This is a genomic window from Methylomonas sp. LWB (genome assembly GCF_001856095.1).
GTDB classification, from domain to species: Bacteria; Pseudomonadota; Gammaproteobacteria; order Methylococcales; family Methylomonadaceae; genus Methylomonas; species Methylomonas koyamae_A.
This window is the reverse complement of record NZ_MKMC01000007.1, coordinates 56,700-114,370: the sequence shown is the minus strand read 5'-3', so window position 1 is coordinate 114,370 and position 57,671 is coordinate 56,700. Positions and strand designations below refer to the sequence as shown.

44 protein-coding genes and 3 tRNA genes (2 of these 47 cut by a window edge) are annotated in these 57,671 nt (G+C 57.7%); 29 read left to right on the top strand and 18 right to left on the bottom strand.

Annotation, left to right across the window (positions count from 1 at the left end):
* Both BJL95_RS04005 and BJL95_RS04000 read right to left on the bottom strand, forming a co-directional pair.
* Nucleotides 1–863 carry the beginning of a LapD/MoxY N-terminal periplasmic domain-containing protein gene (locus tag BJL95_RS04005; RefSeq protein WP_071155674.1) on the bottom strand. Its footprint begins 1,039 nt before the window's first position, so the window shows 863 of its 1,902 coding nt (coding positions 1–863); the start codon lies at nucleotides 861–863; its stop codon lies off the left edge, out of view.
* An 11-nt stretch (nucleotides 864–874) separates the two neighbouring features.
* On the bottom strand, nucleotides 875–1,261 hold the full coding sequence (locus BJL95_RS04000; RefSeq protein WP_064031493.1) for a group II truncated hemoglobin: 387 nt from the start codon (nucleotides 1,259–1,261) through the stop codon (nucleotides 875–877).
* Between the two features lie 126 nt (nucleotides 1,262–1,387).
* On the opposite strand from BJL95_RS04000, the gene BJL95_RS03995 reads away from it, so the two are divergent.
* The 3 genes from BJL95_RS03995 to BJL95_RS03985 all read left to right on the top strand — a co-directional run bounded on the left by BJL95_RS03995 (nucleotide 1,388) and on the right by BJL95_RS03985 (nucleotide 5,167).
* A complete protein-coding gene (locus tag BJL95_RS03995; protein WP_139306118.1) occupies nucleotides 1,388–2,056 on the top strand; it encodes a Bax inhibitor-1/YccA family protein in 669 nt (222 codons plus the stop codon).
* Between the two features lie 1,068 nt (nucleotides 2,057–3,124).
* Nucleotides 3,125–3,553 carry a hypothetical protein gene (locus BJL95_RS03990; RefSeq protein WP_139306117.1) on the top strand — a complete coding sequence of 143 codons (429 nt, stop codon included), beginning with the start codon at nucleotides 3,125–3,127 and terminating at the stop codon, nucleotides 3,551–3,553.
* A gap of 294 nt (nucleotides 3,554–3,847) precedes the next feature.
* The gene (locus BJL95_RS03985) at nucleotides 3,848–5,167 is read left to right on the top strand and encodes a glycerophosphodiester phosphodiesterase family protein (RefSeq protein ID WP_071155670.1); all 1,320 of its coding nucleotides are present in this window, start codon (nucleotides 3,848–3,850) and stop codon (nucleotides 5,165–5,167) included.
* A gap of 964 nt (nucleotides 5,168–6,131) precedes the next feature.
* Here BJL95_RS03985 and BJL95_RS03980 read toward each other — a convergent pair.
* The 5 genes from BJL95_RS03980 to BJL95_RS03955 all read right to left on the bottom strand — a co-directional run bounded on the left by BJL95_RS03980 (nucleotide 6,132) and on the right by BJL95_RS03955 (nucleotide 14,982).
* Nucleotides 6,132–8,342: a cytochrome-c peroxidase gene (locus BJL95_RS03980; protein WP_071155668.1), complete on the bottom strand. Its 2,211-nt coding sequence runs from the start codon at nucleotides 8,340–8,342 to the stop codon at nucleotides 6,132–6,134.
* 188 nt (nucleotides 8,343–8,530) lie between these two features.
* Nucleotides 8,531–9,361: a hypothetical protein gene (locus BJL95_RS25430; protein ID WP_071155666.1), complete on the bottom strand. Its 831-nt coding sequence runs from the start codon at nucleotides 9,359–9,361 to the stop codon at nucleotides 8,531–8,533.
* A 124-nt stretch (nucleotides 9,362–9,485) separates the two neighbouring features.
* Complete coding sequence (locus tag BJL95_RS25050; RefSeq protein ID WP_064031084.1) at nucleotides 9,486–10,256, bottom strand: hypothetical protein; 771 nt, start codon at nucleotides 10,254–10,256, stop codon at nucleotides 9,486–9,488.
* 1,585 nt (nucleotides 10,257–11,841) lie between these two features.
* Nucleotides 11,842–14,067 (bottom strand): caspase family protein, encoded by a 2,226-nt coding sequence (locus BJL95_RS03960; RefSeq protein ID WP_071155662.1) that lies wholly within the window; start codon nucleotides 14,065–14,067, stop codon nucleotides 11,842–11,844.
* Nucleotides 14,068–14,130: 63 nt separating this feature from the next.
* Complete coding sequence (locus BJL95_RS03955) at nucleotides 14,131–14,982, bottom strand: alpha/beta fold hydrolase (RefSeq protein WP_071155660.1); 852 nt, start codon at nucleotides 14,980–14,982, stop codon at nucleotides 14,131–14,133.
* A gap of 77 nt (nucleotides 14,983–15,059) precedes the next feature.
* On the opposite strand from BJL95_RS03955, the gene BJL95_RS03950 reads away from it, so the two are divergent.
* The 3 genes from BJL95_RS03950 (at nucleotide 15,060) to BJL95_RS03940 (ending at nucleotide 22,202) form a co-directional block, all read left to right on the top strand.
* Nucleotides 15,060–16,850, top strand: a complete 1,791-nt coding sequence (locus tag BJL95_RS03950) for a serine/threonine-protein kinase (protein WP_071155658.1) — start codon at nucleotides 15,060–15,062, stop codon at nucleotides 16,848–16,850.
* Between the two features lie 117 nt (nucleotides 16,851–16,967).
* Nucleotides 16,968–18,176, top strand: a complete 1,209-nt coding sequence (locus tag BJL95_RS03945; protein WP_175463641.1) for an autotransporter outer membrane beta-barrel domain-containing protein — start codon at nucleotides 16,968–16,970, stop codon at nucleotides 18,174–18,176.
* Nucleotides 18,177–18,296: 120 nt separating this feature from the next.
* Complete coding sequence (locus tag BJL95_RS03940; RefSeq protein ID WP_071155654.1) at nucleotides 18,297–22,202, top strand: DUF3683 domain-containing protein; 3,906 nt, start codon at nucleotides 18,297–18,299, stop codon at nucleotides 22,200–22,202.
* Nucleotides 22,203–22,583: 381 nt separating this feature from the next.
* Here BJL95_RS03940 and BJL95_RS03935 read toward each other — a convergent pair.
* From BJL95_RS03935 to BJL95_RS03920, 4 genes are all read right to left on the bottom strand, one after another.
* Nucleotides 22,584–22,659 (bottom strand) — tRNA-Gly (locus BJL95_RS03935).
* A 63-nt stretch (nucleotides 22,660–22,722) separates the two neighbouring features.
* Nucleotides 22,723–22,796: transfer RNA gene (locus tag BJL95_RS03930), tRNA-Cys, on the bottom strand.
* A gap of 47 nt (nucleotides 22,797–22,843) precedes the next feature.
* Nucleotides 22,844–22,919 (bottom strand) — tRNA-Gly (locus BJL95_RS03925).
* Between the two features lie 50 nt (nucleotides 22,920–22,969).
* Nucleotides 22,970–23,512, bottom strand: coding sequence for a hypothetical protein (locus tag BJL95_RS03920; RefSeq protein ID WP_071155652.1), 543 nt, complete (start codon nucleotides 23,510–23,512; stop codon nucleotides 22,970–22,972).
* A gap of 233 nt (nucleotides 23,513–23,745) precedes the next feature.
* On the opposite strand from BJL95_RS03920, the gene BJL95_RS03915 reads away from it, so the two are divergent.
* The 3 genes from BJL95_RS03915 to BJL95_RS03905 are packed head-to-tail and all read left to right on the top strand — an operon-like array spanning nucleotide 23,746 to nucleotide 29,414.
* On the top strand, nucleotides 23,746–25,044 hold the full coding sequence (locus BJL95_RS03915) for a TolC family protein (RefSeq protein WP_254786676.1): 1,299 nt from the start codon (nucleotides 23,746–23,748) through the stop codon (nucleotides 25,042–25,044).
* 15 nt (nucleotides 25,045–25,059) lie between these two features.
* Nucleotides 25,060–26,151, top strand: a complete 1,092-nt coding sequence (locus tag BJL95_RS03910; RefSeq protein WP_071155648.1) for an efflux RND transporter periplasmic adaptor subunit — start codon at nucleotides 25,060–25,062, stop codon at nucleotides 26,149–26,151.
* Nucleotides 26,148–29,414 (top strand): efflux RND transporter permease subunit, encoded by a 3,267-nt coding sequence (locus tag BJL95_RS03905; RefSeq protein ID WP_071155646.1) that lies wholly within the window; start codon nucleotides 26,148–26,150, stop codon nucleotides 29,412–29,414. The genes BJL95_RS03910 and BJL95_RS03905 overlap by 4 nt, the downstream gene beginning before the upstream one ends.
* A gap of 147 nt (nucleotides 29,415–29,561) precedes the next feature.
* Here BJL95_RS03905 and uvrA read toward each other — a convergent pair whose 3' ends face one another.
* Nucleotides 29,562–32,378, bottom strand: a complete 2,817-nt coding sequence (gene uvrA, locus BJL95_RS03900; RefSeq protein WP_071155644.1) for an excinuclease ABC subunit UvrA — start codon at nucleotides 32,376–32,378, stop codon at nucleotides 29,562–29,564.
* A gap of 291 nt (nucleotides 32,379–32,669) precedes the next feature.
* On the opposite strand from uvrA, the gene BJL95_RS03895 reads away from it, so the two are divergent.
* Nucleotides 32,670–33,446 (top strand): FkbM family methyltransferase, encoded by a 777-nt coding sequence (locus BJL95_RS03895; RefSeq protein ID WP_071155642.1) that lies wholly within the window; start codon nucleotides 32,670–32,672, stop codon nucleotides 33,444–33,446.
* 476 nt (nucleotides 33,447–33,922) lie between these two features.
* Here BJL95_RS03895 and BJL95_RS03890 read toward each other — a convergent pair whose 3' ends face one another.
* From BJL95_RS03890 to BJL95_RS03865, 6 genes are all read right to left on the bottom strand, one after another.
* Nucleotides 33,923–34,870 (bottom strand): glycosyltransferase family 2 protein, encoded by a 948-nt coding sequence (locus tag BJL95_RS03890; protein WP_071155640.1) that lies wholly within the window; start codon nucleotides 34,868–34,870, stop codon nucleotides 33,923–33,925.
* Nucleotides 34,870–35,226 (bottom strand): hypothetical protein, encoded by a 357-nt coding sequence (locus tag BJL95_RS03885; RefSeq protein ID WP_071155638.1) that lies wholly within the window; start codon nucleotides 35,224–35,226, stop codon nucleotides 34,870–34,872. The genes BJL95_RS03890 and BJL95_RS03885 overlap by 1 nt, the downstream gene beginning before the upstream one ends.
* On the bottom strand, nucleotides 35,213–36,514 hold the full coding sequence (locus BJL95_RS03880; RefSeq protein WP_071155636.1) for a glycosyltransferase family 39 protein: 1,302 nt from the start codon (nucleotides 36,512–36,514) through the stop codon (nucleotides 35,213–35,215). The genes BJL95_RS03885 and BJL95_RS03880 overlap by 14 nt, the downstream gene beginning before the upstream one ends.
* A gap of 251 nt (nucleotides 36,515–36,765) precedes the next feature.
* Nucleotides 36,766–37,977 carry a hypothetical protein gene (locus BJL95_RS03875; RefSeq protein WP_254786675.1) on the bottom strand — a complete coding sequence of 404 codons (1,212 nt, stop codon included), beginning with the start codon at nucleotides 37,975–37,977 and terminating at the stop codon, nucleotides 36,766–36,768.
* Between the two features lie 81 nt (nucleotides 37,978–38,058).
* Entirely contained in the window at nucleotides 38,059–38,403 is a 345-nt protein-coding gene (locus tag BJL95_RS03870; protein ID WP_071155634.1) for a hypothetical protein, read from the bottom strand.
* A 31-nt stretch (nucleotides 38,404–38,434) separates the two neighbouring features.
* Entirely contained in the window at nucleotides 38,435–39,313 is an 879-nt protein-coding gene (locus BJL95_RS03865) for an HDOD domain-containing protein (RefSeq protein WP_064028602.1), read from the bottom strand.
* A gap of 73 nt (nucleotides 39,314–39,386) precedes the next feature.
* Between BJL95_RS03865 and prmB the strand changes: the two genes are divergently transcribed.
* From prmB to BJL95_RS03775, 19 genes are all read left to right on the top strand, one after another.
* Entirely contained in the window at nucleotides 39,387–40,316 is a 930-nt protein-coding gene (prmB, locus tag BJL95_RS03860) for a 50S ribosomal protein L3 N(5)-glutamine methyltransferase (protein ID WP_071155632.1), read from the top strand.
* Between the two features lie 3 nt (nucleotides 40,317–40,319).
* Nucleotides 40,320–41,408, top strand: a complete 1,089-nt coding sequence (gene aroC, locus BJL95_RS03855) for a chorismate synthase (protein ID WP_071155630.1) — start codon at nucleotides 40,320–40,322, stop codon at nucleotides 41,406–41,408.
* Nucleotides 41,409–42,566: an MFS transporter gene (locus tag BJL95_RS03850; RefSeq protein WP_071155628.1), complete on the top strand. Its 1,158-nt coding sequence runs from the start codon at nucleotides 41,409–41,411 to the stop codon at nucleotides 42,564–42,566.
* A 34-nt stretch (nucleotides 42,567–42,600) separates the two neighbouring features.
* The gene (locus tag BJL95_RS03845) at nucleotides 42,601–43,215 is read left to right on the top strand and encodes a MotA/TolQ/ExbB proton channel family protein (RefSeq protein WP_064028594.1); all 615 of its coding nucleotides are present in this window, start codon (nucleotides 42,601–42,603) and stop codon (nucleotides 43,213–43,215) included.
* On the top strand, nucleotides 43,215–43,649 hold the full coding sequence (locus BJL95_RS03840) for a biopolymer transporter ExbD (RefSeq protein WP_071155626.1): 435 nt from the start codon (nucleotides 43,215–43,217) through the stop codon (nucleotides 43,647–43,649). The genes BJL95_RS03845 and BJL95_RS03840 overlap by 1 nt, the downstream gene beginning before the upstream one ends.
* Nucleotides 43,646–44,647: a tetraacyldisaccharide 4'-kinase gene (gene lpxK / locus BJL95_RS03835; protein WP_071155624.1), complete on the top strand. Its 1,002-nt coding sequence runs from the start codon at nucleotides 43,646–43,648 to the stop codon at nucleotides 44,645–44,647. Before BJL95_RS03840 ends, lpxK begins: the two co-directional genes overlap by 4 nt.
* Nucleotides 44,640–44,831: a Trm112 family protein gene (locus tag BJL95_RS03830; protein WP_071155622.1), complete on the top strand. Its 192-nt coding sequence runs from the start codon at nucleotides 44,640–44,642 to the stop codon at nucleotides 44,829–44,831. Before lpxK ends, BJL95_RS03830 begins: the two co-directional genes overlap by 8 nt.
* The gene (kdsB, locus tag BJL95_RS03825) at nucleotides 44,828–45,592 is read left to right on the top strand and encodes a 3-deoxy-manno-octulosonate cytidylyltransferase (RefSeq protein WP_071155620.1); all 765 of its coding nucleotides are present in this window, start codon (nucleotides 44,828–44,830) and stop codon (nucleotides 45,590–45,592) included. Before BJL95_RS03830 ends, kdsB begins: the two co-directional genes overlap by 4 nt.
* Before the next feature lie 168 nt (nucleotides 45,593–45,760).
* Nucleotides 45,761–46,699: a Gfo/Idh/MocA family protein gene (locus BJL95_RS03820; RefSeq protein ID WP_064028583.1), complete on the top strand. Its 939-nt coding sequence runs from the start codon at nucleotides 45,761–45,763 to the stop codon at nucleotides 46,697–46,699.
* Nucleotides 46,700–46,709: 10 nt separating this feature from the next.
* Nucleotides 46,710–47,807 (top strand): DegT/DnrJ/EryC1/StrS aminotransferase family protein, encoded by a 1,098-nt coding sequence (locus BJL95_RS03815; protein WP_071155618.1) that lies wholly within the window; start codon nucleotides 46,710–46,712, stop codon nucleotides 47,805–47,807.
* Nucleotides 47,808–47,860: 53 nt separating this feature from the next.
* Nucleotides 47,861–49,015 (top strand): lipid-A-disaccharide synthase, encoded by a 1,155-nt coding sequence (lpxB, locus tag BJL95_RS03810; protein WP_071155616.1) that lies wholly within the window; start codon nucleotides 47,861–47,863, stop codon nucleotides 49,013–49,015.
* A 63-nt stretch (nucleotides 49,016–49,078) separates the two neighbouring features.
* Nucleotides 49,079–50,044, top strand: a complete 966-nt coding sequence (locus BJL95_RS03805; protein ID WP_064028577.1) for a lysylphosphatidylglycerol synthase transmembrane domain-containing protein — start codon at nucleotides 49,079–49,081, stop codon at nucleotides 50,042–50,044.
* A gap of 1 nt (nucleotide 50,045) precedes the next feature.
* Nucleotides 50,046–51,398 (top strand): hypothetical protein, encoded by a 1,353-nt coding sequence (locus BJL95_RS03800; protein WP_071155614.1) that lies wholly within the window; start codon nucleotides 50,046–50,048, stop codon nucleotides 51,396–51,398.
* A gap of 1 nt (nucleotide 51,399) precedes the next feature.
* Nucleotides 51,400–54,423: a glycosyltransferase family 39 protein gene (locus BJL95_RS03795; protein WP_071155612.1), complete on the top strand. Its 3,024-nt coding sequence runs from the start codon at nucleotides 51,400–51,402 to the stop codon at nucleotides 54,421–54,423.
* A gap of 255 nt (nucleotides 54,424–54,678) precedes the next feature.
* Nucleotides 54,679–54,888 carry a hypothetical protein gene (locus tag BJL95_RS03790; protein WP_064028571.1) on the top strand — a complete coding sequence of 70 codons (210 nt, stop codon included), beginning with the start codon at nucleotides 54,679–54,681 and terminating at the stop codon, nucleotides 54,886–54,888.
* Nucleotides 54,889–54,990: 102 nt separating this feature from the next.
* Nucleotides 54,991–55,185, top strand: a complete 195-nt coding sequence (locus BJL95_RS23595) for a heavy metal translocating P-type ATPase metal-binding domain-containing protein (RefSeq protein WP_082885523.1) — start codon at nucleotides 54,991–54,993, stop codon at nucleotides 55,183–55,185.
* Between the two features lie 121 nt (nucleotides 55,186–55,306).
* Entirely contained in the window at nucleotides 55,307–55,495 is a 189-nt protein-coding gene (locus BJL95_RS25610) for a hypothetical protein (protein ID WP_082885522.1), read from the top strand.
* 93 nt (nucleotides 55,496–55,588) lie between these two features.
* Nucleotides 55,589–56,203 carry a hypothetical protein gene (locus BJL95_RS03780; RefSeq protein ID WP_071155610.1) on the top strand — a complete coding sequence of 205 codons (615 nt, stop codon included), beginning with the start codon at nucleotides 55,589–55,591 and terminating at the stop codon, nucleotides 56,201–56,203.
* A 69-nt stretch (nucleotides 56,204–56,272) separates the two neighbouring features.
* On the top strand, nucleotides 56,273–57,671 hold the 5' portion of the coding sequence (locus tag BJL95_RS03775; RefSeq protein WP_071155605.1) for a cation-translocating P-type ATPase. Its footprint extends 1,052 nt past the window's final position; only the first 1,399 of its 2,451 coding nucleotides appear in the window; it begins with the start codon at nucleotides 56,273–56,275; the stop codon falls past the right edge of the window.

Here is a 57,671-nt window from a genome sequence, read left to right as displayed (position 1 = left end):
TCGATGGCCGCGCTGTCGTGTTCCTTGACCAATTCGGACAGACTGTCCAGGCGGATCAAGGCGACGTGGGCGTCGCCGTGCTCGGCGAACAGCGGTTTCAAGTCGGTTTCGAACACCGACTTTTTGTACAAACCGGTCAAATCGTCGCGCAACAGGCTGGCGCCCATCCGATCCAGCTTGGTTTGCAGCGAGGCGATCGCGGTTTTGATTTTTTGCGACATCGTATTCATCGACGCGGCGACATTGCGGACCTCGCGGGTCCAAGGCAGCGCGTGTATCGTCTCGTAGTGGCCTTCGCTGATTCGGCGCGCCAACCAGTCGATCTTGTTCAACGGCGCCAGCGTCATCCGCAACACAAACACCAACAGACTGATCGACACCAGGAAGGCGGCTAGCGAATAATAAAACGCCGATTTGGCTTGCTCGTACAGTTTCAGATAGGCGAAGCCGGGATTGACGGTCACGTAGACGACGCCGGCCAGATTCCAGCCGGTACTGATCTCGGCTTCGGCGGTGGCGGAGGTCATCGGCAGCCGGTCGATGAACCAATCGGGCACGCCCTCCACGCGCTTTTCGCTGATCAGTTCGACCAGTTCGCGGTTTTCGGCGTCCACGATGCGAATCTCCTTGTAATAGCCCATGTCGAAAATCGCGCTGGCCATCGATTGGATGACTTGATCGTCCGGGTTGGTCATGTACGGGCTCAGCGACAAGCCCAGCGAGGTCGCGGTATCCTGGGCATGGCTTTTCGACTCGCCTTCCAGATAATCCTTGATGTTGCCGACGCTCAGCGCGAAGTTGACGCTGAATATCATCAAAAACAGCGCCGAGATCAGGATTAACAATTGTTTGGATAAAGACATGGGAGGGTTTCCTAGGTGTCCTGATTGATCATGTGCGTGGCCAGATTTTGCAAGGCCGCGCGGATATTGTCCCGGAGTCTGGGGTCCATCGCGATTTCGTCCAGTGCCTTGTTCATGCACAGCATCCACTGGTCGCGCTCGGACTCGCCGATTCGAAACGGCAGATGCCTGGCTCTGAGCATCGGATGACCGAACTCCTGCATGAAAAGATCCGGGCCGCCCAGCCAGCCCGAGAAAAACTTGAACAATTTGTCCTTGGCCGACGCCAGATTGTCGGCGTGCATCGCCCGTATGCCTTGGGCTTCGGGCAGAATGTCCATGTAGAAATAAAAACGGTCGACCAGACTGCGCAGCGCCGCTTCGCCGCCGGCCAGTTCGTAGGGGGTGGTGCTTGTCATCACCTTTTAGCCTCTAGTTTGCAAATGGTTTAGGTATACTAGCAGACGGCGCTGCCGATGCCGGGAAACTCCGGCGCGATTAAACGGTCACAGCGACACTTGTTCAACTCAAGAGGATAACCAATCATGCGTTTAAACACTGCAACCGTTCGTTCGGAATCTCGCATTCTGACGACCAATAAAGTTTTGAAGAATACCTATTTGTTGTTGTCGATGACCTTATTGTTCAGCGCCGGCACCGCCGCGTTGGCGATGATGCTGAATTTGCCGCACCCCGGCCTGATCGTGACGATGGTCGGCTATTTCGGCTTGTTGTTCCTGACCACCCGGTTCAGCAATAGCGCGCTGGGCTTGGTATTCGTGTTCGCGTTGACCGGCTTCATGGGCATGACGCTGGGACCGATCTTGAATATGTATATCCAGGCCTACAGCAACGGTCATCAATTGGTCTTGACCGCGCTGGGCGGCACCGGTGTAATCTTTTTGGGCTTGTCGGCTTACGCGCTGATCAGCCGCAAGGATTTCAGCTTCATCGCCGGTTTTTTAATGGTTGGCATCATGGTGGCCTTCCTGGCCGGTCTGGCGGCGGTCTTGTTCTCGATTCCGGCCTTGTCCTTGGCGGTATCGGCAATGTTCATCTTGTTGATGTCGGCGATGATCCTGTACCAAACCAGTGAAATCATCCACGGCGGCGAGACCAATTATATTCTGGCCACCGTGTCCTTGTACGTTTCGATTTACAACTTGTTCACCAGCTTGCTGCAATTGCTGGGCGTGTTCGGCGGCGAGGATTAATCGCTGTTGCTACCTAAAATAGGGCGGCCCCGCTCCGCCCAGTCCCGCAAAAGCCCCACTAACTTCGTGGGGCTTTTTTTTGGCGAAAATTTCGCGGCGTGGGAGCGGCTTTAGCCGCGATCGATGGCGTTTCAACCCACTAGCGACCCACCCCCTAACGAGGTGTCGTAAAAGCCCCGCGAGGAGAGGGTTCTGTTTCGACTTTTACGACACCCTCCTAACGATCAGGAAAGCGCCGCATCGCGCCAGTATATGAAAGTCAGTGGCGTAGGAGCGGCTTCAGCCGCGATCGATGGCGTTCCAACTCGCTAGCGCCTAACTATCTTAAAATCGCTGCACCGCCTACTGGCTTTCCACGGCCGCCTAACCTTGACTCTGGCGCGCCGACGCGGCAATAATCCGGGCCGTTTTGGAACAATTATCCGCAGGTTATGGAACAACTCACCGACCTCAAAGACAAAGCGTTTGTTTGTGGATTGGCAAATCTGCCGTCGCGGCGCCGCTGGCCGGTCATTTCAGTACTTACGGTTTGAGCCGAAGCGCCACTGTCCCCGAGTTGTGACCCAATTTTTTTCGCTCTTTAACAATGTAAACTAAATCAGCCGGTTATGGGCATTGGTTTTGCGGATGGTAAAAATGGGTTAACCCGTCCGCACCCCTTGTCGCAACCGGCTTCCCGTTTATTTATAATCAGTCCGCCGCCGCACAGGCGGCTTAGAAAGCACAAAATCGAGATTTTGTACTCCGGAAATGGTCTGCTTCCGCGCAGGTGGCCCAGCAAATTCGGGTCGGTCAAGGTATTAGTGCGGTGTGTGCCGGCTATTGCGCGGCGGGGCTGTGCAAACCGAGGTTTGCGACTCCAGTCTTCGGCGTTCCGTGCCGAACATCCGGCATTCTATTTTGAACGCGCAACGGTGTGTGGTGAACATCGGGCGTCGGCGGATCAATATCCAGCAATCCGTTTTAGACAGCCGGGTTTTTATTCTGAAGATGCACGCATCTAGCGCGGACACGCAACGTCGATTGTTTGCCAGGCAAGCAACAGTGATTTTTAGCTGGCGGCCAGTGTTGATTGTAGAACGCCCAGTGTTGATCGGAGAACGTTCGGTGTTGACCGGAGAACGTTCGGTGTTGACCGGAGAACGTTTGGTGTTGATCGTAGAACGTTCGGTGTTGACCGGAGAACGTTTGGTGTTGATCGTAGAACGTTTGGTGTTGATCGTAGAACGTTTGGTGTTGATCGTAGAACGTTTGGTGTTGACCGGAGAACGCTCGGTGTTGATCGGAGAACGTCCGGTGTTGATCGTAGAACGTTTGGTGTTGATTGGAGAAAGTTCGGTGTTCATTCCAGGACGCTCGCTATTGCCTCGGCGAGCAGGGCTGTTGTCGTCTGTCTGCCGGCGCGGCGGCGGCAAAGAGTGCGCGCGCGGCTCGGAGCGTCGCGGCCGTTCGCTATCGCGTGCATCGCGCGTCAGCTCCCCTAATCGTTGCGATTAATTCTACCTTATCAGATTCTCGGTAGTGCTCGTCATTTCGGCGGGCATTGCCGAAATCCAGACCCCATGGACGGATCGAAACTTGCCATCCATGGCACTGGATGCCCGCTTCCCGGCGGATATGACGGCGTTGCTGAAATCTGACAAAGTTGAGAATTAACGCGGTTGAAATATTGGCGTGATACACAGTGTTCGCGGTAACGCATCGCCGGCTATCTGTTTTAGAGCGCCCGTTCGCTGTCGCGGCAACGGGGCGGGGCCGGCGCAAACTATTCGAGAACCCTGGGAGATTGCAATGTTGATAAGCAAGAGATTGACGCGTCATGCAGCCGGAATGCTGCTGTTAAGCGGTTGTCTGTGGTCGGCCTTGGCCGGCGCGGACGGTAAGGATTTGGGGCGCGATGCCGATCGCTGGCAGCAAGACGAAAGCGTGCAAGTGGGGCCGCGGCCTTATTATTTGATCGATAAAATGAGCCCCGGCCGCTTGAAATCCAAACTGGAGAGCTGCGGCGACGGGCCATTCCATAAAACCCATTTTTCGATCGGTCATCGCGGCGGCGGCACGTTGCAATTTCCGGAGCACACCCAGGAAAGCCATGAAGCCGGCTCGCGGATGGGCGCGGGCGTGCAGGAATGCGACGTGACCTTTACCAAGGACGGCGAACTAGTGTGCCGTCACGACCAATGCGATCTGCATACCACGACCAATATCTTGGTCACGCCGTTGGCGGCCGCCTGCTCCAAGCCGTTTTCGCCGGCCGAGTTCGATGCGACCGGCAAGCGCACCAAGGCCGCGTCGGCGCTGTGCTGCACCAGCGATTTGAGCTTGTCCGAGTTCAAGTCGCTGAAAGGCAAGATGGATGCGTCCAACCCCAACGCGGTGACGCCGGAACAGTTTTTGGCGGGTACCGCCAATTGGCGAACCGATCTTTACTCGACCGGCGGCACGCTGTTGACGCACCAGGAGAGTATCGCGCTGTTGAAAAAGCTAGGCAGCAAATATACGCCGGAATTGAAGAGCCCCAACCGCAACGCCAAATTGCAGGTGGAAGACGTCTTCGGCAGTCAGGCCGCGTATGCGCAAGCCATGATCGACGAATACAAGGCGGCCGGCGTTTCGCCGAAAACCGTTTGGGCGCAGTCGTTTAACAAGGAAGATGTGCTGTATTGGATTCAGCATGAACCGGCTTTCGGTCAGCAAGCGGTTTATCTGGACGACGCCAACACGCCGGCCGACGTTCCGACCGCAGCGGATCTGAAGGGATACGCCGCGCAAGGCATCAAGATTGTCGCCCCACCGATGTGGATGTTGCTCAGCGTGGACGCCGCCGGCAAAATCGTGCCTTCGCAGTACGCCAAGGACGCCAAGGCCGCCGGTTTGGGCATCATTACCTGGACCTTGGAGCGTTCCGGCCGTATCGTCGAGGAAGTGTTGCCGACCAAAGGCACGGCCAGCCCGTCGTTTTATTATCAATCCACGCTGGATGCGTTGGAAAACGACGGCGATATCATGACCACGCTGGATGTGTTGGCGCGGGACGTCGGTATTTTGGGCATCTTTTCCGATTGGTCCGGCACCGTCAGCTATTACGCCAGTTGCATGGGTTTGAAGTAAACCAAACCTTTCGGCCGTTCCCGCGCGTGGCGCGGGAATGTGCCGGCGCAACATCAACGTGTAGGAGGCGCTTTAGCGGCGACCGGGCGCTTATCCCTCGCCAGTGGCCTTCGATCGCGACTGAAGTCGTTCCTACAACGGGATGCTCACGCAAACCATCAATCTGTCGGAGGTGCTTTAGCGGCGACCGGGCGCTTGTCCCTCGCCAGCGGCCTTCGATCGCGACTGAAGTCGCTCCTACAACGCCATGCTCACGCAAACCATCAATCTGTGGGAGGTGCTTTAGCGGCGACCGGGCGCTTGTCCCTCGCCAGCGGCCTTCTATCGCGACTGAAGTCGCTCCTACAACGCCATGCCCACGCAAACCATCAATCTGTGGGGGACGCTTTAGCGGCGGCCGGGCGCTTGTCCCTCGCCAACCGCCTTCGATCGCGGCTGAAGTCGCTCCTACAACGGGATGCTCACGCAAACCATCAATCTGTGGGAGGCGCTTTAGCGGCGGCCGGGCGCTGCCCCTGGCCAAAACGGCCTTCGATCGCGACTGAAGTCGTTCCTACAACGCCATGCCCACGCAAACCATCAATCTGTGGGAGGCGCTTTAGCGGCGGCCGGGCGCTTGTCCCTCGCCAGCGGCCTTCGATCGCGACTGAAGTCGCTCCTACAACGGGATGCTCACGCAAACCATCAATCTGTGGGGGACGCTTTAGCGGCGGCCGGGCGCTTATCCCTCGCCAACCGCCTTCGATCGCGACTGAAGTCGCTCCTACAATGCCATGCCCACGCAAACCATCAATCTGTGGGAGGTGCTTTAGCGGCGACCGGGCGCTTATCCCTCGCCAGCGGCCTTCGATCGCGACTGAAGTCGCTCCTACAACGGGATGTCAGCGTCGCGGTTCCGAAAACCAAGCGCGAGGTGGCGCTCCGGCAAGGCTCAAGACTTAAGCGGTTTTTCGTACCTTCATCTTCAATGCGCCAAGCGCTGTTCGAAACTGGTCAGCGGTTCGGCGACGCCGTCGGCGCCGACGGCCGGGAGCTGCAGATATTCGTCCTTGGACAACTTCCAGTTGAGCGGATTGCCGCCGACGGTCGCGGTTTCGTCGCCGGCGTGGCCGTGCGGAATCGCCAAGGCTGGATGGTCGAAAGGCGCTCGTTGGTATAGCACGCGCTCGTCGGTCAAGGTTTTCAGAAAAGCCACCAAATCCGCGCGGTTTTGCGGATTGGACTGCAGGGTGGGTTGTGGAAAGACCCGCGTCACATGTTTGCTGTCCAAGTTGAAGTTGCCGCCGCGACTATAGAACTCGACCACTTGCTCCAGTGTCGCCATGCCGCCGTTGTGCATGTAGGGACCGGTCAATTCGATATTGCGCAAGCTCGGTGTTTTGAACGTCGCGGCGACTGCCGCGACCATGCGTTTATTCACCGCTTTGTTTAGCTCCGCTTGCGCCGCCGCCGGTGTTGGGATGAAGGCGTTGCTTAACGGCAGAAAGCAATTCGCGGTGGTTTGCGGTTGCGGCAGCAGGCCGTCGGTTTGGGTAAACAAATTGGGTAGGGAATAGCGGAGCGTCATATTGGTCGCCATCGCATTCTGAAAATCGCAAGCGCGTACCGCGTTCACGTCGCTGTCCAGAATGGCGGCGGTATTGCCGGCCAACAATTGTAAATATTGGCTGCTGAACGACAGCGGGTTGCCGAAGTCGTCCACGCCGCCGGCACCGATGTCGTTGGCCTCGCGCGCGGCGCCGTTCGATGAAAAGCCGGTGTCGTAGAACGCGGTGACCGCTTGGTTGCCGACCATCAGCGGAATACGGTTGACCACGTTCGGACTGGCGCTGATGCGGAAGGTCGGTTCGCCGAAGGCTTCGGGGTGGGTTTGGGCGATGGCGGCGTTGGCTGCGATCGAGGCCGAGCTGAAGTTCGGCCCCAAATGGCATAGCCCGCATTGATTGCTTCTGAATTGTTTCAAACCGTTCAATTCTTCGGCACTCAGGTCTATCGGTTGGTGATTGGCATCGCGGGCGCTGGTGTCGAATGGTGCTTCGTCGGAGATCAAAGTGCTTTCGTAAAGCTGAATCGCCAATGCGAAGAACATCGGAAAGTTGGCTTCCAACTGGGTGTAAGGCGATTGGCCGACCGGCGGGCTAACCGGCACTCTACCCGAATACGACCAATATTTGGCGTTGTAGGCTTGCCGAATCAGGCCGGCGTATGTGGTGTTCAGTCCCGGACTCAACTTGTCGGCATCGCTAAAGCTATAGGGACCCAACACGCTGTCGGAGGCATGCACCGACTGGTTTTGTAGCGGTTGGCGGAACAGCAGTTTTCGGCCCAAGTCCAGCAAAGTCCGATTGTTGCAGCTCATTTCGGTGTGATTGGTGGGTGGTGCCACCGCCAACGAGGCCAACGACGAATTGATCAAACGCAAGCGTTGTTTTTGCACGGTTCGGCTGCCGGTCAGCACCCAGACGCCGGCATTGGGGTCGCGGTCGCCCCAAGGACTGCTGCCGTTGAAAATGTTGTTGGCGCGGCCGTCCCAGAAGCTGCGGTGGTTGAAGACCGCGTTGATGACGGTCGGCGCGTTGCGCGGCGTTACCCGCCGGGTGCCGTTCGCGCCGACCCGGAATATTGGGTCGGGGGCGCGGTCGCAGGTGTCGATGCCGCTGCTATAGCGGGTGACCGCTTTGAAATCGCCCGCGAAGGTGCCGGCGGAGCCGACCACGTTGTCGGTATCGAACATCACCGTCGAATCGGCCAACGGGTTTTCACGCTGGTGTAGCGGAAAGTCGAATACGCTGAGCGGCCGGTTGGGACCCAACGGGGTGGCGTCGGCGGTGGCGTCGAAGATTTGTTCGGCGATCGAGGCCGATTGGCCGCCGGCCGAAACTTGGTTTTTAGTGCGGCCGTCCGCACCGGCGTGGAAGTGGCAGGAGGCGCAAGCCATGCCGTCGCTGCCGACGTTGCTATCCCAGAATAAGGCTTTTCCGAGGGCGATGGCCGCCGCTTTATTGACCACAATCGGGGCGCTACCGTCCACCAGGCCTGGTACTGGCGGCACCGGCAGCGTTTTCAGGCTGATCGGCATCGGTCCCAGAGCCAATTCCGCCGCCGACAGCGGTGTGTTGAAAACGATTGCGGCGGCCATCAAGCCTGATAAACGGATAGTGCGGATTATGCGCATGGTCTTACTCTGCGAATTTAAACAAGAGGAATAGGCGCCGAGCCGATCGGCCGTCGCCCGGAATTCATTACGGCGGCGTGTCTGAAGGTTCAGATAGCCGATTGAAGGGCCGCCATCCTTGGCGACATTTTGTTAGCGCTACATTTGCCGACTTCCCGCCAACCGAAGGTTGGCGGGGCAGCCGTCGGTCAGACGCGTACCGATTTGCGATTCAGACCCAGGAAGCCGACCAGGGCACTACCGAACAACCAAACCGCGGCCGGAACGGGTACGGCCGCCGGTGGCGTGTAGGTCGATGCCGCCGCCGAGGCAGTGACTTTGACGGTGATATCCCCGCCGGTGCCGGCGATGTCCGCGCCGCCGACGAATATTGCGTACCAGCCGGCTTGTAGGTCGGTCAAAGTCAAGGTCGCGTAGCGTTTGGTGGTGGCGAAGGCCGGGTTGCCGGTGACGCCGATGGCACCGGTGACGCCGGTTTCGTACAAGTTGTCGTTGCTGATGTCGTGCGCGCCCGAGTCGATGACGCCGCCGTAAGAGTTGACGTAGTTATTGGACGAAGAGCTGACGTAACCCAGGGTTTCGACGATGCCGTCCGGTCCGGTGGCCCAGATGATGCCGGGATCGCCCGCTTGGCCGACCGAGTTGAATTTATGGATTTGTCCGGTGACCTCGGCGGGTGTGTCTACGCCGACCGTGTCGCCGGAATAGGCCACGTTGGTGCGGAAGATCGAGAAAGCCGGGTAATTGCCGGCGGACGAACGCGCGTCGATGATGACGCTTTGCGCGGAAGTCGGTAGATAGAAATTAGTGAACGCGGCTTGCATTCCCCAGGCGTCGTTGGTCAGCGCCGGGTTACCGGAAAAACCGACGGTGCTGCCGTTGAAGGCAGGGTTGGTAATGGTCGTGCCCAATTCGACGCTGTTGTCGTTGCCGGTCCACGCGGCGGCGGCCGGTTGCGCGAACGCCAGAGTCAACGCTGATGCCAGTAAAGTGGTTTCGAATAATTTATTGATAGACATGCTTACAGTCTCCTGTTTCGGTGCCGAATCGAACGGCGCCGGAATGATTCCAAGGGTGCGGGAGTAACCGCCAACGGCAAATCGACGCGATTCGTCCGGTTGCGGTTACTCCGAGTGGGGATGGTTAGGCCGATTTACGTTTGGCCGAACCCAGATAACCGGCCAGGACCGAACCGAACAGCCATACCGCGCCGGGAACCGGCACCGGCGCGGGGTCGATCGGATCGCCGTTCAGGTTGACTTGGAAGGCATTGACGTTCAGGCTGTCGCCGGTGGTGAAGTCGCTGGCCAGGAAGGTCAATTGGTAGTCGAAATGGTCTTGGCCGGTAGCGCCGGTAAAGGGGTTGATCCCGGTGGCGGCGGTGATGGTGTCGCCGGAGTTGAAGCCTTGCACGCCATCGTTGGAATCTAGTTTGTAGTCGCCGAACGCAATGATGTAATGGCCGGCGCCCAGCGCGGTGGATAGATAGGAGTCGCGCGACATCAGGGTGCCGTCCGCCCAACCGTTGCTGTCGCCCGGCGGGGTGTAGCTGGAACCGTCGTCGGCACTGGTGATCTCGGTATCGATAGACACCGTATCCTGATACAGACGGAACTGGGTATCGGCCAGCGTGATTTCGCCGTCGCCGTTCAAGTCCACGTAAGCGTTCGGATGTGAACCCCAGCCGTTGGAATAGCCTTCGTTAGCGCGGACATCGATCACGATGTTGGCGTCGGCGCTTAAATCGAACGCCCAGTAATCGATGGTGGTGCCGGCGCCGTAGGTCGCGTCGGTCGCGGCGCGAATCGTGCCGGTGACCACGGCCGCCTGCGCGGCGGAGGATGCGGCTAGCGAAACCGCGAGTGCCAGCATGGTTTTTCGGGTGGAGGAAAATTTGGTTTTGGTATAAGACATGGGTATTCCTTGTAAGTGGTGCGATATCGTAAATGCCGAAGGTCTGCCCCCCTCAGAACAGCCGAGATCGCCCATTTCCGGCGCCTCGGCGGCCATCGCGGCAAGTGGTTGGCGCGATGGCCGGTGATCGGCATTCTGGATAAAGTCAAGAAGTGTGCCATTCATAAAAGCTATAGTTTTCAATTAAATGGAAAACCTGAAAATTGCAGCTATGTTAAATGGCTAATTTCCATTAAAAAATTATGTGATTTGAATCACGCTGTGCAAATAACGTAGAACAATTAGAGAAATAATCGCAGCCGCCAAGTATTCGGCGTTAGTGAAAAAAGCAGACGCGGTCGGTGGGGAGTTTGAGACGTTCTATTGGCCTGGTTTGCACGTTCGACCGAGGTTGCGGGCCACTTTGGCGCGCGGTCGGTTGCTAAAGGCGACTGGTGTAAAACGTTTGACATGTGTGTGAAATGCCACAGTTTAATTGCGGTGCCGTGTGGCCGCTTGCGATGCCGCAATCGGTCTTGTGGCCGGCTCGGGTGCGGTCACCGAGCTTACGGATAAATTCCGTGGCTTATGAGTTTTTGGAATAAATAGCCGGTGGGTCGATCGAGAATCGGTATTGCCCAAGCGGAATGCGAAGTATAGGTCGATAGCGGGAATATCAGGTAACGATCATGGTGGAGGTTTCACTCGGAACAATGAAATAGAGGGGATAGGGAGCGGTTTGAACGACAGGTATGTCCTGATTTTGCCTAACGACGTTCAGAGTAAAAAGAGCGGTCATTATTCAGCGCGAACTAACAACACCCTTTCCCAACGTAGCGGGGGATAAACACCTGGATGCTAGCTATGTCGGTCGCTGATGAGAGCCGCAACCGATGTCGAATAGCGTAAGCCTCCATATTAGTGATGTCGTTCGCTGAGCGAAGTCGAAGCGAACTGGCTGGCTTCGACTCCGCTCAGCCAGCGGTGAACCGCCGCATCGCCCCCGGCCAATGGAAGGCGGTCCGGCCGCAAGCTTCCGGTACGAAAAAGAACGGGCTACCTTATTGGCTAAGTCGTTCGCTGAGCGAAGTCGAAGCGAACTGGCTGGCTTCGACTCCGCTCAGCCAGCGGTGAACCGCCGCATCGCCCCCGGCCAATGGAAGGCGGTCCGGCCGCAAGCCTCCGGTACGAAAAAGAACGGGCTACCTTCGTGACCGGCGTGTTGCAGCGGGGCGTATTGCGGCGTTTGCTCTCCCGACGGAGCGGGGGATAAACACCTCGATATTAGCTATGTCGTTCGCTGAGCGGAGTCGAAGCGAAATGGCTGGCTTCGACTTCGCTCAGCCAGCGGTGAACCGCCGCGTCGCCCCGGCAATGGAAGGCGGTCCGGCCTCAAGCCTCCGGTACGAAAAAGAACGGGCTACCTTCGTGACCGGCGTGTTGCAGCGGGGCGTATTGCGGCGTTTGCTCTCCCGACGCAGCGGGGGATAAACACCTCGATATTAGCTATGTCGTTCGCTGAGCGGAGTCGAAGCGAACTGGCTTCGACTCCGCTCAGCCAGCGGTGAACCGCCGCATCGCCCCGGCAATGGAAGGCGGTCCGGCCTCAAGCCTCCGGTACGAAAAAGAACGGGCTACCTTCGTGACCGGCGTGTTGCAGCGGGGCGTATTGCGGCGTTTGCTCGAAACCGCCGCGCGAGGCCGAGGTGCGAACTTGGTTGGCGACGTCGCGAAAGATGTCGTAATCCTCGATGATGCGCTTGTTGCCGCGCAGCACTTTCAAGAAGGCGTTGGCGAATACCGAATGATCGCCGCCGCCCTGGTCCATCACCGGTTTGACGCCGCCGGAGGTCAGCACGGTGCGGGCCTTGCGGGCGTTCATCGCCTTCAGCCAGCGTTCGCGCTTGGCTTCGTCCATGCCGTCCGGCAATTTGGCGATCGCCGAGCCGGTCAAGGCGCCGGAGTAGCACGAATCGGCGACGACCATGATGTGCTTGGCCGGCATGATGCCGATGAATTCGGTGATGCTTTGGCTGGAAATCCAGTTGGCGCTGTTGCCGACTTCGGCGTCGACCGGCAGCCAATAGGCGGTCTGGCTTTTGGCGTCAATTTCGCCGTGGCCGGCGTAATAAATCAGCAGATTGTCCTGGTCGGTGAGCTTTTGATTGAGTTCGTTGAGCGCCGACATGATCGCGTGGCGATTGGCGTTGATCAGCAACTTGGTTTTGAAACCGTAGCGCTCGCGTAACAACAGTTCGACGCTTTTGGCGTCGGCGATCGGGGTTTTCAGCGGGGCGTAGGCGCCGTAATCGTTGTTGCCGATGATTAGCGCGTAAAACTTGCCGAATTGAATGTCGCCGGGCCGCTTGATGTCGTTGGCGTTGCTGCTCGGATAACTGGTTTGGGCCTGATTGTCGCCGGCCAGCAGGCGTAGATTCAGGTTGCTGCTTTGGTTGCGTTTGTCGGTGGCGACGATTTGCACCAGGGTTTCGTCGCCTTGCAGGCTGACGTCGGTCTCGAAGCGGCCGTCGCTATCCACCTTGATGGCTTTGTCGTTCAGCATCAGTTTGCTCAAGCCCTTGATGGCGTCGATGCGGCCGACCAGGCGCTTGCTGCGTTCGCCGCTACTGAATTGGATCGCCGGAATGCCCCGCGTCACGGTGACGGCCGGTTCAAGCAACTCGATGTTCGGTCCGGAGCCGGAGGCCAGCAGCGTGGACTTTTGCTGTTCCAATTGTTGTTTCAGTTCGGCGATGTCCTTGGCTTGTTGTTGCAGCGCTTGTTTGCGGGCGTCGATGCGCGAGCGGTCCAGTTTGTCCGGCGAGGTCAGCCAGGCGGTCAATTCGGCCGATTGCTTTTGATAGGCTTCGATCTTTTCGTTCAATCGATTTTCGACATCGTTGGTCTTGATGACCTCCGGTGTTTTGCCGCTCCGGGGGGCATCGTCCGATTTTTGGCGTTGGCGTTCCTGCTTCAGTGTTTCGGTCAGCGTGCCGAGTCGCGCTTGCTGTTCCTTCAATTGGGCTTCTTTATCGCGCAACTGCCGTTCCAGCGCCGAGGTGTCGCCGCCGGACGGCGCGGCTTTTTGCTGTTGTAGCTTATGGCGTAGCGTTTCCAGTTCGGATTGGGCCTTGCGTAGGCTGTCTTGCTGGTCCAGCGCCTGCTGGCGGATGTCCTGCAACTGGCCTCGCAATGCCTCGGCTTCCTTGCGCGATTCGGCGACTTCGCCACGCAGGGTTTCCAGTTCCTTGGCATCGACCGCCGGGGCGAACTGGATGTCGGTTTGATCGAGGCCCGCCGACTTGCGGTACCAGCGCAATGCCGTATCCTTGTCCTGGGGGACGCCCAAGCCTTTCTCGTACAAATGGCCGAGATTCAATTGCGCCTGAAAATTGCCCTGGGCGGCGGCTTTTTCGTACCACTGGGCGGCCGCCTTATAATCGGCCGTGGTGCCCAAGCCTTTTTCGAAGATCTCGCCGACCGTCAATTGGGCGGCGGCATCGCCTTCCTGGGCCTTGGGCAGCCAGATTTTCAACGCGCTGGCATAGTTGGCGCGGTCGTAAGCCACATACTCGCCGCCGCGCACCTCGCAATCGGCGGCGGTGGTGCGGACCGGCCGGCGGGCGGACAGATAGGTCATTTCGGCGCCGAGTTTGCGGACCTGACCGGGCAGCAAGCAGTCGACGACCAGCAGCTTGTTGGTGTCGGCGACGATGTAGCCTTCGGTCGCCTTGGCCATTTCTTCCTGGCTGACGTCGCGGGCGCAGGCGCCGAGCAGAATGCCGGGGATGGCCAGGGCCAAGCCGCGGTGACGAAGATGCGATGCTTTCATGCGGACACCTATCGGGTGTGGGGACGGTGCGGGAACCATAGCAGAAAACCCCCGCGCTGCAAATCAACGGTCGCCGGCGGCCAAATCGTCGGCGATTTTCCGGAGTATGCCGGGCCAAAGTCCGGGCCAGCCTTGGGCGTGCCCGGCATCGACGATCTCGACGCGGGCGTTCGGACGTCGGCGCAAGGCCGTTTGGACTAGCGCGGGCGGAATGTTTTGGTCGGCGGCGCCCAGAAAATGCCATTCCGGCAAGCCGCTGGCCGGCCGCCGCGCCGGGTTGAGCGAAGCCGTCAAGGCTTGGTAATGGTGCAGATCGGTCCAGGCGTCGATGTCGTAATTGCCGGCAACCGTGACGACGCCCAGCGTTTGCGGGAGGCGTTCGGCTAATAGCAGCGCCAAGCTGCCGCCGCCGCTATGGCCGATCAGTAGAAGTTTTTTGAAACCGCGCCGTTCGGTATAGTCGCGCAAGGCGTCCGCGAGAGTTTGCACCACGATCTCGCCGTAACGGGCGTCGGTCCACAGCGGCGGCGCGCAGCCGGGGTCGACGGCGTGGCCGTTGTAGCAGGGGCGGGCAATATAAAGACTGGGCGCCGGATCGACGGCCTGTAACGGTAATGCCACCGAGGCGCGGGTGGTGGGGTCGGCGCTGGGCAGGATGCCGGCTTCATAGGGCCGGCCGTCGCCTTCTAGGTAGACATGCAGCCGTTCCGATGCCGTCGAGCCGGACCGGGAATAGGTATCGAGCCGGAAGCCGTTGGCGATCACGGTTTCGGCGGTTAAGCCGAATTGGCGGGCTTGATTTTGGAGCTTGGCGGAGGGCGAGGCGCAAGCGGCCGTGACGACCGTCAACAGCAGTGCCGCCAGCCGCCGCCCAATCGCGCTAGCTCGGCGGAATGGCGCAAGGCTTATCGGCATCGGCGGTCGCCGGTTTGCCGACGGCCTGAGCCAAACAGGCTAAAATCCATCATCGTCTTTAAACTTTGCATACTGTCATGTCCGCCTTTGATAACGCATTCACCGCCTTTCGGCAATCGCAAATCAGCTTAGCGCAATTGCTGGCGGCGGCCGAGGCCTTAAACGCCGGACCGGAAGCGGATTTGGCCGCCGCCCGGCTGAGCCTGGAGCAAGCGCTAGCCGAGGGTGAACTCGAAGGCGCGACCTACCGACTACTTGTCGGCATTTGGGATGACCGGACCCGATTGGCCGAGAGCACGAGTACGCCGCCGACCGCGGCCGACGATGCAACCTTGGTGGCGATGCCGGCGGATGGCCGGAAACTCGCCGAAGCCAAAAAACCGGAGGCGGGCGACGACCCGATGTGGGTGGCAACAGCGGCCGGCGACGGGGACGCCACCGAACTTCTGAACCCGGCGGCGACCGCCGACGCGACTCGAGTTGGCGAGACCGTGGTGCCGGAAGCCGCGCCGGCTTCGACCACCAAGACGCCGACCTTGAATACCGAGTCCTTGCTGCAAGGTCTGGATCCCAGTCTGCCGCGCACCGATCTGGTGGTCGGCGATACCGTCAAGAAACGTTTCGTGCTCGAGGAACTGCTGGGCGTCGGCGGGATGGGGATGGTATTCAAGGCCACCGACCTGCGTAAGGTCGAGGCGGCCGATAAGGATCCCTTTGTCGCGTTGAAGGTGCTGAACCGGGATTTTCAGTTCAACCCGATGGCCTTGGTGGCCTTGCAGCGCGAGACCAAGCGTGCTCAGACCCTAGCTCATCCGAATATCATTAAAGTCTACGACTTCGACCGCGACGACGCCGGCCACGTGTTTATGACGATGGAATATCTGCAAGGCCGGCCGCTCAGTCATTTGATCAGGGATCATGTCGATAGCGGTTTGCCGTTTAAAAAGGCTTGGCCGATTATTCACGCGATGGCCGAAGCACTGGGTTACGCGCACAAGAAAAAGATCGTTCATTCCGACTTCAAACCGGGTAACGTGTTTTTGGGCGACGACGGCGAAATTCGGGTGTTGGACTTCGGTATCGCTTGCGCGATCGGCCGTTCCGAAGCCGGCGGCGACGACGCGACCGTGTTCAATGCCCGCGACTTGGGCGCGCTGACGCCGGCTTACGCCAGCTTGGAGCAATTGCAAAACCGCGATCCGGACCCGCGCGACGATATTTACGCGCTGGCCTGCATCAGTTACGAGCTGCTGACCGGCAAGCATCCGTTCGGTAAGTTGTCGGCGGAGAAAGTACTGGAAGTCAATTTGCAGCCCAAGGCCATTCCCAAGCTGGGTCGGCGGCAGTGGAAAGGCTTGCAAAAGGCCTTGGCCTTGCGTCAGGACAAACGCACCGCGACGATACGCGAGTTTTTGGCGGCGTTGGCGCCGCGTTCGGCGGCCTTCTTCGCGTTGTGGGGCGCGGCGGTGCTGGTGGCGCTGTCCGGCGGATTCAGCATTTACTGGCGTTTGGCGCATCCGCCCGGCGAAACCGTGCCTCAGGTCGCGATCAAGGCCTTGACGCCGGAAGAAGTACAGAAAATCCAGGATTTACAGGAATTGGCGGCGATTCATTTGGATGTCGGCTATCTAACCGCACCGACCGGCAGCAACGCCTGGTGGGCCTATCAGGAAATCTTGAAAATCGACCCCTACAATCAGGTAGCCGTCGACGGCATCAATAAAATCGCCGATTTGTTGGAGCAGCAAGCCTGGGAGCTTTACGAAAAAGGCCAGCGCGCCGAGGCTTTGAAAAAAGTCGGCGAAGGGTTGGAGGTCAATCCCGGTCACAAGGGCTTGCTGAGCTTGCAAGACAAATTGCGGAGTTAATGAATCTGCGTGATTCTTATTTTAGCTTATAATTCAAGATGATTAATTACATTCTTAAATTTTGTCGAAATAGATTTGGCATGTAAGATGCCCGCATCGACTCAGAGGAGACATACTATGAAGAATAAGCAAAATACCGTTACGTCAATGTCGCCGACGGCGAGCCGGATCGGCGTGGGCGTCGCGCTGGCTCTGTGCGGAGCGGCGATGTCTACCGCGCGGGCGACGCCGGCCAGCTTCAACGAAAACCAGAGCTCGGTGGACAACGCCATTTCCAAATGCTCGAATTTTTACAATCAGCAGGAATCCAACGCGCCATCCGCGTGTAATATCGAGAGCATCTCGGACTTAAAGAGTCTGACGCCGGATCAGGTGTTCGGCATGGGCAGTATCGCGACACGGGTCAACGGCGGCAAGAATAGCTTGCCGTTCGGACAATCCGGCAAAATCAATTTGGGCGGTGGGGCCGGCGACGGCGATTTCTCGAAACTGTCGTTTTGGGGCAAGGTCGACAGTAGCTTTGGTTTGCACGACAACACGGCCTTGAATTTGGGCGGCTTTAAATTCGACAATCATAATTTCATGGCCGGCGCCGATTACCGTATCAGCGACCGCTGGTCCGCCGGCGCCGCCTTCAATTACAAGCGCGGCAATGCCACGTTTAACAGCGGCCGCGGCGAGACTTTGAGCGACAACTACATCGGCACGCTCTATAGCAGTTACTTCATTACCGATGCCTTGCACGTCGAGGGTACCGCGTCATACGGCGGCGTCGATTTCGAAACCAGCCGCAACATCAAGTTGGGCGGAACTTCGTCGATTGCCAGCGCGGCGCCGAGCGCCGATCAGTATGCTTTCAGCCTGGGCGGCGGCTACGACTTCAATTTCAAGGCCTTGACGGTAGCGCCTTATGCGCGCGGCGAATATACCGGTCTGGATATCGACAGCTATAGCGAGACCGGCAGTCCCGGCGCGGTGCGTTTCGGCAAGCAAAATATTCAATCGCTGATTTCGACGGTCGGCGTGCAGACCGCGTATTCGGTCAGCGTGCCGTGGGGGGTAGTGATTCCGCAGTTGCGCGGCGAATGGCATCATCAATTCATGGACGGCCGCCGCCAAGTCACCGGTAGCTTTGTCGCGGATGGTAGCGGCAGCACCTTTACGTTGGTCAACGACGCGCCGAGTCGCGATTACTATACCTTCGGCGCGGAAGTGTCCAGCGTGTTGCCGGGCGGCGTGTCGGCGTTTTTATCCTACGAAACCCTGCAAGGCTACCGGCATATCGACAGCAACCGCTTCATGCTGGGCGGCCGGATGGAGTTTTAAGTCTTTCCCGCCCGGTAAGCGCCGTCCGCGCCGCCTGGCGCGGCTGGCGTTTTTCGATGGGGCTCAATGCCCCGCCATGTTAGAATCCCGGCCATCATGACTTTCAGTTCGGCGAGTCCAGTGGCCAATTCATCCTTCCTAAGCGACCACACCGCGCCGGCGCGCGTGCGGGAAATCCCCTATAACTACACTTCGTTTTCCGATCGGGAAATCGTCATCCGTCTGCTCGGCGAGGACATCTGGTGGGTGTTGGATTCGCTGCGCGGCGAGCAAATCACCGGTCGCTCGGCGCGCATGCTTTACGAAGTGTTGGGCGATATTTGGGCGGTGCGCCGCAATCCCTATCTGGAAGACGATTTGCTGAACAATCGCGACCGGCGCCGGGCCTTGCTCGATGCGTTGCGTCACCGGTTGCGGCAAATGGAGACGCGACAAGCGGAAATTGCCGGCGATTCCGATCGGGCGGAACGCGTCGGTCAGTTGATCGCCGCCGTTCAGCAAGCCGTCGCCGATTTCGAGGCGCATTTCGAGCAAACCGGCCAGTTACGGCGTAGCGTATTGAGTTTGTTGACCCAATATACCCGCAAGGACAATATCTGTTTCGACGGCTTTGCCAGGGTCAGCCATGTTACCGACGCCACCGACTGGCGGGTCGAATATCCCTTCGTCGTGTTGTATCCGTCCAGCGAGGACGAGATCGGCCATTTGGTGCGCGGCTGCATCGAACTGGGTTTGACCATTATTCCGCGCGGCGGCGGCACCGGCTATACCGGCGGCGCGGTACCGCTGACGCCGTTTTCGGCGATCATCAATACCGAAAAACTGCTGGAAATGACGGCGGTCGAGCGCGAATCCCGCTTGCCGGGCGTAGATAGTCCGTACGCGACGATTTTCACCGGCGCCGGCGTCGTGACGCGCCGGGTCATGGAAGCCGCCGAGCGCTCGGGATTGGTGTTCGCCTGCGATCCAACCTCGGCCGATGCGTCTTGCGTGGGCGGCAATATCGCGATGAATGCCGGCGGTAAGAAAGCGGTGCTTTGGGGGACCGCGCTGGACAATCTGGCGTCGTGGCGGATGGTGACGCCGGACGGCAATTGGCTGGAAGTCGAGCGGCTCAATCACAATCTGGGCAAGATCCACGAGCAGGAGCAGGTCAGTTTTAACTTGAAGCGCTACGACAGTAGCCGTCGCAATCTGCTAAGCGAAGAACGCCTGGATCTGCCTGGCGCGTTGTTCCGCAAGGTCGGCTTGGGCAAGGATGTGACCGACAAGTTTCTTGGCGGTTTGCCGGGGATACAGAAAGAGGGTTGCGACGGCATTATTACTTCGGCGCGCTGGGTGCTGCATGAAATGCCGCCGTACGCGCGCACCTTCTGTCTGGAGTTTTTCGGGCAAGTGCGCGAGGCGGTGCCGTCCATCGTCGAAATTCGCGATTATCTGGCCGGGCTGCCGAAAGACGGTCCGGCGCGGGTGATGCTGGCCGGCTTGGAGCACCTGGACGAGCGCTACGTCAAGGCGGTCGGTTATGCGACCAAGGCCAAGCGCCACGGCCGGCCGAAAATGGTGTTGATCGGCGATATTGTCGGCGACGACGAACAGCAAGTCGCGCTGGCCGCGTCCGAAGTGGTCCGCTTGTGCAACGCCCGCGGCGCGGAAGGTTTTATCGCGGTCAGTCCGGAAACCCGCGCCAAGTTTTGGCTGGACAGGGCTAGAACGGCGGCGATCGCCCGCCATACCAATGCCTTCAAAATCAACGAAGACGTGGTGATACCGTTGCCGCGCATGGGCGATTATTGCGACGGCATCGAACGCATCAACATCGAATTGTCGCTGAGTAATAAATTGAGGCTGTGCGACGCGTTGAGCGACTTGTTGCGCGGCGATTTGCCGTTGCGCGCTTATGAAGACAGCGTCGATAAAAGCGAGTTGATCGGCGACCGCCGGGCGCTGGCGTTGGAAACCGTCGCGGCGGTGCGCGAGCGCTGGCAGTGGTTGTTTGATCATCTGGATTTGCCGCTGGCGCGGGCCGAGGCCGAATTCGAACGTTACGGCATCGGCGCCGGTCCGTTGACCAATAGAGCCACGGAGCCGACCTTATTTCACCGGGTTCAGGACTACTCGCTACGGATTTCCTGGAAATCCGAGCTGTTGCCGCGCTTGCGGGAGATCTTCGAGGGCGATAATTTTCGGCCGGTCGTCGAACGGATCGAGGCCACGCACAAGGAGATTTTACGTGGTCGAGTGTTCGTGGCCTTGCATATGCACGCCGGCGACGGCAATGTGCACACCAATCTGCCGGTCAACTCCGATCATTACCAAATGCTGCAAGAAGCCAACGCGGCGGTCGCCAGAATCATGGGACTGGCACGCTCGCTGGGCGGGGCGATTTCCGGCGAGCACGGTATCGGTATTACCAAGTACGAATTTCTCGATGCGGAGGAGCTCGCCGAGTTTCACCGCTATAAAAACCAGGTCGATCCGGAAGGGCGCTTCAATCGCGGCAAGTTGATGCCGGGCGGCGATCTGAGCTCGGCTTACACCACATCCTTCAGTTTGATGGGATTCGAGTCGCTGATCATGCAGCAGAGCGACATCGGCGCGATTTCCGATTCGGTCAAGGATTGCCTGCGTTGCGGTAAGTGCAAGCCGGTCTGCGCGACTCACGTGCCACGCGCCAATCTGCTCTATTCGCCGCGCAACAAGATTTTGGCGACGTCGCTGTTGATCGAGGCGTTCTTGTACGAGGAGCAAACCCGGCGCGGTATTTCGATTACGCATTGGAAGGAATTCGAGGACGTCGGCGAACACTGCACGGTGTGCCATAAATGTTTCAACCCTTGTCCGGTCGATATCGATTTCGGCGAGGTGTCGATGAACATGCGCAATTTGCTGCATAAAATGGGCAAGCAGAGTTTCAACCCGGGCAAGGCGCTGGCGATGGCGTTTTTGAATACGACCAGTCCGGGTACCGTGAAGGCGCTACGCGCGGCGATGGTGGATTGGGGATACAAGGCGCAGCGTTTGGGAACGGCGATGCTGGCACCGTGGGGCAGGGCGCAGAACCGCCAGCCGCCGGCGTCGGTGGGCAAGCCGGACGTGCGCGAGCAAGTCATTCATTTCATGAATCGGAAGATGCCGGCCAAATTGCCGAACAAGACGGCCAGGGCCTTGCTGGATATCGAGGACAATCAAATCGTCCCGATTATTCGCGATCACGCCAAGACCCGTTCGGATTCCGAGTCGGTGTTTTATTTTCCCGGCTGCGGCTCCGAGCGCTTGTTCTCGCAAGTCGGTCTGGCGACCCAGGCGATGCTATACCAAGTCGGCGTGCAAACCGTGTTGCCGCCCGGATATTTGTGTTGCGGTTATCCGCAGCGCGCCGCCGGCCAATTCGACAAGGCCGAAAAAATCACCACCGATAACCGGGTGTTGTTTCACCGGGTGGCGAATACCTTGAATTACCTGGACATCAAGACGGTTATCGTTAGTTGCGGCACTTGCCTGGATCAGTTGGTCGATTACGAGTTCGAAAAAATCTTTCCGGGCTGCCGGCTATTGGATATTCACGAATATTTGCTGGAAAAGGGCGTCAGGCTGGATGGGGTCGACGGTGCCCGTTATCTGTATCACGATCCTTGTCACAGTCCGTTTAAGCAGCAAGAGCCGTTGAAAGTCGTTAGCGGCTTACTGGGCGCGCCCGTCGGCAAGTCCGACCGGTGTTGCGGCGAATCCGGTACTCTGGCTGTGGCGCGGCCGGACATTTCGACGCAGGTCCGCTATCGCAAGGCCGAGGAGTTGCAGAACGACGCCGCCAAGCTGCGCGCCGACGGTTACGATGGTGCGGTGCGAATGTTGACCTCCTGTCCGTCCTGCATGCAAGGATTGCAGCGTTATCAAGACGATGTCGAACAACTGGAAGTCGATTACATCGTCGTCGAAATTGCCAAGCATGTGTTGGGCGAAAATTGGATGGCCGACTATTTGACCAAGGCCGGCAGCGGCGGCGTGGAGCGGGTGCTGCTTTAGTCCAACAAGCGGAAGTGATTTTTTGCTTTGGAGAATATAATCGGCGGGCTTGGCGGCGGCTTCAGTCGCGCCGAAGATATTCCGACACCAGTGTTTCCGTACTTTGCCCAACGGCTTTCAACGTAAAACTACTGTCGGTCTTGAAAAGAACTGTTCGCTCAAGACCGGAGATTTTTCGGTCGCCAAGTGACGGCGTTGCAGGCGGTTTATATAGGGTGTGTACTCGAACGAAGGGGTTTGAGTTCTGGCTTCCGAGGCGGGTTCCGCCCTGCTCCGAGTACTGATTCGCTCGCGGCGGGTTTGGCTCAATCCGATATGTCGCTGAATCCAGCCTGTACGAGCGACTCGGATGCGATAAGAATGACGAAGAAATGGACGATTTGGAGCGGGAAACGAGACTCGAACTCGCGACCCCAACCTTGGCAAGGTTGTGCTCTACCAACTGAGCTATTCCCGCTTGAAGATGACATTGCCCGTTTGGGAAAATGTCGGTTTGATATCGACATCGGTCCAATACCTATGGAGGCTGCGACCGGAATCGAACCGGTGTATACGGCTTTGCAGGCCGCTGCATAACCACTTTGCTACGCAGCCGTTTAAGGTCCAACAAAAAAGCCGCGTAGCGGCGCGGCTTTAAAATTTGGAGCGGGAAACGAGACTCGAACTCGCGACCCCAACCTTGGCAAGGTTGTGCTCTACCAACTGAGCTATTCCCGCTTTGTTTCCGATCCGGCGTATTATAGGGGGTAAATTTTTTAAGTCAACAGTTATTGCAGGTTGATGCCGGAAGTCCAGGCGCGACGGCCTTGGCATTCGCCGCTGGCGGTAATTTCGACTTCGGCCCAAACCAGGTTTTTGTCGGTGGTATCGTTCTGGATTTGTAGCAACTTGACCGGCGAATTCATCGGCATATGTTTGCATGCGCCGTCGCGGTCGTTTTCCTCGGTATCGTCGTAAGCCGCCAACGAGCCAGGGACGCCAACCAGTCTGACCGTGGCATTCGGATCGTAAGTATTCGGACTTTTCAGAACGTAACTTTGTCCAACGACCAGCGGTTTTTGCTGATGAACGGGCAATTTGGGGTTCGATCCACCGCTAAAGATCATCAAGAGCAACAGCAAGGCCACGCCGCCGACGCCGCCGTAAAATACTTTCGGATTGGATTCCTTCAGGGCCAATATGGTCGCCAAAGCGTTAGCCGCTCCGGCTTCGACAGGGGCCGCGGCAGGTTCCGCAACTGATGCCGGTTGATTGGGTTCCTCGGCAGGGCTGCTGTTCTCTGTGTCGTTGGTGTTTTCTTCAAGGCTCATGCGATGTTTCCTCTTAAGCTAGTTATTATTATGGGACGGGCCGCTAAAGTTACCATGCTGACCAAACATTTCAAGCATTCGTTTAAAAGTCGTTTATTTTTGAGGGGTAGCTTGCGAGGTCTTATGAATTTAAGGCTGGAAAAATGCTCGGCTTGGCTATATATTAGGAAATACTTAATTACCCCCATTTCAACGCCATGCACACAACAGGTACACGTTTCGCAGTCTTGCTGATGGCTTCGTCATTGGGTTTGACGGCCCATGCCGAGTCGGCCGGCTCGGTTTACACATTGGAGCGGGCCATCGATCAAGCGTTGGCCGGCAATCCCGAACTCAGCATTCTGCAAGCTAGAATCGAGCAGGCGAATGCCCAACTCGGCGAAGCCTTGGCCAGTTTTTATCCGCAGGTCAAAGCCAGCTTGTCCTACCAGCACAGCGACAATCCGGCGCAAGCGTTCGCGATGATCATCGCTCAGCGGCGGCTCGATTTTAACAGCGGTGATTTTAACCACCCAGGCGGCGTGGATAACTATCGCCCCCAAGTCACGGCTAGTTATTCGCTGTTTCGCGGCGGTCGGGATTACTATCTCGGTAAGGCCGCAGAGCTGGGCGTTGAGGCGTCGGAGCTGGAAAAATCGGCGCTTCGCAATCATTTGCTGAATAACGTGACTGCCGCCTATTACGGCGAACTGGCCGCGGTCGCGGCGCACAAGGTCAGTATCGGCGCGGTCGACGCCGTTGACAGCGAGTTGCGCCAATCCCGCTTGCGTTACGAGGCGGGCACCTTGCTGAAGTCGGAAGTCTTGTCGCTGGAGGTCCAATTGGCCGAAGCCAAGGATGCGGAAATTCAAGCGGCCAACGCCATCGAACTGGCACAGAACATGTTGAAAACCTTGCTCGGCTTGGGTGCCGGCGAGCCATTGTCGATAGCGGAGGCGGAGGCCGCGTTACCGGGCACGCCGGCGGCTTACGAAGAGCTGTTGAATCAAGCGCGGACCCATCCGGAATTACAGGCGGCCCAAAAACGAGTCGAAATCGCCGAACGGCAACTTTCGGCCGCGCAAGGCGCGCATTTACCGCGCGCCGATGCTTACGTCAGTTACGGCTCCGACAGCCGGGACTTGGCTTTCAGTGCCAATCGCGACAATGTCACTGCCGGCGTCACGGTCGAGCTGGACTTGTTTTCAGGTTTCGCCGCGCAAGAACGCATCAAAAAGGCCGAGCACGAATTGATCGCCGCCCAAGAAGCGGCGCGTCAGACCCGGTTACGTATCGAAAACGAGTTGCACAGTGCGCGCCTGAAACTGTCGGAAGCCCTGAATCGCGTGCAAGTCGCGGGCGTCGCGGTGTTGGCGGCCGAAGAAGCCCTGAGGCAGGTCAGCGAGCAATATCAGGCTGGCGTCGTGACGGTTACCCGCTATATCGAAGCCGAAGTGGCTAGAGACAAGGCCCACACCAGGCAAATCAACGCCCGATACGACGCGTTGCGCGCCGATGCGGAACTCAAGCAGGCTTACGGTGCTTGGCAATAAACTTCAGGAAGGAACATGACCTCTTCGAATACTCATTCCGCGTTGCCTGCCTGGGCAATTCCGCTGGCCGCCGTTTCGGCGCTGTTGTTGGTTATTTTCGTCGCATTGGGCATCATCGGCGGCCCAGAAAAAACCGAAGTCGGCACTACTCCGGCCGCCGTTAATTCGGTGCCGTCCGGCGCTCGAACTTACCGGGTCTCGTTGGCCGGTGCCGATCGACTGTTGGAATGGCAGGGCGTGGTGCGCTCGCGTCAGGCTGTCAAGATCAGTCCGAAATTTTCCGCGCGAATAGTGGAGATTCCGGTTAAGGTCGGAGACAGGCTGAAAAAAGGCGAGGTGATCGCCAAACTGGACGACCGCGACCCGCGTGCCGCCTATAGTGCGGCGGTTTCGGCGCAGGCAGCGGCTCAGGCTCAGGCAGTGCAAGCGGCTGCCGACGAAAAACGCGCTAGCGAACTGTTCGAAAAACAAGCCGCGACCCGACAAAGCTATGACGCCGCGCTGGCTCGGGCGAAGGCGGCCAGGGCCTTGGCCGAACAGGCCGCCAGCTCGGCTCGACAAAGTCAGGTGATGATGGCCGAAAACGTGTTGTACGCGCCGTTCGACGGCGTGGTGGGCGAACGTTACCAAGATCCCGGCGATATGGGCGCGCCCGGTCAGGCACTGGTCAGCTTTCACCAGCCCGATGCGCTTCGATTGGAAGTGTCGGTTGCCAGCACTTGTAGCGGCCGCATCGGTTTGGGCGATATCGCGGCGGTGCGTATCGACGGCGTCGATCTGATCGGCCGAGTGGCCGAATTGGCCCCGGAAGTCGATCCGCAAACCCGCACCCGTCTGGTCAAAGTCGATTTGCCGGCCACACCCGGTTTGCAGCACGGTCAGTTCGCCACGTTGGCGCTGCCTTGCGATACGGCCGAATCGGCCCTGTTGATCCCGGCCGGCGCGGTACTGAATTTCGGCCAGTTGCAGGCGGTGCGCGTGGTCGAAAACGGTGCTTGGCATATCCGGCACATTCGCACCGGAAAGCGTTACGGCGACCGGCTGGAAGTACTGACCGGCCTGCGCGACGGCGAAACCATCCTGGCAGATAGCGAGCTAGCCTTATGAGTTCGAGCAACGAGGCCAAAAAAGACACGCTGACGGTGGCGATTGTCCGGCTGTTTACCACGTCGCATCTGTCCCTGCTGTTCCTGCTGATTTCCCTGCTGGCCGGCGCCGCCGCGTTGACTCTGACGCCGCGCGAGGAAGATCCGCAAATCATCGTGCCGGTGATGGATGTCTTCGTCAAATACCCCGGCGCCACCGCCGAGGAAGTCGAAAAGCGCGTTACCACGCCTCTGGAAGTGTTTTTGAAGCAGATTCAAGGCGTCGAATATGTGTATTCCGCCTCCAGCCCCGGCCAAGCGCTGGTTACCGTGCGCTACGAAGTGGGGCAGAGCATCGTCGACAGCTTGATCAAAACTCACGACAAGTTGCAGGCCAATCTCGACATCATTCCGCCCGGCGTCACCAACTGGATGGTCAAGCCGGTCGAGATCGACGACGTGCCCATCGTGCTGCTGACCTTGTCGATGCCGAAAGCCCACGAAGACGTCATGGCTGTACGCCGCATCGGCGAAGAACTGATCGAACGCCTGCGCGCCATCGACGACATCGGTAAAAGCTGGGTAATCGGTGCCGCGCCTAGACGGATTTCCGTGCATCCCGATCCCGCCAAATTGCAAGCAGCCGGTGTTAGTATCGAGGAGATACAGCACGCCTTGATGCAAAGCAACGCCAATTTGCAGATCGGACACCTCAATCAAGCCGATAAAGACATCGTGTTGGAAGTGGGGCCGCAATTCCAAACCATCGAACAAGTGGGCGGCACGGTATTGAAAAACGTTGGCGGCCGCTTGGTTTATCTACGCGACGTCGCCGAAATCCTTGATGGTCCGCAAGATACCGACTACTACACCCGTATCGGTTTTGGTCCGGCGGCAGACAGTGCCGAGAGAGTGGGGCAAGCTTCTGGTCCCAAACCGCAGGTTGGTGACGAGCGACAGATGGCCACCATCGCCATTGCCAAACGCAAGGGCGCCAACGCGGTCGGTGTCGCCGAACAGGTGCTGGCATTGACCGAACAACTGCACGGCACGCTGATTCCGGACGACGTCCGGATCGACGTTACCCGCAACTACGGCGAAACCGCCAACCACAAAGTCAACGAATTGGTCATGCACCTCAGCATCGCCATTCTGACCATCATCGTGTTGCTGGCCTTGTCGTTGGGCTTCAAGGAATCCCTGATCGTGTCGCTGGCGGTGCCGATGACCTTTGCCGTCACCTTGCTGCTGGACTTGATCTTCGGTTACACCATCAACCGAGTCACCCTGTTCGCATTGATTCTGTCGCTGGGTCTGTTGGTCGACGACCCGATTGTCGACGTCGAGAACATCCACCGCCATTACAAGCTGCGCAAGGAACCGCCGCTGCAAGCCTTGCTGACCGCAGTCAACGAGATTCGTCCGCCGACGATATTGGCGACCTTCGCGGTGATCATGTCCTTCGTGCCGATGTTTTTCATCACCGGCATGATGGGGCCGTACATGGCACCGATGGCTTTCAACGTGCCGATCGCGATGCTGATGTCGCTGCTGATCGCCTTTACCGTTACACCTTGGGCCAGCTACAAACTGCTGAAAGGCGATTACGGCAAGGACCATGGACCCGAGTTCAAACTGCATGACACCCGTGGCTTCAAGCTGTATCACGCCATCATGACTCCGCTGCTGAACAATAAAGCCAAGGCCAAATGGTTCTTGTTGTTCGTGTTCGTGGCCTTCGTGTTGTCGGCGTTGATGGCGGTGTTCCGAGTCGTGCCGCTGAAACTCTTGCCGTTTGACAACAAAAACGAACTGCAGCTGGTGATCGACATGCCGCGCGGCTCGTCCCTGGAAGCCACCGACGAAGTCGCGGCGGCGCTCGGCCGTTACTTGTCGACCGTCAGCGAAGTCGCCAACTACCAAACCTATGTCGGCCTGGCCTCGCCGATGGATTTCAACGGCCTGGTGCGGCATTACTATCTGCGCCAGGGCGCTTATGTCGGCGATATTCGCGTGGTGTTCATCGACAAGACCCGCCGCGAACAACAGTCGCACGCGATTGCGCTCAGGATGCGGCCCGACATCGACAAGATCGAAAAGCAATACGGCGCCAACATCAAGATCGTCGAAATGCCGCCGGGGCCGCCGGTATTGTCCAGCGTGGTCGCGGAAGTCTACGGTCCTCCTGAAGCGACTTACCAGGACATCATCAAGGTCTCCAACCGGGTGCGCGGCGATCTGGAGCAAACCGAAGGCGTGACCGACGTCGACGATTATGTCGAAGCGCCGCAAGACCGCTTGCATTTCATGCTCGACCAGGACAAGGCCGCGCTGCTCGGCATCACCACCCAGCAAGTGGCCAATAGCCTGAAACTGGCGGTGGACGGTGGCATCGCCGGCACGCTGCATATCGCCAGCGAACGCCAGCCGCTGCTGATCGAACTGCAACTGCCGCGCGCCGCGCGTTCGTCGGAAGCCGATCTACTGACGCTGTCGGTCAAGTCCGCCCATGGCGACTTGGTGCGCTTGGGCGAACTCGGCCGCTTCGAGCACGAGCACGGCGATCAGACCATTTATCACAAAAACCTGGAGCGGGTGTCCTATGTGCTCGGCGAAATGGCCGGCCGCAGCCCGGTCGAAGCGGTGTGGGACTTGGGCGACAAGCTGGAAGAAAAGCCGCTGCCGCCCGGCTATCGCGCCGAAATGGCCGGCGAGGGCGAATGGAAGATCACCGTCGATGTGTTTAGGGATCTAGGCCTGGCCTTCGCGGCGGCGATGGTGATGATCTACATCCTGCTGGTTGGCCAGACCGGTTCCTTGGGTGTGCCGCTGATCATGATGATCGCGATACCGTTGACCGTGATCGGCATCATGCCCGGCTTTTGGTTCATCAACCTGTTTGCGTCGGACGTCGGCCAATACGCCGATCCGGTGTACTTCACCGCCACCGCGATGATAGGCATGATCGCGCTGGCCGGCATCGTCGTGCGCAACTCCATCATTCTGATCGACTTCATCGAGAACATCTATCGGGGCAACCCGGACATCAGTCTGGCCGACGCCATTATCGAAGCCGGCGCCACCCGTTTGAACCCGATCTTTCTGACCGCCGCGTCGGCCGTGCTGGGCTCGGTGATGATCGTGCTCGACCCGATCTTTTCCGGCTTGGCCTGGAGCTTCATCTTCGGCATCATCGCATCCACGTTGTTCTCGCTGGTGGTAATTCCGTTGGTGTATTTTCTGATTAATAGGAATATGCCCAAGGAAGTCGCGCTCGAAGAGTAACTATTGGGTGCGGCCAACCTGCGGGAGGGCAATGTATAGCGTCAAGATTGATAAAGGCCGCGGCCGCGTTGCGCTTCTTCTGGCACCGCGCGGAGCGGTGTTTGCCGATTCCTGCCCGGCGCGGGGAATCAGGGGAGAACGGCGTGTCTAAGCAAAAAACCGTCGCAAATACTTTCCGGTATGCGAAGTCTTATGTTTGGCAATTTGCTTGGGCGTGCCTTCCGCCATCAGCGTGCCGCCGCCGCTACCGCCTTCCGGCCCCATGTCGACTATCCAGTCGGCGGTTTTGATCACGTCGAGGTTGTGTTCGATGACGATCAAGGTGTTGCCGTGGTCGCGTAGGGTATGCAGCACGCTGAGCAGTTGCTTGATGTCGTGGAAATGCAGGCCGGTGGTGGGTTCGTCGAGAATATATAGCGTGGTGCCGGTGTCGCGTTTGGATAGTTCTTTCGCCAGCTTGACCCGTTGCGCTTCGCCACCGGACAGGGTCACGGCGTTCTGGCCAAGGGTGATGTAGCTCAAGCCGACATCGATCAGGGTGTGCAGCTTGCGGGCCAGGCTGGGAATTGCCGAGAAAAACGCCGCCGCGTCTTCGACGGTCATTTCCAAGACTTCGTGTATCGTCTTGCCCTTGTAGCGGATTTCCAGGGTTTCACGGTTATAGCGTTTGCCGTGGCAGATGTCGCAGGGTACGAAGATGTCTGGCAGAAAGTGCATTTCCACCTTGATTACGCCGTCGCCGGCGCAGGCCTCGCAGCGGCCGCCCTTGACATTGAAACTGAAACGGCCTGGGTTGTAACCACGCGAACGAGCCTCCGGCACCGCCGAGAACAGCTCGCGGATCGGCGTGAAGATGCCGGTGTAGGTGGCCGGATTCGAGCGGGGGGTACGGCCGATCGGGCTTTGATCGATGTCCACCACCTTGTCGAATTGCTCCAAGCCTTCGATGGCCGCGCACGGCGCCGGAATACAACTGGCGCCGTTGATCAGACGCGCGGCGTGGCTATATAGGGTGTCGTTGATCAAGGTCGATTTACCGGAGCCGGACACACCGGTCACGCAGGTCAACAGGCCGATCGGGAAACCGACTGTGACATTTTTAAGATTGTTGCCGGTCGCACCCTTGATGGTCAATTGCCGGGCAGTATCATTGGGCGCGGTTTTTTTCGGAATATCGATACCGAGGCTGCCGGACAGATACTGGCCGGTCAGCGAATTGGCATCGGCCAGAATTTGCGCGGGCGTGCCTTGCGCGACGATTTGACCGCCGTGCACGCCGGCGCCGGGGCCGATATCGACCACGTGGTCGGCGGCGCGAATGGCGTCTTCGTCGTGTTCGACGACGATCACGGTGTTGCCCAAGTCGCGCAATCTGAATAGCGTATTCAGCAAGCGTTCGTTGTCGCGCTGGTGCAAACCGATTGACGGTTCGTCCAGCACGTACATCACGCCGACCAGGCCGGCGCCAATTTGGCTAGCCAGCCTGATGCGTTGCGCTTCGCCGCCGGACAGCGTGTCGGCGCTGCGGTCCAGGGTCAGGTAATCCAGGCCGACGTTGACCAAAAACTCCAAGCGTTCCTGAATCTCCTTATTGATCTTGGCGGCGATTTCGCCGCGATGGCCGGGAATCGTCAGCGTCTGGAAGAAAGCCAATGTCTCCCGAATCGGCAAGCGAGTGATGTGATGAAGGGGACGGCCTTCGACGAACACGTTGCGCGCCGCTAAATTCAGGCGCGCGCCGTCGCAGACCGTGCAGGTCTGCTGCGCCAGATACTTGGCCAGTTCATCGCGTACCATCTGCGAATCGCTCTCGCGGTAGCGGCGCTCCATGTTGGGAATGATGCCTTCGAAGCTGTGCCGGCTGGTTTTGGCCTTGCCGTTGCCCATTTGGAATTGAAAGGCGATGGCTTCGTCGCCGCTACCATACAGAATCGCGGCTTGGACGGTTTTGGGGATATGCGAGAACGGCGCTTCCGGATCGAAACCGTAATGCGCGGCCAGCGCGCAGACGATTTGGTAGTAATAGGCGTTGCGCCGATCCCAGCCGCGCACCGCGCCGCCGGCCAGGCTGATCTCCGGATTGTGTACCACCAGTTGCGGATCGAAATGCTGGCGCACGCCCAGGCCGTCGCAACTGGGGCAAGCGCCTTTCGGGTTGTTGAAGGAAAAGATGCGCGGTTCGAGTTCGCTGAGACTATAGCCGCAGTGGGGGCAGGCGTAACGTTCCGAAAACAGCAGTTGCTGGTCGGTTTCCATCGACGCGGCAATCGCCAGGCCTTCCGACAGCCGCAATGCGGTTTCGAAGGATTCGGCCAGCCGCAGTTGAATGTCGTCGCGGATTTTAAAGCGATCGACGATGACTTCGATGGTGTGTTTTTTCTTTAAATCCAGGGCAGGGGGCTCGTCCAACTCGTAGACTTCGCCGTCGATGCGGGCGCGTAAAAATCCCTGGGCCTTCAAGTCTTCCAGCAACAGCACATGCTCGCCCTTACGCGCGTTGACCACCGGCGCCAGCAGCATCCAGCGCTCGCCTTCGGGCTGCGCCAATACTTGATCGACCATTTGGCTGACAGTCTGCGCTTCCAGCGATACGCCGTGCTCCGGGCAGCGCGGAATGCCGACTCGGGCGTACAACAAACGCAGATAATCGTAAATCTCGGTGATCGTTCCGACCGTGGAGCGCGGATTGTGCGAGGTGGATTTTTGCTCGATGGAAATCGCCGGCGACAAGCCTTCGATATGATCGACGTCCGGCTTCTCCATCATCGACAAGAACTGGCGGGCGTAGGCCGACAGCGACTCGACGTAACGACGTTGGCCCTCGGCGTAAATGGTATCGAAAGCCAGCGACGACTTGCCGGAACCGGACAGGCCGGTAATGACGATCAACTTGTCGCGCGGTAGGTCGATGTCGATGTTCTTTAGATTGTGGGTGCGGGCGCCGCGTATGCTTATGGTGTCCATTGCTGAGCATAGTGAAAATTTACACAGCTCGATACTATAAAGGTTGGCCTGAGTCTGGGTAAAGAAGGCTGCGTAATTTATCCTTGGTCCGGATAATGGCAAATCCTAAGTTTTCCCGCATTTGAACGTCTTTTGTTTGGTCATCCGGATTTCGGGGCGGCTTATTAGCGGACTCAGAATAGACTGTTTGTTGAACTCCGAAACCTACATTGGTTATCAATGGAATAGCAGTGCTATGATTCGGTCGTTGACGATGTATTTCAAAGCTTAAATCCGACCTTTGGGGGATTAATGTCCGGCAAGATCATGGATTTTTACAACTGGGCTCGGCCTTGGCGAGAGCGGTTCGGTATATGGCACGGCCTGAAAATTGCGATGGTCATGCGTAAAGCACTTTGGTCTTTACCTGCGAACAGTGAAGTTGTTGTTAAAGTGCCAGGTATTTCTAAACCGATAACTCTTCGGGCCGGTACTTCCGATCCGGAAGTGTTTATGCAGATTTTTAAGGAACTTCAAGCTGATTTCCCCATTTCTGGTGAACCTCGAGTGATCGTCGATGCTGGTGCCAACATTGGATTGGCTAGCGTCGTGTTTGCACATCGGTTTCCTCGGGCGGAAATATTGGCGTTGGAGATTGACCGGCAAAATTTCGAACTATTACGGAGAAATACTGCGGACTATCCTAATGTCAAGGCAGTTTTGAAGGGGCTTTGGTCTAAAAAAACCGATATTTTCGTCACAAATCCTGGGGCCGAATCCTGGGCTTTTCAGGTATCTGAGCAATCTGTGTCGGATGGTCGGTCGATAAGCGCGTTGGGTGTGAAAGATATATTGGAAGAATATTCATACGCTAGAATCGATTTACTGAAGATAGACATTGAGGGGAGTGAGTATGAAGTTTTCAAGGATGGTGTTGACGATTGGATAGACCGGGTTGGAATGCTCGCCATAGAAGTACACGATAGATTCCGTCCCGGTTGTACGGAGGCGATTCGGCGAGCTCTGCAGCCTTATGGTTTTATTGAGTCAAACTGGGCGGAATACTTGCTGTTTACCCGCGATGAATGACATGCAAATGCGCAGATTATCTGGAAACACATAGGATATGTCTATCTCCGCCACGCCATCCAGACTCTTGTCGGGATTGTGTTACGCCTGTTGCGGATCGAAATGTTGGCGTACGTTCTGGCTATCTCAATTGGGTCAGGCGTAGCGCTCGGAGAACAACAGCGGAGTTGCTCGCCACTTTCCTTCGAAGTCGCAATAGCCAAGCCCTCCGACAAGCGCCAGGCGGTTTCGAAGGATTCGGTCAACCGAGTTGACGCGGGCGCGCGAAAAGCCCAGGGTCTTCCAGTAGTACACACGTGCTCGTCCTTGCGCGCGTTGACTAGCGGCGTCCAGCGCTCGCCTTCGGGCTGCGCCAATCTTGATCGACCACCTGACTGACAGTCTGCATGCTATACGGGCTGAATCCGGTCAGGCCGATTAGCGGGGCGAAGGCCTAGGCAACGATGCCGCGCGCGACGTGCGGGTTGGGCGCGCTTTCAAAGTTTGCCGTGTATCGGCAGGCGGGGTTCGCTTTGAATGTCGATCTGAATCGCGCCAAGTAATAATTGAAAGCCTAACACGATAGGCAGCACCGCCAACATCACGGTACCTGCGCTGGATAATACCCCGGCCATGCTGTTGTGGTACCAATGCCAGGCGCCGAATAAGGCGCCGCCGCCGAATAAGATCGAGCCGCTGATAAACATGATTGAGGCGGCATTAAAACCGCGGAGAAAATAACTGTAAAACAGTCGCTTGAAAAAACGGTTTAAATACAGCCCGGAAAATTCGAAGACGATGCGGCCGATTGACAGGTTGCTCACCTCGTTGGCGTAAACCGCGCGCATCGGAACGTCCTCGACCACCGCCCGCATCACGTTCAAACGAAATAGCAGATCGGATTCGAAGAAAAAGCGCCGAGACAGTTTGTCGAGCGGCAATTCCTCGGCGATTTTGGCGTGTATCGCGACGTAGCCGTTGGTGGGGTCCATGATGTTCCAATAACCGGTCGACATTTTGGCGATGAACGACAATAGGGTGTTACCCAATAGACGCAAAGTCGGCATGCCGTGCAGATAATCCAGCCGGTAAAAGCGGTTGCCCTTGCAATAGTCGGCTCGTCCCAAGCGAATCGGTTCGACGAATTTGTCGATCAGGGCGGGGTCCATCTGGCCGTCGCCGTCGATTTTGACGATGATGTCGGTGTGGTCGGCCAAGGCGGCGCGGATGCCGGAGATTACCGCTCCGCCGACGCCTTGGTTTTTAGCGTGACGCAGAATTCTCAGGCGCGGATCGCTGAGGTGTTGTTCGACCCAGTCGGCGGTTCGTTCGGGGCAGGCGTCGTCCACCAAATAGATCGCCGACACTTGCGGACCGATCCGGGTTAATACTCGCAGCACTTCGGCGCCGGTCTTGTAACAGGGAATCACTACCGCAATCCGCATCAGGCGCTTCCTATCGCGACGATGCCGGCGACGATGAGTAGCGAGCCGAATAACATTTGTAAATTCCAGACTTCGCCAAACAGATGGTGCGCGGCCAGCGGCACGATTAAGTAGGCCGCCGCGGTGAACGGATAAGCCTTGCCTAGCGGAACCGAATTTAGGACGTACACCCACAAGCCAGTGGTCAGTGCGTATAACAGCAGGCCGCCGAGTAAATAGGGATTGCGCAGGGCATCCAGCAGTCCGGCGCTGAGAGTAGCGGTTGAAATTGAGGTTGCGGCCTTTTTAAACAGTAACTGACCGGCCGCCAACGCCAGCGTTACAGTCAGGCACAACAACAGACTAAGTGGTTTCATCGGCGCGCCTCCTCAGCCAAGCGGGCATGCGCGCGACCAGACCGGCAGCCAGCGCGTATGCGATCGGATAGATCGGGAAGGCGTAACGCGGTAGCGGCGCCAACACGGTATGAACGGCGGTGAAATAGACGACCAGCGCCGCGCAAAGCAACCACGCCGGCTGGGTCGCGGGACTCGAGCGGCGGCGGCAAAGGTCGATCAGAGTCCAAAGGCAAGCGGCGGCCGTCAGCGCGATGATGAACGGATGCAGCGCCATCATGCCGTTCAAGCTGGCCGCCGGAATGGCTTGCCGGGTAAATACCGACGAATTGATGTTATAAACGTACGGGCCGCCAGGGCCGGCCACTTCTTCGGCTTGCCAGTACATCATCGGCTTACCGAACACATACCAATTTAAAAATTTCCAGGGTTCCGCTGCGGCGCGCTCGCGAATGACCCGATAGGCCTCACCCAAGCTTTGGCTCATGGCCGCATATTGGGGGTCTTCTCGGTAGGGATACGCTTTAAACTCCGGGCTTTTAAAAATTAAGTCGGGGTAACCGCCCAAGGTCAGGGCCGCCGCAGCCAAACTGACTTCTCCGGCTTGGCGGTGCTTGGATTGCCAAATTTGCCAGGGTGACCAAATCACTGCGGCGGTCACAGCCATGATCAGGCAATTTTTTAAATGGTTTCGGGTCCACCAAGCCAGCGGCAGCAGCGTGCCGGGAAGCAGCAATACAGCCGGGCGGACGTAAGCCGCTAAAGCCAATACCACGCCGCATGCCACGAATAGGGTCGGGCGACCTCTCGAAAACCCGGCAAGCAGCAGGGCCAAGCAGAATGTGATCAAGAAGCTCGACAAGGTTTCTGTCAGGATATAGCCCGCTCCGATAATCAATTGTGGCGACAGCGCGACCAACAAACCGGCAGGGACTGCGGCTTGCAAGCCACCGATCCGTAACGCCAAGTAGAACGCGCCCACGACGGTCAAGCTGGATAGAAGCGCCTGACTCAGTAAAACGGTATTGTAAAAGTGCTGGATGTCACCGGTAGCGTCCAATATTACCGCTAGAAAGGCCGGATAGCCGGGACTGATCAACGTGGATGGCGTAAACGGGGCCGATTCGGCCAGCGAATAACCGTGATTTTCGACCAAATTGATTGCCAGTTGCAGATATTTGCCGGCGTCGGCTCGAAACGGGTAGTCGATTTCCATCGAGTATACGTAGCTCAAACGCGGCAGCAGTCCGCAGACGAAAACGAAAGCGGCAAACATTGCCGCCGAATAGGGTTTTGCCCGCAGTGTCATCGGATTTAACAAGTTGAGGTGAAAACCTATCGTTGTCTTCGAGAAAGCACGCGGCGTTCCCGCAACAACGATAACCGGCATCTAACTGTAGCCGAAAAATCTCGGAAGTCCGTCAACAGGTCTCCGAAACATGCGCGCGAATATGGCCGATTAACGTGGCGCGGTTTGGATTGAAGGCGGCTGTAATGGCGGTGGAGCCGTTTTACGCGGCAACGTCGCAAGTTCCACAACTTCCGAAAAGCCGCCGGATGTTAGTCGATAGTCTGAGTCCAGCGGCAGCGTTGCTTGACGGTTTCGGCGGTATGCGGATTGTCGATGCCCTTGGCGATCAGTGCGATGACTCGGTCATCGGTATCGTAGCCGACGTGGGCATCCATCGGGTTGGCCAGTTTGCCGAGCCCGAAGGCGTCGTAGACCCGGGCCACGTTGATATTGATGTTGGTGACGTTGACGCACAGACGCGAATCCAAATATTTGTTGGCGAAGTCGTGCGGGATCGCGTAGCTGAGTAGGTCGTTGGGGTCGCTGAAGGCAATGATCGAGGTTTTGGCCATGATGCGCTCGGCGTATTTGGCGCCGTCGGCTCGGCAATAAGCGGCCGATTGATTGGCGACTTCGGGCAACGAGCGTCCCAATTGCAGCATCGGCAATTGGTTGGACATCATGTAGATCGGAATTTCCTTATTTTTAAGAATATTGGTTAGTGCCGTGTAATAGCTGGCGGTTTCGCCGTTGCCCAGCTTGGCGGCGATTTTCTGCAGGCCGTCTATCGTAATTCGGCTGCCCAGGCTGTGCGAGACGAAGGCATAGCTATCGTTGTAAAACGGCGTGACGTTCTTGGTGGTGCAAACTTGGCGCACTTCATCCGGCAAACTGTTCCAGTCGCCCTGTATCATCCAGCAAAACGACTGAGCGAAGGCCGACAGGATGTCTTCGCGTTTCTCGCCCAAATAAATGATCGGGTCGGGGCCGGTGTCGTTGGAGAATTTTTTCAGCAGATCGTTGACTTCCGCGCGCCGAAACGACTGTTCGCCGGAGTTGTCGTAGGACAACACTTCTTTTTCCTTGGCGGTGATTTCCGACCAGGTCAGCTCGTAAAATAGTAATTCTTGAGTTTGGCTGGCGTCCAGATAGCGGTTGATACGCAAATTCCCCAGCGGCTTTTCCGGTACCGCCGTATCCGCCAATTGGATATTCTTGACGTTCTTACTGGTGACGGTCAGGTCCAGTTCCTTGGTCAGCTTTTCCATGAACTGCGTCGAATAACCTGGCAAATGATTGCCGACGCCATGCACCATCAAAACCTTCATCGTCCGCTTGGGAACTTCGAGTTGCGGTTTAATGCCGTTGAATTTGTCGCCCTTGATTTCGCAGACCCGGGTATCTTCCTGATCCTGCTTTTCCAATATCGCTTCGGTGATGCCTTTGCCGATGCTGGAGCAGCCGGTCGTTACCAGCGCCATCGTTAGTAGTAGGGGGATGCAATCGAGTCGGTTCATGGGGCGAGTTTATAAGTGGTGTTTTGCCGATCGGCGCTTCGAAAATTATTTATCCAGTTTCTTTTTGGCGGCGTCGGCTTCCGCGCCGATTTTTTCGACGGCTTCCCGATACTTGGCCTGAGCCTGGTTGGCCGATTCGGCGATGATGGCATTGTCGGTATTGGCTTCCTTGATCAGGCATTCGAAATAATCGCGGGATTTTTGCTGCCAAGTGTTGATTGCGGCGATACTTTTATTGAAAGTATCCACGTCGCTGTCGTCGATGACCGGCGCGTCGGGTTTGACGCCGCAGCCGGCGGGTTGCCAAGCGCCGCCGGACAAGGTGCCGGCCGTGGCGGGGCCCGCGAACAGCAGGGCGCAAAAGCTGAAAGACAGAATCGGGGTTTTCATCGGCAGACTCCTTGAGTGTCGGTAGGGTGGATTAACTGAGCATCTGGCGTATGTGTTCGATTTCATCCTTGGCCTGATCCAGCACGTTGATGCTCAGATCGGCGTCCAGATTGCCGGCGGCGATTTTTTTATAGGCCGGCAAGTCGTCCATTTTGGGCATTTTCTTGATGTCGACCTTGCCGATGAAACTATGCAATTGCGAGATCATCACAATATCGCAATAGCTGGCCTGGGCGCCGCCGTCGCGGTACCAGTTTTCGGCCTGAATGATGACATCCTCGAAATCGCTGGGAAAGTCCCATTTGCGAACGATCTGCACGCCGATCGGCGCACGTAGTTCCCGCACCGCTTCGGCCAAGTCGTCGGGGTTGGTCAGAATGTCGGGTTGGCGGTCGGCGTAAGCCAAGATCGGTACGACGCCGATGTCGTGAATCAGGCCCGCCAACATGGCTCGGTCCGGGTCGAAGCCCGGCGTCTTGTGCGCCAGTACCGCGCTGATCGCCGCGACATAGCTGCTATGCGACCAGAGTTCCTGCATCTTGCGGCGTATCACCGGCGATTTGGCATTGAACACCGCCTTCAGCGCGAACGCGGTGATGATGTCCTGGGCGGCTTTCAGGCCGAGCCGGGTCAAGGCTTCCGGGCAGCTTTCGATTCGGCGGCGGCCCCGGTACAACGGGCTGTTGGAGATCTTGATCAAGCGCGCGGTGATGCTTGGATCGATCTGTACGACGCGAGCGATTTTATTGCTGTTGGCACTGGGTTCGTTGATCGCCCGACGGATTTTCACCGAGACGTCGGGAATGGTCGGTAAAGCCAGGGAGTCGGATTGCATGTATTTGAAGCAATCCTGGTACAAGCGGTTTTTCGCCAGTTTGCTGTTTAGCGGGGGAGATATGGCCTCGGTCATTGTGTCGCTTAATTCGGACAAGCACGGGGGATTGGTTTAAAATCCGCCGCTTATGTTTAATCACCAATCGTCTATGAATCCAACATCGCCGGATGTTATCACAAGCCTGACCACCATCAGAGACTATATTCGCTGGGGTGCCAGCCGTTTCGCCGAGCACGGAATCTTTCTGGGGCACGGTACCGCGGCCCCGCTGGACGAAGCGGCGGCCATCGTATTGCATACCTTGCATCAGCCCTACGATTTGGCCGAGGCCTATCTGAACAGCGTGTTGACGATGTCCGAGCGCCAGGAAGTCTTGAATCTGATCGAGCGCCGCATCGTCGAGCGCAAGCCTTCGGCCTACCTGACGCATGAAGGGATTTTCGCCGGCTTGTCGTTTTACGTCGATGAGCGGGTGTTGGTGCCGCGCTCGCCGATCGCCGAATTGATCGCCGAGCGCTTCGAACCCTGGGTCGACGAATCCGAGGTGTTCAATGTGCTGGACCTGTGCACCGGTAGCGGCTGCATCGCGATCGCATGTGGCTACGCCTTTCCGGAAGCGCGTATCGATGCGCTGGATTTGTCGGAAGATGCGTTGGCGGTCGCTCAAATCAACGTCGAGAAACACGAGTTAACCGAACAAGTCGAGCTTTTCCAATCCGATCTGTTCGAACAACTGCCGGTCAAACCCTACGACATCATTGTCAGCAATCCGCCTTACGTGGCCTTGGCCGAGTGGCAAAGCCTGCCGGCCGAGTTTCACGCCGAGCCGGCCATGGGCTTCAAGGGCGGCGAGACCGGGTTGGATCTGGTGATTCGCATCCTGGCCGACGCCAACAGGTATTTGGCGGAGCAGGGCATCTTGGTCGTCGAGGTCGGCAGCAGCGCCGAGACCTTGCAGGCGATGTTTCCCAACGTGGCCTTCCATTGGCTGGAATTCGAACGCGGTGGCGACGGCGTGTTTCTGTTGACCGCCCAACAGGTCGCGGCCCACCACACTCTTTTTGCTAGCGCTTTATAGATCATGTCCGGAAATACCATAGGCAAACTGTTTACCGTCACCACCTTCGGCGAAAGCCACGGCCCGGCGCTCGGCGCGATCGTCGACGGTTGCCCGCCGGGATTGGAACTTTGCGAAGCCGATTTGCAATTCGATCTGGATCGCCGCAAGCCCGGCACGTCGCGTCACACCACCCAGCGCCGCGAGGCCGACGAGGTCAAGATTCTGTCCGGCGTGTTCGAAGGCAAAACCACCGGCTGTCCGATCGGCTTGTTGATCGAGAACACCGACCAGCGCTCCAAGGACTACGGCAAAATCGCCGACAGTTTCCGTCCCGGCCACGCCGATTACACCTATCACCACAAATACGGTTTTCGCGATTATCGCGGCGGCGGCCGTTCGTCGGCGCGGGAAACCGCGATGCGGGTCGCGGCCGGGGCGATCGCCAAGAAATATTTGCTGCAGCAGCACGGCGTGCAGGTGCGCGGTTATTTGTCGCAATTGGGGCCGATCAAGATCGAAGCCTTCGATTGGCAGGAAATTCCGAACAACCCGTTTTTCTGCCCCGATGCCGGCAAGGTCGCCGAAATGGAAAAATACATGGATGCCTTGCGTAAGGAGGGCGAGTCGATAGGCGCTAAGATCGAGGTCATTGCCAGCCAGGTGCCGCCGGGCTTGGGCGAGCCGATTTTCGACCGCCTGGACGCCGAGCTGGCCTATGCCTTGATGAGCATCAACGCGGTGAAAGGCGTGGAAATCGGCGATGGTTTCGACTGCATCGCCACCAAGGGCACGCAATTTCGCGACGAAATCACCCCGGACGGTTTCTTGAGCAACCACGCCGGCGGCATCTTGGGCGGCATTTCCACCGGGCAGGACATCGTCGCGCGGATTGCGTTGAAACCGACGTCCAGTCTGCGCTTGCCCGGCCGTAGCATCAATAGCAAGGGAGAGCCGATAGAGGTGGTTACCGAAGGCCGTCACGACCCTTGCGTCGGTATTCGAGCCACGCCGATCGCCGAGGCGATGGTGGCGCTGGTGCTGATGGATCATCTGTTGCGCCACCGCGCTCAAAACCTGCACGTCGATTGCGGATTGCCGATCCTACGTTAAATGCCCGTTCCTTACTGGCGTTTATCGAGCTTTTACTTCTTTTATTTCGCGACGCTGGGTTCGTTCCTGCCGTTCTGGAGTCTGTATTTGCGGCAGGTCGGGTTTGCCGCCGATCAGATCGGCGAGCTGACCGCGCTGATGGTCGCGACCAAGATCGTCGCGCCCAATTGCTGGGGTTGGTTGGCCGATAAAACCGGCCGCAATCTGGGCCTGATTCGGCTGACCTCGCTGCTGGCGGTAGTCAGTTTCGCGGCGTTTGCCTATCGTAGCGACTTTCGTTGGTATGCGGCGGTCACGATATTGTTCAGTTTTTTTTGGAACGCGACGCTGCCGCAGTTCGAAGCCGCGACCTTGTTTCATTTGAAAGCCGAGCCGCAACGTTACAGCCGGATTCGGCTGTGGGGTTCGATTGGGTTCATCACGGCAGTGTTGGGCATAGGCCGCTTTGTCGACGCTTTCAGCATCGCTTATTTGCCGCTCATCATTGCCGGCTTGATGATCCTGAATTGGTTGACCGCGCTGATCACGCCGGAAGCGGCGCCGCGTCACGCGAGTCGCGGCGGCGATGCCGGTTTGTGGCGGGTGCTGCGCCGGCCGGAGGTTCTGGCGTTTTTGTTGGTATATCTGTTGCTGCAGGCCGCGCACGGGCCGTATTACGTATTCTATTCCGTGTATTTGCAGCAACACGGTTATTCGGCCAGCGCGACCGGTCTGCTGTGGGCGTCCGGCGTCGCCGCCGAAGTGTTAATCTTCGTCGCGATGCGGCCCTTGCTGAAATGGATAGGATCTCGCGGCCTGTTGCTGGCGTCCATCGTACTGAGCGTGGTGCGCTGGATGCTGATTGCCGACGCGGTCGACTCGCTGGCGCTGACCGTTGTCGCGCAACTGTTGCATGCCGCGACCTTCGGCGTGGCCCATGTCGTGGCGATGCAGTTGCTATTTCAATATTTCGGCGAAACCCATCAGGCCAAGGGCCAGGCCTTGTACAGCAGCGTCAGTTTCGGAGTCGGCGGCATGTTGGGTAGTTTGTACAGCGGTTACTTCTGGGCGTTGCTGGGCGGGCGTCTGGTTTACATCATCGCCGCGCTGATCTGCTGTCTGGCCTTGCTGGCGGCTTATCTGGGCGTTGCTCGGGAAAGGCGGCCGCGAATCGGTTAAAATTTGTCCGAAGTCACTACGAGGAAACGAAAGAGTGTTCGAGGTAATCAGAAACGGCGGCTGGATGATGGCGCCCATCATTTTATGTTCCATCGTCGCGATGGCGATTATCGGCGAGCGGTTTTGGTCGCTACGACGCAAACGGATTTTGCCGGTCGATCTGGTGCCTTACATTTGGCAGTTACACCGCGAGCACAAGTTGGACGAGGCGGCGATCCGCCGGATCAAACTCAGCTCGCCGCTTGGGCGGATACTGGCGGCCGGCTTGGTCAATCGTAAGCATGGCCGGGAAATCATGAAGTCCAGCATCGAGGAAGTCGGCCGCCAGGTCGCTCACGAACTGGAGCGCTATTTGAACGCGCTGGGTAGTATCGCATCGATTACGCCGCTGTTGGGCCTGCTCGGTACCGTGGACGGCATCATTCGGGTGTTTTCCGACATCGCGGTCGGCGGTATGGGCGACCCGGCGGTGCTGAGCGGCGGCATCTCCGAAGCCTTGATCTGTACCGCTTCCGGCTTGACGGTGGCGATTCCCAGTCTGTTCTTTCATCGCTATTTCGAGCGTTTGGTCGACGACCACGTGGTGCGGATGGAAGAGGAGTCGTTGCGTTTGATCGACATCATGCAGGGCGCGCGGGAGGAAGTCTGATGGACTTTCGCCGCAAGCGCCGGGCGCCGGTCGACATCGGTTTGATTCCGATGATCGACGTGTTGCTGGTGTTGCTGTTTTTCTTCATGGTGGCGACGACGTTTCGGCATCATTCCGAACTGAAGATCAATCTGCCCGAAGCCCAGGGCAACGACACTCAGCCGAGCGGTAAGGAAATCAATCTGTACGTGGACGCCAAGGGCGTTTACGCGCTGGCCGGCGACGATAACCAGTTCCACGAACTGGTCAACCAAACTCCGGAAGGTTTGCGGGCCGAACTTGCGAAACTGGCCGGCGAAACCCGTTTGTTACCGTTCATCATCAGCGCCGACGGCAAGGCGCCGCACCAGGCCGTCGTCGGCGCGCTGGATGTCGCCAATCAACTGGGTTTTCATCATATTACCTTTGCCGTGAATAAGCCGGAGCCGCGATGAAAGCGAGGCTGATCCGCTGGTTTGAGGATGCTTGGTACAAGGAAATGTATTTGTCCGCCTGGCTGATGCCTTGGTCGATGTTTTATGTCGATGCGATACGGCTGCGGCGCTGGCTTTACCGGGTCGGCATTTGGAAGACGGTCAAGCTGCCGGTGCCGGTTATCGTGGTCGGCAACATCACCGTCGGCGGTACCGGCAAAACGCCATTGGTGGTGTACGTTGTCGAATGGCTGAAAAGCCAAGGCTATCGGCCCGGCGTGATTAGTCGTGGCTACGGCGGCGCGAAAGACCAGAAGCCGCGCTGGGTCACCCCCGCCAGCGATCCGGCCCAGGTTGGCGACGAAGCGGTGCTGTTGGCGGCGCGTTGCGCCTGTCCGGTGGTGGTTGGCGCCGACCGACCGGCCGCCGGCCGCGAGTTGCTGTCCAAACAAGCCTGCGACGTGCTGGTGTCCGATGACGGCCTGCAACATTATGCGTTGGCACGCGACATCGAAATCGTCGTGATCGACGGTCAGCGGCGTTTCGGCAACGGCTATTGCCTGCCGGTCGGGCCGCTACGCGAGCCGCCGGAACGTGTTAAGCAGGTGGATTTGGTCGTCGTCAACGGCGGTAACGAGCTGTTGGAACGCGAAATTGCCATGCAATGCCTGGGCGATGTGTTGGTCAATCTACAATCCGGCGAGCACCGGCCGCTGGCTGAGTTTGCCGGCCTGGATTGCCGGGCGATTGCCGGGATCGGTAACCCTCAGCGTTTTTTCCGGCAGCTGGCGGAGGTCGGTTTGCGGTGTTCCGGCACGGCGTTTCCCGATCACCATATCTATACCGCTGCCGATCTGGGTGGCGACGATGGCACACCGCTAATCATGACCGAGAAAGATGCGGTTAAATGCCGCTACCTTGCTCGGCCGAATTTCTGGTATCTGCCGATCGCCGCCGAATTGCCGGAGGCGTTCTCTCAACAATTGCTCACACTACTGAAAGATAAAGCCCATGGATAAAAAATCGCTCGAGATCTTGGCCTGCCCGATCTGCAAAAGTTCGCTGATCTACGACAAGGACAACCAGGAATTGATCTGCAAGGCCGACAAACTGGCCTTCCCGATCCGCGACGGTATTCCGGTGATGTTGGAAGACGATGCTCGCGAACTAAGTTTCGAAGAAGCGGAAGCCTTGCGCAAATGACCGCGTTCAAAGTGGTGATTCCGGCGCGTTACGCGTCCACCCGTTTGCCTGGTAAACCGTTGCTGGACATCGCTGGCAAACCGATGATCGCCCATGTTTGCGAGCGGGCGCTGGAAGCCGATGCCGAGCAAGTCGTCGTCGCCACCGACGATAGCCGAATATTCGATACGGTGTCCGCGCTGGGAATACAAACCGTGATGACCGATCCTAATCATCAATCCGGCACCGAACGCATCGCCGAAGTGGCGGAAAAGCTCGGCTGGCGGGACGGCGACATCGTCGTGAATCTGCAGGGCGACGAACCGTTGATACCGCCGGCCTGTATCCGCGACGCGGCCGAAGCCTTGGCCGGACAAAAACAAGCCGGTATCGCCACGCTGGCCGCGAAAATCGAAGATGCGGACGAGATCTTCAATCCCAATGCCGTCAAAGTGGTGCTCGATCAACACGGTTACGCGCTGTATTTCAGCAGGGCGCCGATACCCTGGCATCGCGCCAGTTTCCCGGATTGCCGCGACACAGCCGGATTAAACATGCCTTATTTGCGTCACATCGGCCTTTACGCCTACACGGTCGGATTTTTAAAGCGCTATTGCGGTTGGAGCCCATCGCCGCTGGAAAGCGTCGAGGCGCTGGAGCAGTTGCGCATTCTCTGGCACGGCGAGAAAGTCTTGGTCCAGATCGTCGACCGGATCCCGGAAGCCGGTGTCGATACCGAGGAGGATTTGCGGCGGGTTGCGGCACGACTGGCGCGGGCTTAGATCAAGTGGTTTCACCTTGCATCGCTGGGCGTGTATCGCCGCGATTCCGCTCGGGTCCCGCGGCCGACAGCTTGGCTGATTCAAGCCTAATTCTAATGGTACAATACACGGCTTTATGCCTGCCGCCGGAATCGTGGCCGGGAAGTTGCAATTAACGTGTGGTTGTCTATGAGTAAACTGAAGTGTGCCGTGATCGGTGCGGGATATTTAGGGAAATTTCATGCGGAAAAATACGCGTCGTTGAAAGACTGCGAGTTAGTGGCGGTCGTCGACATCAATCCCGAAGCGGCACAGTTGGTGGCGGAAAAACATGGGGTCGAGGCCATCACCGATTATCGGGCGTTGCTGGGTAAAGTCGATGCGGTCAGCATAGTCGTTCCGACCAGTCTGCACCATCAGGTTTCCAAGGATTTTTTGAATGCCGGCACGCATGTCCTGGTCGAGAAGCCGATTACGGTCACGGTCGAGGAAGCCGACGAACTGATCGCGATTGCCCGCGACAAGCATGTGATCTTGCAAGTCGGACATTTGGAGCGCTTCAATCCGGCGGTGCGAGGTCTGGAAAAACTCGAAGAGAAGCCGCTGTTCATCGAATCTCACCGCTTGTCGCCGTTCAATCCGCGCGCCAACGACGTCAGCGTCGTGTTGGACTTGATGATCCACGATATCGACATCATCCTGGCCCTGGTTGACTCCGAAATCGAGAAAATCGATGCCAGCGGTACCTCGGTATTGACCCAGGGTACCGACATCGCCAATGCCCGCATCACCTTCAAGAACGGTTGCGTCGCCAACGTGACCGCCAGCCGGATCAGCATGAAAATGGAGCGCAAGATGCGGATGTTCCGGCCCAGTTCCTATATCTCGGTGGATTTTCAAAATAGGGTATTGATTAAGCATAAGACCGGCGACAAGGAAATGTTTCCCGGCATTCCGGAAATCGTCACCGAAGAGTCGGTGTTCGAAAGCGGCGATGCCTTGCTGGAGGAAATCAAACATTTCGTCGCCTGCGTGCAATCCGGCGACAACCCGTTGGTACCGGGCGAAGCCGGCCGCAAGGCCCTGGCCACGGCGATCGAAATCAGTCAATTCTTAATTCAACGCTAGAGGGCTTGCGATGATTCCGATGGTCAACCTGAAGGCGCAGTTCGCCGACATCAAAGACGAAATCGAAGCCGGCATCGCCGCGACGATCGACAGTTGCTCGTTCATCCTCGGCCCCAACGTGCAAGCGTTCGAAAAAGAAGCCGCCGACTATTTGGGCGTCAAGCATGCCATCGGCTGCGCTTCCGGCACCGATGCGCTGCATCTGGCCTTGTTGGCGCACGGCATCGCGCCGGGCGACGAAGTGATTACCAGCGCGTTCACCTTCATCGCCACCGCCGAGGCCATCAAATATGTCGGTGCGACGCCGGTATTTGTCGATATCGATCCCGGCACCTTCAACATCACGCCGGATAATATCAAGCGTGCCATCACTCCGAAAACCAAGGCGGTGATGCCGGTGCATTTGTTCGGTCAACCGGCCGATCTGCCGGCGATCCGGGCCATTTGCGATAAACACGGTCTGAAGTTGATCGAGGACTGCGCCCAGTCTTTCGGCGCAACCGTCGCCAATCGTCAGACCGGCAGTTACGGCGACGCGGCGGGTTTCAGCTTCTTTCCCAGCAAAAACCTGGGCTGCTTCGGCGACGGCGGGCTGGTGACGACGTCATCAGACGAAGCCGCCGCCAAGATCAAGCAGTTCCGCAACCACGGCTCCGAAGTCCGTTATTACCACGACGTAGTCGGCTACAACAGCCGCCTGGATGAATTGCAAGCGGTCGTGTTGCGCGCCAAGCTCAAGCGTATCGATCAGTACAACGCGGCTCGTCGGCACGCCGCGCATTTGTATTCCAAATTGCTGGCCGATCTGCCGTTGACGACGCCATTCGAGGACGGCGTCGGCGTGCATGTCTATCATCAATATACGTTGTTGTGCGAGCGTCGCGACGAGGTGATGAAGGCTTTACACGACCGGCAAATCTCCAGTGCGATTTACTATCCGGTGCCCTTGCACAAGCAAAACGTGTTCAAGGACGATTGCGCCGGGCTGTCGTTGCCGGTGACCGAGGCCGTGGCCGCCGAATGCTTCTCGCTGCCGATTTGCTCCAATTTGGCCGACGACACCGTCGTTGAAATCGCCGATGCGATTCGCGGCGTCTTCCAAGCTTAATATCCAAGATGTAGGGTGGGCTAAGTACAACGCAGCCCACCAGCCACTCACAAATGACTAAGCGACCAGCGTACACGGTGCTGTTCAGCGCCGGCGAATCCTCCGGCGACCGGCACGCCGCCCACATGTATCAGGCAATGCGCGCCACAGATTCGGGAGTTCGCGGCCTGGGCATGGGGGGCAGCGCGATGCGCGAGGCCGGCATCGACATCCGCTACGACTCGTCCGGTATCGGCGTGATCGGTCTGGTCGAAGTCCTCAAACACTATCGGGAAATCCGCCGGGCGCTCAAGATCATGAAGGCCTTGGTTGTCGCCGAAAAGCCGGATTTGCTGGTGTGTGTCGATTACAAGGAATTCAACCTGAAGCTGGCCCAATTCGCCAAGCGGCTGGGCGTTAAGGTGTTGTTTTACGTCAGTCCGCAAGTGTGGGCCTGGCGGCCGGGTAGGGTGCTTACCTACGGCAAAGCCATCGACATGATGGCGGTAATTTTTCCGTTCGAAACCCGTTATTACCAGGCCGAAGGCGTCCCAGTCCGCTATGTCGGCCATCCGTCGGTCGATAAAGTAAAACCGCTATACGGCCGCGACGAAGATTTCAGCCGGTTCGATCTGGACCCGCTGCGGCCGGTGATCGGTATCCTGCCCGGTAGTCGAAGCAATGAAATTAAGCGCATGCTGCCGGTGATGCTGGAGGCGGCCGCCATACTGGCCCGTCGCGCACCTAAACCGCAATTTCTGTTGCCGCAGGCCGATAGCGTGGATGACGAGCAAATCCAATCCGCGCTAAGTCACGCCGGTGTCACGGTCCATGTGGTAAAACATCAAACTTATGATGCGATTCAATGCTGCGACGCGGTGATGACCACGTCGGGCACCGCATCCTTGGAAATCGCGTTGCTAACGGTGCCGATGGTGATTGTTTACCGCTTGGCCGCGTTCAGTTATTGGCTGGGCAAGCGCTTGGTCAGAATTCCGTTCATTGGCTTGCCGAACATCATCGCCGGACGAGCCATCGTCAAGGAACTGATTCAGGATGACTTGACGCCGGACAATCTAGCGGCCGAAGTAGAACGTTTGTTGGCGGACCGTGCGTATCGGGAAAATCAAATCGCCGACTTGCGCTCGGTCAAGCAGGCGTTGGGCGAGGGCGGTGGTTCCGCGAACATGGCGGCGCTGGCCTGGGAAATGCTGAAGGCCGGCGCTTAGCGCGGTTTTTGGGCTATTATCTGCGCGTGGAGGATTCTTCTCGCACGCCGACGGAAGCGGAACATGAGATTGAAAAAAACCTTGGGTTTTATCGTTAAGTTGTCGATCAGCGCCGGATTGCTAGCTTATTTGTTTAGCGTGGCGGACATCGATCAGTTTGTCGGACGCATCGCCAGCTTGGGCCCCGAGTTCGTGGTGTTCGGTTGGGTGTATTACGCGGTCTGCCAATGGATTTCGGCCTATCGCTGGCAATTGTTTCTGGTCGCCGAAGGTGCCAGCGTCTCGGTCTATCGATTGTTCAAATTCTACATGGTCGGCATGTTCTTGAACAATTTCATCCCCGGCGGTCTGGGCGGCGACATCGTTAAGGGCTATCGCCTGCATCAGACTATTAACAATCCAAACCTCGCCATCGTTTCGGTGTTTCTGGAACGCCTGACCGGTTTGGTCGGGTTGACGGTGTTGGCGGTTGCTGTTTCGCCGTTCAATCTGGTCAAGCTGCAATCGCAGACCGCGCTTTTGGCGGTGGCCGGATCGGCGCTGTTTTTGCTGCTGTTGATGCTGGTGATCTGGTGTCCGCCGATGGCCCGCTTGAACCTGTGGTTGTCTAAGAAGCTGTTTCCCAAGGCCTTGGGCGAAAAGATCGCCCAGTTGTATATGGCGCTGTATTCGTTCCGCAATCATCGGCGCACCTTGTTGGGGGCGACGGCGGTATCGACCGTGCTGCAATTGATGTTCGCCATCTACTACGCCTTGGCCGCCAAGGCCTTGCATATCGACGTCGATCCGATATATTTCATTTTGTTTTTGCCGGCGATTACCATCGTGACGATGGTACCGCTGTCGATCGGCGGATTGGGCATCCGCGAGGGCGTCATGATCGGGTTGTTCGGCTCGGTCGGGGTGTCCAGCGCCGACGTGTTGTCGATTTCGCTCAGCGTCTACAGCATCAATTTACTACTGAGCCTGTTCGGCGGACTGATGATGTTCGAGCGTCGGAAGGCCGGTAATCCGCGAGAGGCCACTTAGCATGTTGGCGCGGCTGACCCAAATTCCCCGGAATTATTATTTGTTCGCGGTCGGTTGGTTCGCCGTGCTGTTAGGCGTCCAGGCCGGCTGGTATTCGATCCCGTCTTCGGCGGCGTCCAGCTTCGGCAGCGCGAGCCTGCAACTGAGCGAGCACGCGGCTATCGGCTGGGAATTCGCCGTGCGCGCCGGACTGCTCTGCTATGCGGGCTTGGCGGTCGCCGCGCTGCGCGGGACTGTCGTTTTTCGGCGGCGGGTGATCGGCGCCGGCTGGTTGTTGTTGCTGTTAACACTGGCGTTTCCGTATGTGATGAATCACTGGTATCCGGAATACGGGCTGGATACCCGGGTGATTTATCGGCAGGTGGATAGGGTGGTGGACGACATGGAGGCCGGCTTGAACTGGCAACACTTCGACTGGCGGGAGAGTCGGATCATAATGACTCAAATGCCGCCGGATACGCTCAGCGCCACGGTGTTCGAGGACGAATGGGGCGTCAAGGCGGCGTTGCCGGAATATCAGACTCATGTTTTGCAAAATGTGCTCGGCTATTCGAACGAGTTTTTGAATTCGGTCGGCAAGGGCTGGATCTTTGCGATTCTTGGGTTGATTCTGACCATATTGCCGGCCCGTTGGCTGATTCCGGTATCCGCTGAAGCTGAACGATCGCCGAGGCTTTGGCCGATGTTCGTCGTGGTATTGGCCGGTTTGTTAATACCTAAATGGCTGGCTTATTACTACGTCGATCAGGGTAAAACCCGTTACGCCGCGGGCAATTGGCACGAAGCGGCGGACGATTGGCGGCGAGCGGCGTTCTGGAATCCGGGTGTGGATTACGCCTTGCCGTATTTCGCCGATTTGGGCGAAATGGCGCAAGCAAAAGAATGCGTCGCTTGCCCGGAATGGCCGCTGTTCGAACTGGCCAAAGCAGTCAGGACCGGCAATTACGCGCGCGCCGAACAATTGGCCGGCGAGCCGCTGACCCAACGCTTGGTCGAGATGCCGGCCTATCGATACTGGCTGTCGGCGGTGTTTCTCGAATACGGCGTGCAGGCGTTCAATGCCGGCCAGTACGGATTGGCCGAGGAATTGTGGAACAAAACCTTGGTGCAAATGCCGACCTCGGCGATGGCTTGGTATGGACTATCGTTGGTCTATTTGAAATACAAGCAATTCGAAAGGGCCGCCGAGGCGATCAATCAGGTGGTCGCCTTGCAGAAGTTCGTCAATTTCCGAAAGATGACGGTCTCCGGACAATATTGGGCGACCAAAAGCTGGGCGGCGTTCCGGCGCGACGATCCGGTGGCGGCCCATCAGCTCTATACCAAATATCTGACGCCGGACAGTTGGAAATAATATGGGTACGAACGGGATTCGGCACTGGCTGCCGTCGTTAGGCGCGTTGCTGGTGGCTTCGTTTTTGATCGCGTTGTGCCTGGCGAATTGGTTGCTACCGATTCGCCAGGGTCCGATTCGGGACCAAATGCCCGACGGTTGGATGGGCGCCGAGCATGCGGAGCGGCGCGCCTACTTTCGGCAGACATGGCGTTTGCCGTTCAAACCTGAACACGGCTGGGTCGCTCTGGCTGCCGACGATTACCAGCTGATGGTGAATGGCCGGGTGGTCTCGTGGAACAAATATTCGATCAACGCCTCGCTCCCTTTTCAAACCCGCTTTTCCGATCGTGCCCAGGGCCAAGTTCCCCATAGTTGGGATATGCCGCGCAACCCGACCTCGCAACGCGCCGCCAATGAAGAATGGCGCGTCTTGCACTACATCGACATCACCCCGTATTTACTGCCCGGCGAGAATACTCTGGCGGTCTACGTACAGTCGCAACACCTGCCGCGGCTGGCGATTAAGGGGGGAGCCAGTGGCGAGGGGCTGAAGGCTGATATCGACGGACGCGCCGAGGCTTGGCGAGCGCTGGATGTGGCGGCCAATTTGACAGGTAAGCGATTTTTCGAACCCGGTTACAACGAAACAGAGTGGCCCGCCGCGCGGCCTTTGGGGGAATTGGAGAAGCCGGTTTACGCGCCGGTTGATCCGACGATATGGACGACACCGCGTTCCGAGTTGGGCTTGTCCGGCGTATGGTTGGCCGGCGATATGCGTCTAGCAACCGAATTGGTGGATTTGCATCGCGTCGCGGGCGATTCGGCCTGGGTCAGAATCGGCTGCGATTGGCCGTACTACCTGTTTTGGGATGACGAGTTGGTCGGTGCCGGCGGTGGCGGCGGCGGAATCGAAGCCTTCGATATGACCCGGTTTCTGGCTGCGGATCGAGGTCGGCTCAGCGTGCGGGTCGTTAGACCGAACAGCGAAACCGCTCCGCCGGTGTTGTTTGTCGATGGCCGTTTGGGCCAGCGGGTGTTGGACGGCGGTTTGCATTGGCAAACTCAAATTCAAGCGCATCCGGATTGGTTGTCCGGTGCCGGCCAATGGATCGCGGCCGCGACATTGTCGGCCGACAGTCGGTTGGGGGCGTTGAAGCTGCAAACCGCCGAGCCTATCGATGCCGACTGGATGGTTCAGTTTTTGAGCTTGTGGCTGGTATCGGCCGGCGCTTGTTGGTTGGCGGTGCGCTTGTTCCGGCTCGGGGCAGGCGCGTCGGCGGAAGGCTATGCCGGACGTGGACCGTCGGGCTTATTGGCAATCGGAGCGATTGCGGCGCTGATGCTGATTGCGTTGCGAGTCCGTTACGGCGAAACCGACAGTGTCCTGTGGTTGGAAGATCCTGTTTGGCGTCCGATCTGGATGGGATGGGTGCCGACAGTGACTTTGCTGTCTTGGTGGTTATTGCGCCGCCCTGCTTTTAGCGTGTCGTGGCCGGAGACGGGGTGGTGGGTTCGCGACTCGCGTCTGTGGCTAGGGCTGACATTAGTGGCCGGTTTTGCATTGCGTTACTATCAGATTGGTTTCGACGATTTACAAGCGGACGAAAACGTCAGTTGGGACGCTTCGCGCGGTATCCTGAAGGGCTTGTCGCCCGAGGCGGTTTCCGGCGTGTTGTACACCCGTTCGCCGCTCTATCATTACGTGTTGGCCTTATGGTTGGCGGTCTTTGGCGACAGCAAGGAAATCGCCCGAGGTTTGTCGATAGTGCCGGGTTTGGGCGTGATAATCGCCGCGTATTTACTGACGCTAAGAATCGGCGGACGGCGCGGTTTGGCGCTGTTGGTCGCGGTATTGCTGGCCTTCGATCCGTGGCAGATCTTTATTTCCCGGATTATCCGGTTTTACCAGTTTATGCAGTTTCTGGGCGTGGTCAGCGTCTATCTGTTTTTGCGCGGCTTTATCTGGCGAGACGGTCGCCGCTACCAACATTGGTTCTTTGTATTCTGCACCGCGACGGCACTGAGCCAGGAAGTATTCGTGATTACCTTTCCGGCGTTTTGTATCGCCGGCTTTTTGTATTACAAACCGTTCGACTGGCGCGCAGACAGGTCGATATTGATCGGATTCGCGACGATGATGACGGTCACGATCGCCGATATGGTGATCTTTACGATACTCTGTTTGACCCCGCACGTCGGTATCGCGACGTCCAGCGATTCGATCATGAAGCTGCATTTGATCAACCCGCATGTCTTCATCAACTTGTTTTTGCTGGGCAACCAGCGCATGGCCCTGGCTTATAGCGTCTTGGTGGTTTCGGGGTTTTGGTATTGGTTCAGGGGGCGGAAATCCAATCCGGCCATTGTCACGTTGTATTTGCTGGTCTTTGTCAGCGCATTCGTCGCGTCGGTGCTGTTAATGCAGATCGCCAATCGCTACGTGTCGCCGTTGTATCCGTTTCTGATCGTGTTGGCGGTGTTGACCGGGCGAGGTTGGATAGACGTGCTGGCTGAACGTATCTTCGGAACGGGCGCCGCCGTCGAGTTGTTGCGTAACCGGTGGCGAACCATCGTCGCCGGATTATTGCTGACCCTGGTTCCGTTTCAATCCGATCCTCTGGCGCTGGTGGATGCGTATTCGCGGCCGATCAATATGGGCCACGAAACCGCCTACCACTTTATCGCGGCGCAAAAGTCACCCGACGATAAGATCTTGACGGTATCGCCGATGTCGGCGGCGATAGTCATGGGTGGTGTCGATTACTATTTGATGGAAACCTTGTCCTTCGACGAGGTATACCGGCACGCCTCGGTTCAGGGTCAAGTCGTGGATCGTTGGGCGGGCGGAAAACTGGTCACCAACCTCGAGGAATTGAGGCGCTTGTTCAATCAGCATCGACGGGTTTGGGTCATTACCGACGAGATGGAAAGCAAGAAAATGTCCGACGAGTTGCTTGGGTTTCTCGAGCGGACCAGCGAGGTCCGCTACGAATTCTTCGGCGGAAAGGTCCTGTTATGGGATGCCGGACGCGGTCTGTATTGAGTCTAGCTAGGCTCTAGAATGGGGCCGACGACGAAAAAAAGAGTTCCGCAAGCGCCGATGCGCGCGGAGGGTGGAGAAATGCATTTGCTAAACTATGTTAAATGACATAATATTTTCGCGGCATATCGCTTAACTGTTTTGTTGTTTTTAAGGTATTTGAATTTTTTTCTTGGAAATTCAATATCTAGGCTTGTGGCATTGTTTGTGCTCTCTTAGGAAATAGTGTGTTTTCACTTTTCCATCAGAGGTAGCAACATGGCGCAAGAATTGATCGTCACGAATTACGAAACCACTGCCCAACACTTAAACACCGGCGGTTTAGTCCTGGGCGCCGGGCTGGCAATTGCTTCGATGATTCTGGTACCGGCCCTAGCGATGCGTTTGGGGTTAAGCACTAGCTTGACCGGCGCGTTGCGCATCGCTTTGATGAAGGCATCCAGCAAAGCCGCGCGTGGTAAGTGCTGAACGGTAAAGTGTGCCTGTGATTTCGTCATCCATTAGCCGCCACGGGCCAAGGCGTTTATAATTCCTCCGGTTTCAGGCAAGGAATGATTAGGATTGGATGATATGGCGACGACCGAAAACGATAAAAACTGCGATTTGTGCGGGCTGACTGTCGAAGTCAGCGGTTTTGAACTTAAAACTGTCGAGGGCGACAAACAGTTCTGTTGCGAGGGTTGTAAGGGCATCTTTCAGATGCTTCATGAAGAACTGATACTACCCGACGACCACGATACAAAATCCCAACCTACTCGGAGCTAACCAGAGGATCGTTATGGCGCACAATCACGACAAGCAGGCGCGTTCACCCGACTCGTCGATGAGTAAGCAGGTTGTCGCGGGAACACTGGCTACCGCAACCGTCAACACTGGAGGAAAATTGATGAGCAAAATTGCAAAACATCCGATTTTATTGTTTGGCGCCGGCATGGTCGCCGGTTATTTCGTATACAAATACCGAAAAGAAATCGTAGCCAGCGCGGCAAAGACTATCGACGCCGGTAAGGATTTCGTATTGCATCAAAAGGAAACGCTGGAAGACATCGTCGCCGAAGCGAAAGAAGAGAATTGATCGCGTTGATGCGAACCCGGTTCTTCGATTCTGTTTTAAGAACGGGCGACAGCCGGCAAAGGTGTCGCCCGTCTTTGTTTCTATCCCATTGATATGGCCATACAAAGAGAATTTGTTCTGCGTTATCGCCACGAGGGCCACCTGCGCTTTCAACTGCCGGAGCGTGCTTGTCGGCCAAGGGCCGCCGAGGCGCTGGTAAACCGGATTCGCGAGCTGCCGGGTGTCCGAGCAGTCGATTTGTTTCGCGGCCAACGCAAGCTGGCGATCCGTTTTCAAGAAGCGGTCTGCGACTTTACCGGTTTGGCGCGCGCCATGCACAAAGCACTGGCGGAGTTGGAAGCTGAAGGGTGTTTCGACGACATCCCAGCGACGAAAGCGGCCGGCCGTTTGGCCCTCGGGATCAAGCGGCGACTGAAAAACACGCGGGTTGGCGCTTGGTTCGGTGAGAAAGTCCAGGCGGGCAAGGAAACCGTCGAGGCGGCCAAAGTGCTCGGCAAACTCAGTAGTAAAGGCCCCAAAGCCTTATTCAAGGATCCCGAGAAAGCCGTGATCGACTTTCTGAACGACGTGTTGGTACTGTATTTGATCAAAGCGCACTGGCCGCGAATTACCCAGCAATGGCTGCCCAGACCATGGACCTACCGCTACGAATGGCTGGCGGTGTTTTATATGTTTTTCTTGTTGGTCAGATCCCGTAGACCCAAATAAGCCGACTGGCCGTGGCCCGGCGCGGTGCGCCGGGTTGTTTGGTCAGTCACATCGAGGAGTGCAGTCTTAATGGTTACCGATAACAACCCCTATCGGCATTTTGAGGTCCGGCACCAATTACGCAACCGGATCAGAATTGTTACGCCGGTGTTGGTCGGCGATCCCGAGCGTAGTTACATTTTCGAAATCCTTCTTAAAAAAAGACCGGAAATTAAGCGAGTACGCTCGGTAATTGCGATCGGTTCGGTTGCAATCGAATTCGACTCGAGTCGGCTTCCGGCTAAAAATCTGTTGATTTTGTTGGATGCGGTTCTCGGCAATATCGCCAGTAAGCGGCGGCTCGGCGTAGCCGATAAGAAAAAATTGCCCGAGGGACCATTGGCCGACATCGATTTGGCGGTGGAAGGCATGAGTTGCGCGTCTTGCGCGCTGTTGATCGAAATGGTCCTGAATCGCGACGAGCGGATCAAAAAGGCCAGCGTCAATTTCGCCACCGAAACCGTCAACGTCCAAGGTTGCTTGACCAAGGCCGATGTCATCGCAACCATCGAAAAACTTGGCTACAGCGCCTTGCAGGTCGATACCCTCTCGCAGCGGAAAAAATTGATCGAAAAGGAGTTGCAAAGAATTGACGTGGCCCGGCGTCGATTTGTATGGGCAGGGCTGCTGACCGCGCCGGTAGTGGCGGTAGCGATGACGATGCGCACCGGTGTTTGGCTGCACTGGTTGCAATTTGCCCTGACCACGCAAGTGGTGTTCGGTACCGGCAGCCAGTTTTTCGTCAAGGCCTATCGGCTAGCCAAGCAGCGCGCCGCCAATATGGATAGTTTAATCGCACTCGGCGTCGGCTCGGCCTATGGTTACAGTTTGCCGGCCTTGTTTGGCCGACGTAGTCACGTCTATTTCGAGGCGGCGGCGGCTATCGTCACCTTCGTGTTGCTCGGGCGCTATCTGGAAGAACGCGCGCGCGGCAAAGCCGGCGAAGCGATCCGCAAACTGGTGGATCTGCAACCCCAAACCGCAACCTTATTGACCGAAAGCGGCGAAGAGCGGCGGGTGGATGTCGACGAGATTCAAGTTGGCGATGTGTTGTTGGTGCGTCCCGGCGAAAAAATCCCGACCGACGGCGTCGTCATCCACGGCATTTCCACGGTCGATGAATCGATGATCACCGGTGAAAGCATGCCGGTCGTCAAAGTGACCGGCAATACGGTGATCGGCGGTTGCGTCAACGGCAACGGCGTATTACAGGTGCGGACCAGCGCTATCGGTATGAATACCGTGCTGGCCGGTATCGTGCACATGGTCGATCAGGCGCAAGCCGCCAAGCTGCCTATCCAAAAGCAAGTGGACAAGATCTCGGCAGTCTTCGTGCCTGCCGTCATTGGCTTGTCCGCGCTGACGCTGTCGGGCTGGTTGATTGCCGGAGCGCCGTTTGGGATGGCGTTCGGCAATGCGATTACCGTGC

Coding starts and splice junctions, on each gene's coding strand:
- prmB (WP_071155632.1), top strand. CDS start 39,387: ATGAATCCAACATCGCCGGATGTTATCACAAGCCTGACCACCATCAGA.
- BJL95_RS03910 (WP_071155648.1), top strand. CDS start 25,060: ATGACCTCTTCGAATACTCATTCCGCGTTGCCTGCCTGGGCAATTCCG.
- BJL95_RS03885 (WP_071155638.1), bottom strand. CDS start 35,226: ATGAAACCACTTAGTCTGTTGTTGTGCCTGACTGTAACGCTGGCGTTG.
- BJL95_RS03890 (WP_071155640.1), bottom strand. CDS start 34,870: ATGCGGATTGCGGTAGTGATTCCCTGTTACAAGACCGGCGCCGAAGTG.
- BJL95_RS03780 (WP_071155610.1), top strand. CDS start 55,589: ATGGCCATACAAAGAGAATTTGTTCTGCGTTATCGCCACGAGGGCCAC.
- BJL95_RS03950 (WP_071155658.1), top strand. CDS start 15,060: ATGTCCGCCTTTGATAACGCATTCACCGCCTTTCGGCAATCGCAAATC.
- aroC (WP_071155630.1), top strand. CDS start 40,320: ATGTCCGGAAATACCATAGGCAAACTGTTTACCGTCACCACCTTCGGC.
- uvrA (WP_071155644.1), bottom strand. CDS start 32,378: ATGGACACCATAAGCATACGCGGCGCCCGCACCCACAATCTAAAGAAC.
- BJL95_RS03790 (WP_064028571.1), top strand. CDS start 54,679: ATGGCGCAAGAATTGATCGTCACGAATTACGAAACCACTGCCCAACAC.
- BJL95_RS03820 (WP_064028583.1), top strand. CDS start 45,761: ATGAGTAAACTGAAGTGTGCCGTGATCGGTGCGGGATATTTAGGGAAA.
- BJL95_RS23595 (WP_082885523.1), top strand. CDS start 54,991: ATGGCGACGACCGAAAACGATAAAAACTGCGATTTGTGCGGGCTGACT.
- BJL95_RS03805 (WP_064028577.1), top strand. CDS start 49,079: ATGAGATTGAAAAAAACCTTGGGTTTTATCGTTAAGTTGTCGATCAGC.
- BJL95_RS03955 (WP_071155660.1), bottom strand. CDS start 14,982: ATGCCGATAAGCCTTGCGCCATTCCGCCGAGCTAGCGCGATTGGGCGG.
- BJL95_RS03985 (WP_071155670.1), top strand. CDS start 3,848: ATGTTGATAAGCAAGAGATTGACGCGTCATGCAGCCGGAATGCTGCTG.
- BJL95_RS03880 (WP_071155636.1), bottom strand. CDS start 36,514: ATGACACTGCGGGCAAAACCCTATTCGGCGGCAATGTTTGCCGCTTTC.
- BJL95_RS03865 (WP_064028602.1), bottom strand. CDS start 39,313: ATGACCGAGGCCATATCTCCCCCGCTAAACAGCAAACTGGCGAAAAAC.
- BJL95_RS03815 (WP_071155618.1), top strand. CDS start 46,710: ATGATTCCGATGGTCAACCTGAAGGCGCAGTTCGCCGACATCAAAGAC.
- lpxK (WP_071155624.1), top strand. CDS start 43,646: ATGAAAGCGAGGCTGATCCGCTGGTTTGAGGATGCTTGGTACAAGGAA.
- BJL95_RS03915 (WP_254786676.1), top strand. CDS start 23,746: ATGGCTTCGTCATTGGGTTTGACGGCCCATGCCGAGTCGGCCGGCTCG.
- BJL95_RS03945 (WP_175463641.1), top strand. CDS start 16,968: ATGAAGAATAAGCAAAATACCGTTACGTCAATGTCGCCGACGGCGAGC.
- BJL95_RS03960 (WP_071155662.1), bottom strand. CDS start 14,067: ATGAAAGCATCGCATCTTCGTCACCGCGGCTTGGCCCTGGCCATCCCC.
- kdsB (WP_071155620.1), top strand. CDS start 44,828: ATGACCGCGTTCAAAGTGGTGATTCCGGCGCGTTACGCGTCCACCCGT.
- BJL95_RS03905 (WP_071155646.1), top strand. CDS start 26,148: ATGAGTTCGAGCAACGAGGCCAAAAAAGACACGCTGACGGTGGCGATT.
- BJL95_RS04000 (WP_064031493.1), bottom strand. CDS start 1,261: ATGACAAGCACCACCCCCTACGAACTGGCCGGCGGCGAAGCGGCGCTG.
- BJL95_RS03800 (WP_071155614.1), top strand. CDS start 50,046: ATGTTGGCGCGGCTGACCCAAATTCCCCGGAATTATTATTTGTTCGCG.
- BJL95_RS03840 (WP_071155626.1), top strand. CDS start 43,215: ATGGACTTTCGCCGCAAGCGCCGGGCGCCGGTCGACATCGGTTTGATT.
- BJL95_RS03995 (WP_139306118.1), top strand. CDS start 1,388: ATGCGTTTAAACACTGCAACCGTTCGTTCGGAATCTCGCATTCTGACG.
- BJL95_RS03830 (WP_071155622.1), top strand. CDS start 44,640: ATGGATAAAAAATCGCTCGAGATCTTGGCCTGCCCGATCTGCAAAAGT.
- BJL95_RS03895 (WP_071155642.1), top strand. CDS start 32,670: ATGTCCGGCAAGATCATGGATTTTTACAACTGGGCTCGGCCTTGGCGA.
- BJL95_RS03920 (WP_071155652.1), bottom strand. CDS start 23,512: ATGAGCCTTGAAGAAAACACCAACGACACAGAGAACAGCAGCCCTGCC.
- BJL95_RS25430 (WP_071155666.1), bottom strand. CDS start 9,361: ATGTCTATCAATAAATTATTCGAAACCACTTTACTGGCATCAGCGTTG.
- BJL95_RS03875 (WP_254786675.1), bottom strand. CDS start 37,977: ATGGCGCTGGTAACGACCGGCTGCTCCAGCATCGGCAAAGGCATCACC.
- BJL95_RS03870 (WP_071155634.1), bottom strand. CDS start 38,403: ATGAAAACCCCGATTCTGTCTTTCAGCTTTTGCGCCCTGCTGTTCGCG.
- BJL95_RS25610 (WP_082885522.1), top strand. CDS start 55,307: ATGAGCAAAATTGCAAAACATCCGATTTTATTGTTTGGCGCCGGCATG.
- lpxB (WP_071155616.1), top strand. CDS start 47,861: ATGACTAAGCGACCAGCGTACACGGTGCTGTTCAGCGCCGGCGAATCC.
- BJL95_RS25050 (WP_064031084.1), bottom strand. CDS start 10,256: ATGTCTTATACCAAAACCAAATTTTCCTCCACCCGAAAAACCATGCTG.
- BJL95_RS03980 (WP_071155668.1), bottom strand. CDS start 8,342: ATGCGCATAATCCGCACTATCCGTTTATCAGGCTTGATGGCCGCCGCA.
- BJL95_RS03850 (WP_071155628.1), top strand. CDS start 41,409: ATGCCCGTTCCTTACTGGCGTTTATCGAGCTTTTACTTCTTTTATTTC.
- BJL95_RS03795 (WP_071155612.1), top strand. CDS start 51,400: ATGGGTACGAACGGGATTCGGCACTGGCTGCCGTCGTTAGGCGCGTTG.